The organism is Serratia sp. 201, from assembly GCF_037027545.1.
Taxonomy (GTDB): domain Bacteria; phylum Pseudomonadota; class Gammaproteobacteria; order Enterobacterales; family Enterobacteriaceae; genus Serratia; species Serratia bockelmannii.
Genome location: NZ_JAXCHC010000003.1, coordinates 57672 through 115342, shown reverse-complemented (window position 1 = coordinate 115342; position 57671 = coordinate 57672). Strand labels below are relative to the sequence as shown.

At 61.3% G+C, this 57671-nt stretch carries 44 protein-coding genes (2 of these 44 cut by a window edge); 22 read left to right on the top strand and 22 right to left on the bottom strand.

Features of this window, described 5'->3' with window-relative positions; genetic code table 11:
* The 7 genes from accB to fis all read left to right on the top strand — a co-directional run.
* A protein-coding gene (gene accB, locus WA302_RS16140; protein ID WP_004936889.1) for an acetyl-CoA carboxylase biotin carboxyl carrier protein crosses the window boundary here: on the top strand, window positions 1–440 show its 3' portion. Its footprint begins 28 nt before the window's first position; the window shows 440 of its 468 coding nt (coding positions 29–468); its start codon lies off the left edge, out of view; the stop codon is at window positions 438–440.
* A 12-nt stretch (window positions 441–452) separates the two neighbouring features.
* The gene (gene accC / locus WA302_RS16135) at window positions 453–1802 is read left to right on the top strand and encodes an acetyl-CoA carboxylase biotin carboxylase subunit (RefSeq protein WP_019453177.1); all 1350 of its coding nucleotides are present in this window, start codon (window positions 453–455) and stop codon (window positions 1800–1802) included.
* 152 nt (window positions 1803–1954) lie between these two features.
* Window positions 1955–2197 (top strand): YhdT family protein, encoded by a 243-nt coding sequence (locus WA302_RS16130; RefSeq protein WP_043141891.1) that lies wholly within the window; start codon window positions 1955–1957, stop codon window positions 2195–2197.
* Complete coding sequence (gene panF / locus WA302_RS16125) at window positions 2187–3632, top strand: sodium/pantothenate symporter (RefSeq protein ID WP_089181379.1); 1446 nt, start codon at window positions 2187–2189, stop codon at window positions 3630–3632. Before WA302_RS16130 ends, panF begins: the two co-directional genes overlap by 11 nt.
* An 11-nt stretch (window positions 3633–3643) precedes the next feature.
* Window positions 3644–4525 carry a 50S ribosomal protein L11 methyltransferase gene (gene prmA / locus WA302_RS16120; RefSeq protein ID WP_261456600.1) on the top strand — a complete coding sequence of 294 codons (882 nt, stop codon included), beginning with the start codon at window positions 3644–3646 and terminating at the stop codon, window positions 4523–4525.
* A gap of 393 nt (window positions 4526–4918) precedes the next feature.
* Window positions 4919–5923 (top strand): tRNA dihydrouridine synthase DusB, encoded by a 1005-nt coding sequence (gene dusB / locus WA302_RS16115; protein WP_025304426.1) that lies wholly within the window; start codon window positions 4919–4921, stop codon window positions 5921–5923.
* Window positions 5905–6201, top strand: a complete 297-nt coding sequence (fis, locus tag WA302_RS16110) for a DNA-binding transcriptional regulator Fis (protein WP_000462905.1) — start codon at window positions 5905–5907, stop codon at window positions 6199–6201. Before dusB ends, fis begins: the two co-directional genes overlap by 19 nt.
* 453 nt (window positions 6202–6654) lie before the next feature.
* Here the strand turns inward: fis and WA302_RS16105 are convergent, their stop codons facing one another.
* Entirely contained in the window at window positions 6655–6996 is a 342-nt protein-coding gene (locus WA302_RS16105; protein WP_016930249.1) for a hypothetical protein, read from the bottom strand.
* Window positions 6997–7244: 248 nt separating this feature from the next.
* Between WA302_RS16105 and lpxO the strand changes: the two genes are divergently transcribed.
* From lpxO to WA302_RS16090, 3 genes are all read left to right on the top strand, one after another.
* Window positions 7245–8150, top strand: coding sequence for a lipid A hydroxylase LpxO (gene lpxO, locus WA302_RS16100; protein ID WP_025304427.1), 906 nt, complete (start codon window positions 7245–7247; stop codon window positions 8148–8150).
* Window positions 8151–8453: 303 nt separating this feature from the next.
* Complete coding sequence (lpxP, locus tag WA302_RS16095; protein WP_016930250.1) at window positions 8454–9374, top strand: kdo(2)-lipid IV(A) palmitoleoyltransferase; 921 nt, start codon at window positions 8454–8456, stop codon at window positions 9372–9374.
* 113 nt (window positions 9375–9487) lie between these two features.
* Window positions 9488–10186, top strand: a complete 699-nt coding sequence (locus tag WA302_RS16090) for a CTP synthase C-terminal region-related (seleno)protein (protein WP_169540440.1) — start codon at window positions 9488–9490, stop codon at window positions 10184–10186.
* 43 nt (window positions 10187–10229) lie between these two features.
* Here the strand turns inward: WA302_RS16090 and WA302_RS16085 are convergent, their stop codons facing one another.
* From WA302_RS16085 to WA302_RS16075, 3 genes are all read right to left on the bottom strand, one after another.
* Window positions 10230–28010, bottom strand: coding sequence for an amino acid adenylation domain-containing protein (locus WA302_RS16085; protein ID WP_336064514.1), 17781 nt, complete (start codon window positions 28008–28010; stop codon window positions 10230–10232).
* A gap of 609 nt (window positions 28011–28619) precedes the next feature.
* Complete coding sequence (locus WA302_RS16080; RefSeq protein ID WP_004936833.1) at window positions 28620–29309, bottom strand: LrgB family protein; 690 nt, start codon at window positions 29307–29309, stop codon at window positions 28620–28622.
* Window positions 29302–29724: a CidA/LrgA family protein gene (locus WA302_RS16075; protein WP_004936830.1), complete on the bottom strand. Its 423-nt coding sequence runs from the start codon at window positions 29722–29724 to the stop codon at window positions 29302–29304. Before WA302_RS16075 ends, WA302_RS16080 begins: the two co-directional genes overlap by 8 nt.
* 140 nt (window positions 29725–29864) lie before the next feature.
* Here WA302_RS16075 and WA302_RS16070 point away from each other — a divergent pair, with 140 nt between their 5' ends.
* A complete protein-coding gene (locus WA302_RS16070) occupies window positions 29865–30752 on the top strand; it encodes a LysR family transcriptional regulator (RefSeq protein ID WP_025304429.1) in 888 nt (295 codons plus the stop codon).
* A gap of 76 nt (window positions 30753–30828) precedes the next feature.
* Here WA302_RS16070 and WA302_RS16065 read toward each other — a convergent pair whose 3' ends face one another.
* The 5 genes from WA302_RS16065 to WA302_RS16045 all read right to left on the bottom strand — a co-directional run bounded on the left by WA302_RS16065 (window position 30829) and on the right by WA302_RS16045 (window position 35918).
* Window positions 30829–32478, bottom strand: coding sequence for a Na+/H+ antiporter (locus tag WA302_RS16065; RefSeq protein ID WP_025304430.1), 1650 nt, complete (start codon window positions 32476–32478; stop codon window positions 30829–30831).
* Between the two features lie 197 nt (window positions 32479–32675).
* Window positions 32676–34037 carry an NCS2 family permease gene (locus WA302_RS16060; protein ID WP_025304431.1) on the bottom strand — a complete coding sequence of 454 codons (1362 nt, stop codon included), beginning with the start codon at window positions 34035–34037 and terminating at the stop codon, window positions 32676–32678.
* Between the two features lie 317 nt (window positions 34038–34354).
* Complete coding sequence (locus WA302_RS16055; RefSeq protein ID WP_025304432.1) at window positions 34355–34762, bottom strand: VOC family protein; 408 nt, start codon at window positions 34760–34762, stop codon at window positions 34355–34357.
* Between the two features lie 47 nt (window positions 34763–34809).
* The gene (locus WA302_RS16050) at window positions 34810–35478 is read right to left on the bottom strand and encodes a glutathione S-transferase family protein (RefSeq protein WP_025304433.1); all 669 of its coding nucleotides are present in this window, start codon (window positions 35476–35478) and stop codon (window positions 34810–34812) included.
* Window positions 35475–35918 carry a lipocalin-like domain-containing protein gene (locus WA302_RS16045; protein ID WP_060434688.1) on the bottom strand — a complete coding sequence of 148 codons (444 nt, stop codon included), beginning with the start codon at window positions 35916–35918 and terminating at the stop codon, window positions 35475–35477. The genes WA302_RS16050 and WA302_RS16045 overlap by 4 nt, the downstream gene beginning before the upstream one ends.
* 195 nt (window positions 35919–36113) lie before the next feature.
* Between WA302_RS16045 and bhsA the strand changes: the two genes are divergently transcribed.
* The 4 genes from bhsA (at window position 36114) to WA302_RS16025 (ending at window position 38927) form a co-directional block, all read left to right on the top strand.
* Window positions 36114–36374 carry a multiple stress resistance protein BhsA gene (gene bhsA / locus WA302_RS16040; protein ID WP_025304435.1) on the top strand — a complete coding sequence of 87 codons (261 nt, stop codon included), beginning with the start codon at window positions 36114–36116 and terminating at the stop codon, window positions 36372–36374.
* A gap of 149 nt (window positions 36375–36523) precedes the next feature.
* Complete coding sequence (locus tag WA302_RS16035) at window positions 36524–37273, top strand: 3-oxoacyl-ACP reductase family protein (RefSeq protein WP_025304436.1); 750 nt, start codon at window positions 36524–36526, stop codon at window positions 37271–37273.
* A 263-nt stretch (window positions 37274–37536) separates the two neighbouring features.
* On the top strand, window positions 37537–37749 hold the full coding sequence (locus tag WA302_RS16030; RefSeq protein ID WP_004936800.1) for a DUF1471 domain-containing protein: 213 nt from the start codon (window positions 37537–37539) through the stop codon (window positions 37747–37749).
* A gap of 113 nt (window positions 37750–37862) precedes the next feature.
* Window positions 37863–38927 (top strand): cyclase family protein, encoded by a 1065-nt coding sequence (locus WA302_RS16025; protein WP_239662956.1) that lies wholly within the window; start codon window positions 37863–37865, stop codon window positions 38925–38927.
* An 85-nt stretch (window positions 38928–39012) separates the two neighbouring features.
* Here WA302_RS16025 and ssb1 read toward each other — a convergent pair whose 3' ends face one another.
* Window positions 39013–39546 (bottom strand): single-stranded DNA-binding protein SSB1, encoded by a 534-nt coding sequence (gene ssb1 / locus WA302_RS16020; protein ID WP_025304438.1) that lies wholly within the window; start codon window positions 39544–39546, stop codon window positions 39013–39015.
* 277 nt (window positions 39547–39823) lie between these two features.
* Here ssb1 and uvrA point away from each other — a divergent pair, with 277 nt between their 5' ends.
* Window positions 39824–42652 carry an excinuclease ABC subunit UvrA gene (uvrA, locus tag WA302_RS16015; protein ID WP_049204329.1) on the top strand — a complete coding sequence of 943 codons (2829 nt, stop codon included), beginning with the start codon at window positions 39824–39826 and terminating at the stop codon, window positions 42650–42652.
* 229 nt (window positions 42653–42881) lie between these two features.
* Entirely contained in the window at window positions 42882–43934 is a 1053-nt protein-coding gene (locus WA302_RS16010; protein WP_043139692.1) for an NAD(P)-dependent alcohol dehydrogenase, read from the top strand.
* A gap of 31 nt (window positions 43935–43965) precedes the next feature.
* Here the strand turns inward: WA302_RS16010 and maa are convergent, their stop codons facing one another.
* The 5 genes from maa to WA302_RS15985 form a co-directional block, all read right to left on the bottom strand.
* Window positions 43966–44523, bottom strand: coding sequence for a maltose O-acetyltransferase (gene maa / locus WA302_RS16005; RefSeq protein ID WP_049204328.1), 558 nt, complete (start codon window positions 44521–44523; stop codon window positions 43966–43968).
* A gap of 152 nt (window positions 44524–44675) precedes the next feature.
* On the bottom strand, window positions 44676–45029 hold the full coding sequence (locus WA302_RS16000; RefSeq protein WP_025304442.1) for an MmcQ/YjbR family DNA-binding protein: 354 nt from the start codon (window positions 45027–45029) through the stop codon (window positions 44676–44678).
* A gap of 4 nt (window positions 45030–45033) precedes the next feature.
* Window positions 45034–45450, bottom strand: coding sequence for a secondary thiamine-phosphate synthase enzyme YjbQ (locus WA302_RS15995; RefSeq protein WP_004936779.1), 417 nt, complete (start codon window positions 45448–45450; stop codon window positions 45034–45036).
* Between the two features lie 126 nt (window positions 45451–45576).
* Window positions 45577–46770 carry an amino acid aminotransferase gene (locus WA302_RS15990; RefSeq protein WP_025304443.1) on the bottom strand — a complete coding sequence of 398 codons (1194 nt, stop codon included), beginning with the start codon at window positions 46768–46770 and terminating at the stop codon, window positions 45577–45579.
* Between the two features lie 80 nt (window positions 46771–46850).
* Window positions 46851–47324 (bottom strand): Lrp/AsnC family transcriptional regulator, encoded by a 474-nt coding sequence (locus WA302_RS15985; protein ID WP_025304444.1) that lies wholly within the window; start codon window positions 47322–47324, stop codon window positions 46851–46853.
* Between the two features lie 215 nt (window positions 47325–47539).
* Here WA302_RS15985 and WA302_RS15980 point away from each other — a divergent pair, with 215 nt between their 5' ends.
* Window positions 47540–48307: a transporter substrate-binding domain-containing protein gene (locus WA302_RS15980; RefSeq protein ID WP_049204325.1), complete on the top strand. Its 768-nt coding sequence runs from the start codon at window positions 47540–47542 to the stop codon at window positions 48305–48307.
* 44 nt (window positions 48308–48351) lie between these two features.
* On the opposite strand, the gene alr is transcribed toward WA302_RS15980, so the two are convergent.
* Entirely contained in the window at window positions 48352–49431 is a 1080-nt protein-coding gene (gene alr, locus WA302_RS15975) for an alanine racemase (RefSeq protein ID WP_049204323.1), read from the bottom strand.
* Window positions 49432–49448: 17 nt separating this feature from the next.
* Entirely contained in the window at window positions 49449–50873 is a 1425-nt protein-coding gene (dnaB, locus tag WA302_RS15970; RefSeq protein ID WP_025160134.1) for a replicative DNA helicase, read from the bottom strand.
* Window positions 50874–51046: 173 nt separating this feature from the next.
* Between dnaB and WA302_RS15965 the strand changes: the two genes are divergently transcribed.
* Window positions 51047–52030 (top strand): quinone oxidoreductase, encoded by a 984-nt coding sequence (locus tag WA302_RS15965; RefSeq protein WP_025304447.1) that lies wholly within the window; start codon window positions 51047–51049, stop codon window positions 52028–52030.
* Between the two features lie 300 nt (window positions 52031–52330).
* Here WA302_RS15965 and pspG read toward each other — a convergent pair whose 3' ends face one another.
* The gene (pspG, locus tag WA302_RS15960; RefSeq protein WP_025304448.1) at window positions 52331–52549 is read right to left on the bottom strand and encodes an envelope stress response protein PspG; all 219 of its coding nucleotides are present in this window, start codon (window positions 52547–52549) and stop codon (window positions 52331–52333) included.
* A 157-nt stretch (window positions 52550–52706) separates the two neighbouring features.
* Window positions 52707–53717, bottom strand: coding sequence for a tRNA dihydrouridine(20/20a) synthase DusA (dusA, locus tag WA302_RS15955; RefSeq protein WP_043139674.1), 1011 nt, complete (start codon window positions 53715–53717; stop codon window positions 52707–52709).
* Window positions 53718–53919: 202 nt separating this feature from the next.
* Here dusA and WA302_RS15950 point away from each other — a divergent pair, with 202 nt between their 5' ends.
* Together WA302_RS15950 and WA302_RS15945 are read left to right on the top strand one after the other, a co-directional pair.
* Entirely contained in the window at window positions 53920–54453 is a 534-nt protein-coding gene (locus tag WA302_RS15950; RefSeq protein ID WP_060434710.1) for a tetratricopeptide repeat protein, read from the top strand.
* Window positions 54454–54471: 18 nt separating this feature from the next.
* The gene (locus WA302_RS15945; protein ID WP_336064503.1) at window positions 54472–55017 is read left to right on the top strand and encodes an RNA polymerase sigma factor; all 546 of its coding nucleotides are present in this window, start codon (window positions 54472–54474) and stop codon (window positions 55015–55017) included.
* A gap of 4 nt (window positions 55018–55021) precedes the next feature.
* On the opposite strand, the gene WA302_RS15940 is transcribed toward WA302_RS15945, so the two are convergent.
* Complete coding sequence (locus tag WA302_RS15940; RefSeq protein ID WP_049296288.1) at window positions 55022–55594, bottom strand: sugar O-acetyltransferase; 573 nt, start codon at window positions 55592–55594, stop codon at window positions 55022–55024.
* 245 nt (window positions 55595–55839) lie between these two features.
* On the opposite strand from WA302_RS15940, the gene zur reads away from it, so the two are divergent.
* A complete protein-coding gene (gene zur, locus WA302_RS15935) occupies window positions 55840–56352 on the top strand; it encodes a zinc uptake transcriptional repressor Zur (RefSeq protein ID WP_015379223.1) in 513 nt (170 codons plus the stop codon).
* Between the two features lie 102 nt (window positions 56353–56454).
* Here the strand turns inward: zur and WA302_RS15930 are convergent, their stop codons facing one another.
* Complete coding sequence (locus WA302_RS15930) at window positions 56455–56664, bottom strand: CsbD family protein (RefSeq protein ID WP_004936743.1); 210 nt, start codon at window positions 56662–56664, stop codon at window positions 56455–56457.
* 315 nt (window positions 56665–56979) lie between these two features.
* On the bottom strand, window positions 56980–57671 hold the 3' portion of the coding sequence (gene dinF, locus WA302_RS15925; protein ID WP_025304452.1) for an MATE family efflux transporter DinF. 646 nt of this gene lie beyond the right edge of the window; 692 of the gene's 1338 nt are visible here — the last part of the coding sequence; its start codon lies off the right edge, out of view; it ends in the stop codon at window positions 56980–56982.

Sequence of the window (57671 nt, the reverse complement as noted above, 5' to 3'; positions counted from 1 at the left end):
TCGAACTGGTTGAAGAATCAGGTATTTCTGAACTGGAAATCTCTGAAGGCGAAGAATCGGTTCGCATCAGCCGTGCCGCACCGGCGCAGGCTTATCCCGTCATGCAGCAGGCTTACGCGATGCCGGCACAGCAGCAGCCAGCCCTGGCTACCGCCGTTGCCACCGCGCCTGCGGCAGAAACCCCTGCAGCACCGGCGGCCGTGAGTGGCCATGTCGTTCGTTCCCCAATGGTAGGCACCTTCTACCGCACCCCAAGCCCGGACGCGAAAGCCTTCGTGGAAGTGGGCCAGAAAGTGAACGCCGGCGATACCCTGTGCATCGTTGAAGCCATGAAAATGATGAACCAGATCGAAGCGGACAAGTCCGGCGTCGTGAAAGCCATCCTGGTGGAAAACGGCCAGCCGGTCGAATATGACGAGCCGCTGGTCGTCATCGAATAACGAGGCGCCCCCATGCTTGATAAAATTGTTATCGCCAACCGCGGCGAGATCGCGCTTCGCATCCTGCGTGCCTGTAAAGAATTGGGCATCAAGACCGTTGCGGTTCACTCCGCGGCCGACCGCGATCTGAAACACGTTCTGCTGGCCGACGAGACCGTCTGCATCGGTCCTGCGCCATCGGTAAAAAGCTACCTGAACATCCCGGCCATCATCTCGGCGGCGGAAATCACCGGCGCCGTGGCGATCCACCCGGGCTACGGCTTCCTGTCGGAGAACGCCGACTTCGCCGAGCAGGTTGAACGCTCCGGCTTCATCTTCATCGGCCCGAGAGCCGAAACCATCCGCCTGATGGGCGACAAGGTTTCCGCGATCAACGCCATGAAAAAAGCCGGCGTGCCCTGCGTACCGGGCTCCGACGGCCCGCTGACCGACGACATGGATAAAAACCGTGCCTTCGCCAAGCGCATCGGTTATCCGGTGATCATCAAGGCCTCCGGCGGCGGCGGCGGTCGCGGCATGCGCGTCGTGCGCAGCGACAAAGACCTTGAGCAGTCCATCAACATGACGAAAGCGGAAGCCAAAGCGGCTTTCAACAACGACATGGTGTACATGGAAAAATACCTGGAGAATCCGCGCCACATCGAGATTCAGGTATTGGCCGACGGCCAGGGCAACGCCATCTATCTGGCCGAGCGCGACTGCTCCATGCAGCGCCGCCACCAGAAAGTGGTCGAAGAGGCGCCGGCGCCGGGCATCACCAGCGAAATGCGTCGCTACATCGGCGAGCGCTGCTCGAAAGCCTGTGTGGAAATCGGCTACCGCGGTGCGGGCACCTTCGAGTTCCTGTATGAAAACGGCGAGTTCTATTTCATCGAAATGAACACCCGTATTCAGGTAGAACACCCGGTTACCGAAATGATCACCGGCGTGGATCTGATCAAAGAGCAGCTGCGCATCGCTGCCGGTCAGCCGCTGTCGATCAAACAGGAAGAAGTGAAGATCCACGGCCACGCGGTAGAATGCCGCATCAACGCCGAAGATCCGAACACCTTCCTGCCGAGCCCGGGCAAGATCACCCGCTTCCACGCGCCAGGCGGTTTCGGCGTGCGTTGGGAATCTCATATCTACGCCGGTTATACCGTACCGCCGTACTATGACTCCATGATCGGCAAGCTGATCACCTTCGGCGAAAACCGTGACGTGGCGATTGCCCGCATGAAGAACGCCCTGGCTGAACTGATCATCGATGGCATCAAAACCAACGTTGAGCTGCAGCAGAAGATCATGAACGACGAAAACTTCCAGCACGGTGGCACCAACATCCACTATCTGGAGAAGAAGCTGGGTCTGCAGGAAACCTAAGGCAGCCACGCAGCATCGTCTGACGAAAGGCCGGTTAATCACCGGCCTTTTTCTTTGGCGCTGCCGCCAGTAACGGCTTGGCAAAACGCCGTCATGCCGTAAAATTCCCTACCTTTGATGAATCCATCACCGTAAACCTATGGGAGACACGGATGGACAAACGCTTTATTCAGGCGCACCGCGAAGCGCGCTGGGCGCTGGGGCTGACGCTGCTCTACCTCCTGGCCTGGGGGCTGGCGGCCTACCTGCCGGACAGCGCCATCGGCGTCACCGGCCTGCCGCACTGGTTCGAAATGGCCTGCCTGCTGGTCCCGCTGCTGTTCACCGGCCTGTGCTGGCTGATGGTGCGCACGGTGTTCCGCGACATTTCGCTGGAGGATCGCGATGCAAACTGAAGTGATCCTGCCGCTGATCGCCTACCTGTTGCTGGTATTCGGCCTGTCGGTGTATGCCTACAGCCGCCGCCAGAGCGGGAATTTCCTCAGCGAATACTTTCTCGGCAACCGCTCGATGGGCGGCTTTGTGCTGGCGATGACCTTGACCGCCACCTACATCAGCGCCAGTTCGTTTATCGGCGGCCCCGGCGCCGCCTATAAATACGGCCTGGGCTGGGTGCTGCTGGCGATGATCCAGCTACCGGCGGTGTGGCTGTCGCTCGGCGTGCTGGGCAAGAAATTCGCCATCCTGGCGCGGCGCTACAACGCCATCACCCTCAATGACATGCTGTATGGCCGCTACCAGAGCCGCCTGCTGGTGTGGCTGGCCAGCCTTAGTCTGCTGGTGGCGTTCCTCGGCGCCATGACGGTGCAGTTTATCGGTGGCGCCCGCCTGCTGGAGACCGCCGCCGGCATTCCCTACGACACCGGCCTGCTGATCTTCGGCATCAGCATCGCGCTGTACACCGCCTTCGGCGGCTTCCGCGCCAGCGTGCTGAACGACGCCATGCAGGGGCTGGTGATGCTGCTCGGCACCGTACTGCTGCTGGTGGCGGTGATCCACGCCGCCGGTGGGTTGCACAGCGCGGTGGACAAGCTGCAGCAGATCGATCCGGCGCTAGTGTCGCCGCAGGGCGGCGATCAAATCCTCAGCCTGCCGTTTATGGCGTCGTTCTGGATCCTGGTGTGCTTCGGGGTGATCGGCCTGCCGCACACCGCCGTGCGCTGCATCTCTTACAAAGACAGCAAGGCGGTGCATCGCGGCATTCTGCTCGGCACCGTGGTGGTGGCGGTGCTGATGTTCGGCATGCACCTGGCCGGCGCGCTCGGCCGCGCGGTCTTGCCGGACCTCAAGATCCCCGATCAGGTGATCCCGACGCTGATGATCACCGTGCTGCCGCCGTACGCCGCCGGGATCTTTTTGGCGGCGCCGATGGCGGCGATCATGTCGACCATCAACGCCCAGCTGCTGCAATCCTCCGCCACCATCATCAAGGATCTCTATCTGGGCGTACGCCCACAGCAGATCCACAACGAGCGGTTGATCAAGCGCTTCTCCAGCCTGACCACGCTGATCCTCGGTCTGCTGGTGCTGCTGGCGGCCTGGCGGCCGCCAGAGATGATCATCTGGCTCAACCTGCTGGCTTTCGGCGGGTTGGAGGCGGTCTTCCTGTGGCCGCTGGTGCTGGGCCTGTATTGGGAACGCGCCAATGCTCAGGGAGCGCTTAGCTCAATGGTGTCGGGTGCGGTATGCTATACGCTATTGGCCAGCTTCAACCTGCAACCGGCGGGGCTGCATCCTATCGTGCCTTCGCTGTTGCTCAGCCTGTTGGCGTTTTATCTCGGTAACGTCGTCGGCGAAAAGCGCCGGGCGGCGTCATCATTACCCTCTTAAAGAGAATTGCTATGCCTTGGATCCAACTCAAACTGAACACCACCGGCAGCCAGGCGGAAGACCTGAGCGACGCGCTGGTGGAAAGCGGCGCCGTGTCGGTGACCTTCCAGGACACCCACGACAACCCGGTGTTCGAACCGCTGCCGGGTGAAACCCTGCTGTGGGGCGATACCGACGTGATCGGCCTGTACGACGCCGAAACCGATATGGCCGAGGTGGTGGCGATGCTGGAACAGCACCCGCTGCTGGGCGCCGGTTTCCGCCACAAGATAGAACAGCTGGAAGACAAGGACTGGGAGCGCGAGTGGATGGACAACTTCCACCCGATGCGCTTCGGTGAGCGCTTGTGGATCTGCCCGAGCTGGCGCGACGTTCCCGATCCCGACGCGGTTAACGTGATGCTCGATCCGGGCCTGGCGTTCGGCACCGGCACCCACCCGACCACCGCGCTGTGTCTGCAGTGGCTGGACGGCCTCGATTTGGCCGGCAAAACCGTCATCGACTTCGGCTGCGGTTCCGGCATCCTGGCAATCGCCGCGCTGAAGCTGGGTGCGGCGCGCGCTATCGGCATCGACATCGATCCCCAGGCCATTCAGGCCAGCCGCGACAACGCACAGCGTAACGGCGTTTCAGAGCGTCTGAAGCTGTATCTGCCGAAAGACCAGCCGGCGGACCTGCTGGCGGACGTGGTGGTCGCCAACATCCTCGCCGGCCCGCTGCGCGAGCTGGCGCCGCTGATTGGTTGCCTGCCGAAGGCCGGCGGTCATCTGGGGCTGTCCGGCGTGCTGGCCAGCCAGGCGAGCAGCGTAGCGGAAGCCTACGAAGAGAAGTTCACGCTCGATCCGGTCGCCGAGCGCGAAGAGTGGTGCCGTATCACCGGCCGCCGCAAGTAAGCGTCACGGTCTATTGCCCCCTCATCCACCGGCCCTGCGCCGGTGGATTTTTTTTGTCCGGCGATCGCCAGACGGACGAGACAAAATTTTATGCAATTTTTTGCCGTTCAACGACGGATCACCCTGACAATGCGCCTTCCAGGCAGGCTATACCAGCAAAAATAGCGGACGAATGCAGATAATATTCTGCACAAAGGCGAATATTTTGCCGCACACAAAATAAGCACTTTTCGTCAACTTATTGTAAAATATATATAATATTTTTATGAATCGCCGCGTAGCGCATTTTTCGCCCTAATATCGGGCCAATTGGTTAAAGTTTGGCCTTTCATCTCGACGCAAAAATGCGTAATATACGCGCCCTTGCGGACACAGTATGGTCACTCTTTGTCTATGCGCATTGGACACCACCAGCTTACTAATTGCCTGATTGCGGCCCCGATGGCCGGTATTACAGATCGCCCGTTCAGAACCCTCTGTCATGCAATGGGTGCTGGGATGGCTGTATCCGAAATGCTCTCCTCCAACCCGGAGGTGTGGCGGACGGATAAGTCGCGTCTGCGTATGGTGCATAGCGATGAACCAGGGATCCGCTCCGTGCAGATTGCCGGATGCGATCCTGATGATATGGCCGCCGCCGCGCGTATCAACGTGGCCAGCGGCGCGCAGATCATCGACATCAATATGGGATGCCCGGCCAAAAAAGTGAACCGGAAGCTTGCCGGGTCCGCTTTGTTGCAGTACCCGGATCTGGTTAAACGGATCCTCCACGCGGTGGTCGACGCGGTGGATGTGCCGGTAACGCTGAAGATTCGCACCGGCTGGGCGCCAGAGCACCGTAACTGTGTAGAGATTGCCCAACTGGCCGAAGACTGTGGTATTCAGGCCCTGACGATTCACGGCCGAACCCGCGCCTGTCTGTTTAACGGCAACGCGGAATACGACAGCATTCGGGCAGTTAAGCAGAGTGTTTCCATTCCGATTATCGCGAATGGGGATATTACTGACCCGCATAAAGCCAGAGCAGTGCTCGACTACACCGGGGCCGATGCCCTGATGATAGGCCGCGCTGCTCAGGGGAGACCCTGGATCTTCCGGGAAATCCAGCATTATCTGGACACTGGGGAGTTGCTGCCGCCGCTGCCGCTTGGCGAGGTGAAGCGCTTGTTGATTGGGCACATTCGGGAATTGCACGGCTTCTATGGCCAAGGCAAGGGATTCCGGATTGCTCGTAAGCACGTGTCCTGGTATCTCCAGGAACACGCTCCGAATGACCAGTTTCGGCGCACATTCAACGCCATAGAGGATGCCAGCGAACAGCTGGAGGCGTTGGAGGCATATTTCGAAAATCTTAGCGTAAAAAAAGAGCTGACAGAACTATGTTCGAACAACGCGTAAATTCTGACGTACTGACCGTTTCTACCGTTAACTCACAAGATCAGGTGACTCAAAAGCCTCTGCGTGACTCGGTTAAACAAGCACTGAAGAACTATTTTGCTCAACTGAACGGTCAAGACGTAAATGACCTGTATGAGCTGGTACTGGCTGAAGTTGAACAGCCACTGTTGGACATGGTGATGCAATACACCCGTGGCAACCAGACCCGCGCAGCCCTGATGATGGGCATCAACCGCGGCACGCTGCGCAAGAAGCTGAAAAAATACGGCATGAACTGATACTAGTCAGTTAACGTGTTGAAAAGGCGCTTTATCTCATTTGATAAGCGCCTTTTTCTTTGTCTGATTTATGCCTACATTGGCGGGGCTTTGCGCGGAATGCGCTTATCAATATATCCGGCAATGAAATAGCAAATACCCGCCACGGCCGCGACCATCACGGAGCGCTTCCACCCGTCCAACTCCACACCCAGGCTATCCAGCCCGCTCAACACCCCAAACACCAGCAGACCCAAGATAACCGATGCTCTGCCTGTCCAGGTTGGTGAGGGTGTAAATAAACGCCTTACCCAGTGGGATCTCATAGAGCTTCCTCCTTGCTTACGATTGAGTCGCCAATCGATGAAGAATACTCTCACGTTTTACTCGGGGCGACAAAGCGGGGGCATAGGTTCTGGTTTGCGGGCAATAAAAAAGGCCGCAACGCGGCCCTTGGGGTAAAAAGCGGAGACCTTATTCGGTCGCTTTGTTCTTGAGGCTTTCCGCCCCTTGCTTGGTCTTGTCCCAAGCCTTCTCCGTACCCTGTTTGGTGGAGTGCCAGGCCTTTTGCGAGCCTTCGCTCACTTTGCTGCCGACGCTGTCGCTCTTGCCTTCGGCGGCGTGCTTGGCTTTCAGCTTCAGCTCTTCACCCTTGTCCTGAGACTGGTGCAGCTTTTCTTTGGCGGTATCCGCCCCTTTATGCGCCTCAGCGACGACCTCGTTGCTGGCGTGAGCGGCGGTGTCGGTCGCGGTTTCAGCAGCGAACACCGGGGAAGCGAGCAGCAGTGCAGACAAGGCAATGATTGATTTCTTCATAAGTCCCTCTTTTCTCAGATACGTGCCATTCGTCATGAAACAAGATGGCATGAAATGCCCCTTGAACGATTTAAGAATAGGACTAAAACCAAAAAAATCGATACAAAATTTTATTACCAACGGTTTTATTGATTTTTTATGCCACCAAGCAGTATGAGCGGGGAAAGCGCACGAAAAAGTTAAATTTTTCCTGTCACAAAACTATAATTTGTACGAATTTTTAACAAGCACCAACAGGGATGGATTCTATGGTTGCCGCGATCATTATCGGCATTTTTATCATCAGCTTCCTCTACGCACACTCCCGCGGCAAAGAGAAACAAAAGCTTACCCGCCAACTGTTCGATCACTCCACCTTTATGGGGCCGATCAACATGTTTATGACCGGCTTCTCCCGTTTGCCCGCCAAACAGCCCTATTTCGACGAAAAAGGCTTCCCGGAGCTGCAGACGCTGACCGACAACTGGCAGGTGATCCGCGAGGAAGCGGTGCGCTTGCAGGATCACATCAAAAAGGCGCAGTCGCACAACGACGCCGGATTCAACACCTTCTTCAAGCGCGGCTGGAAACGTTTTTATCTGAAGTGGTACAGCGACAGCCACCCTTCGGCGCAAACGCTGTGCCCGAAAACCGTCGAGCTGCTCAACCGCATCCCGTCGGTCAAGGCCGCGATGTTCGCCGAGCTGCCGCCCGGCAGCCATTTAGGTAAACACCGCGATCCTTACGCCGGCTCGGTGCGCTACCATCTGGGGCTGATGACGCCCAACGACGATCGCTGCTTCATCGAGGTCGATGGCGAGCAGCACAGTTGGCGTGACGGCGAGGCGGTGATCTTTGATGAAACCTACGTGCACTGGGCGCAGAACGCCACCGATCAGACGCGCATCATTCTGTTTTGCGACGTCGAACGGCCGATGAAATGGCGCTGGGCGCAGGCGGTCAACCACTGGGTCGGCGCCACGCTGATGTCGGCAGCCAGCTCGCCGAACGACGATCAGGACCGCACCGGCGGCATCAACCGCATCTTCAAGTACGTCAACGCAGTGCGCGATGCCGGCCAACGCCTGAAAGCGCGCAACCGCCGTGGTTACTACCTGCTGAAGTGGCTGGTGATCGTCGCTATTTTCGCCGCCATCATCCTCCCCAGCCTGTAAACTGTCGCCAATCGTCAACACAGGGGCAACGCGAATGAGAATATTCGCATGCCCCTCTTCCGCCACACCCCGTACCCTGTGTTAACATACACGTTCCTAGAGCCGCCTCCGCTGGCCAACAGCTATCCCTCCGAAGCCTGATAGCAGCGCAAACCGCCCTTCGAATGTAAATGTTTAGTCAATTATGGAATTCCGACTAAACCCTGGCCGTACCTGGGTGTCTGAGTAGTCGTATCGCTATCGAGTGGAACCTTTATATGCGTTACAGCTTGCTGCCCCTTTTAACGTATAAAAAGAGTTTCTATGAAATCAGCCAAAGCATTTCAACTGGCCTTGCTGCACCCGCGCTACTGGTTAACCTGGTTCGGCCTCGCCCTGCTGTTCCTGCTGGTCCAGCTCCCCTACCCGTTGCTCAATCGGCTGGGAGTGTGGATGGGGCGTACCTCGATGCGATTTCTCAAACGCCGCGTCACCATAACTCGTCGCAACCTCGAGCTGTGTTTCCCCGAGATGGACGAAGCGCAGCGCGAGCGCAAGGTGGTGGGCAACTTCGAATCGCTCGGCATGGGCCTGTTAGAAACCGGCATGGCCTGGTTCTGGTCGGATAAACGCGTCAAACGCTGGTTCAACGTCTCCGGCATCAACCACCTCAAAATGGCGCAGCGCGACGATCGCGGCGTGCTGGTGATCGGCGTGCACTTCATGTCGCTGGAGCTGGGCGGCCGGGCAATGGGCCTGTGCCAGCCGATGATGGCGATGTACCGTCCGCACAACAATAAAGCGATGGAGTGGGCGCAGACCAAAGGCCGCATGCGTTCCAACAAGGCGATGATCGACCGCAAAGATCTGCGGGGCATGGTGCACGCGCTCAAGCGCGGCGAGGCGGTATGGTTCGCGCCGGATCAGGACTACGGCCCGCGCGGCAGCGTATTCGCCCCGCTGTTCGCCGTCGATCAGGCCGCTACCACCAGCGGCACCTTTATGCTGGCGCGCATGGCCAACCCGGCGCTGGTGCCGGTGGTGCTGATCCGCCGCGAAGGCGGCCGCGGCTACGACCTGCTGATCCAGCCGGCCCTGGAAGACTATCCACTCAGCGACGAACAGGCGGCGGCGGCTTACATGAACAAAGTGATCGAGAAAGAGATCATGCGAGCGCCGGAGCAATACATGTGGCTGCACCGCCGTTTCAAAACCCGACCGGCTGGTGCGCCCTCGCTGTACTGACCTTTTTTTTCAGCCCGGCCAATGCCGGGCTTTTTTGTGCGCCACCTTTAAAAAACGGCGGCTCGACACTCTACTTTCCTGTAATCTCCTTCTTTACCCGCACAGGAACGGAAATGATGAAAGCTCAAGTTCGCATTGCTCTGGTCGGTGATTACAACCCGCAAGCCGTGGCCCATCAGGCCATCCCCGTGGCGCTCCAGCTCACCGCCGCCCATCTCGATATTGACGTGCAGCCCCAGTGGCTACCGACCGAAACCTTGATCTCCCCCGAAACGCTGCAAAATTTCGACGCCATCTGGGTGGTGCCAGGCAGCCCGTATCGTTACGACGACGGCGCCTTTATGGCGATCCGTCATGCGCGGGAAAACGACGTGCCGTTCCTCGGCTCCTGCGGTGGTTTTCAATACGCCATCGTCGAATACGCACGCAACGTGATGGGCTGGCACGACGCCGGCCATGCGGAAACCGACAGCGGTGGCCGGCTGGTGATCGCCCCGCTGAGTTGCTCGCTGGTGGAAAAAACCGGCGACATCGTTTTTCAGCCCGACACCCGCGTCGCACAGGCCTACGGCAGCCTGAACACCCATGAAGGCTACCACTGCAACTTTGGCGTGAATCCGGAATTCGTCGCCGATCTTGAGCGCTTCCCGCTGATCATCAGCGGCCACGACAGCGAAGGCGACGTGCGCGCCATCGAACTGCCGGGCCGGCGTTTTTACGTCGCCACGCTGTTCCAGTCGGAACGCGCCGCGCTGCGCGGCGAGCTTTCACCGCTGGTGGTGGAACTCGTCAAAACAGCCGCCAACGGGTAAAAAAAAAGCCCTCCTGCGAGGGCTTCATTGACAAGCAACGCGGTCAGCGTCGGACGAGCGAATTCAGCACGGCGCTGATGTGCTCCCCTAAGCCGCGCCGGTTCACGGCTTCCGACATCATGGTGACATGATCGCCATCAACCAGGTTGACCGTCACCGCCGACGCCGGCAAATGCCCCTCCCAGCCGAGTGCCGAGCCGTCGCGGCGGTTGTAACCCGCCGGCTTGATGCGCTGCCAGTAGGCTTCCAGATCGTCGTTCAGCAAGCCGGGCATCTCCTCCACCGCTTTAAACAGGTGCAGATTAAGGCCGAGCGGCCGGATGACGCTGGCGCCGACCAGGGTCGCATAGTGATAACGCTTGCGCCATAACGCGGCTTCCTTCAGCGGATCGTCGAGGAAAGTGCTGATGCCCTGGCCGTGCAGCACGGCCAACGCCTCCTCCACCGACAGCGGCTGCAGGCGGGAGAACAGCGGCGCCTCCAGCGTCGGATGTTCCACCTCCAGCCAACTGAGGAATAGCTGTGTCGCATCGCGCATCGCCTGCTGCGGCCGCATGGTGTCGAGCAGGCCCACCAGCGCCACCTCTTCCCCCTCCGCCTGCAGCCGTTCCGCCACCATGTAGGTCAAGATCCCGCCCGAAGAGTAACCGAACAGGTGATACGGCCCGCTGGCTTGCACCTGCCGGATGACGCCGGCAACGATCTCCGCCATCGCCTCCATCGTTGCCGGCGGCGCGTCGGTCATCTCTGGCCACGGCACGGCATAAATCGGGAAGTCCGCATCGATCTCTTTGGCTATCTCATAAACATAGGAGTGATCGCCATAACCGGTCGGCATGAAGAAGACCGGCGGGCGCTGGCCGCTGCGGCGCGCCGGCAATGCCCTGAGCGGCTGTCCGCCCGTGCGCTGCTCGACATGCGCCGCCAGATCCGCCAGCACCGGGTGGTCAAAGATCGCCTGTACCTGCAGTGCGATCCCCCACTGCTGCGCCAGGCTGGCCTGACGGACCGCCAGCAGCGAATGGCCGCCCAGTTCGAAGAAGTTGTCGTGTCTGCCGATCTGCGGCAGCCCCAGCAACTCCGCCCACGCCTGCGCCAACAGCGTCTCGGTATCGCCGCGCGGCGCTTCGTAGGCTTCGCCTGCGGCGGCGGCCATCTCCGGCGCCGGCAGAGCCCGCCGATCAATCTTGCCGTTTGGCGTCAGCGGCATCGCCGCCAGCCAGACAAAGGCCGCAGGCAGCATATAGTCCGGCAGCTGCGCCGCCAGGTGCTGACGCAGCTCACCGGCCAACCCGTCGCTCGCCACGTTCTCACGCACGCTGATCCAGGCGATCAACCGCGTATCCGCACCGACGCAGCAGGCATCGACCACCGCTTCGTTCACCGCCGGGTGCGCCGCCAGGCGCGCCTCTATCTCTCCCATCTCGATACGGAAGCCGCGAATTTTCACCTGACGATCGTTGCGTCGCTGATACTCGAGGTTGCCGTCCGCCCGGTAACGCACCAGATCGCCGGTGCGATACATGCGCCCGCCCGGGTTAAACGGATCGTTCAGGAAACGTTCCGCGGTCAGTTCCGGCCGGTTGAGGTACCCCAGCGCCACGCCGACGCCGCCGATATACAGCTCGCCAATCACGCCCAGCGGCGCCGGTCGGCCGCGCGCATCCAGCACATAGGCGCGGGTGTTGCCGATCGGTTTACCGATCGGCAAACGCATGGCGCCTTGCACCTCGGCGATCGCCGCCGTCGTGGCGAAGGTCGTCGCTTCCGTCGGCCCATAGGCATGGATCAGCTGTACCGGCCCCGCTTCCTGCAGCAGGCGTTCGAAGGCGCTCGGCTCCTCCTTTTCCCCACCGCAGATCAGATAGCGCAGCTGGGCGAGCGTCGCGCCCATGCTGTACACATACTGATTGAACAACGCGGTCGTCAGGAACAGCGTCGTCACGCGATGCTGCGTCAATGCGGCGCTCAAGCGCGCCGCATCCATCACGGTTTCCGCCGGGATCACCACCAGTTCGCCGCCGTTCAACAACGCCGCCCACACCTCCATCGTCGCGGCGTCGAAGGCCGGGTTAGCGGCATAAGCCACCCGTTCGGTCGCATCGAACGCCGCATAACGGTTGTTGATCACCAACCGAGTGATGCCCTGGTGCGGCGTCATCACGCCTTTAGGCAGCCCTGTGGAGCCGGACGTGTACATGATGTATGCCACCTCAGCGCTCGACAGCGACAGCGCCGGGTCGTTCTCGTCACCGCCGGAGATTGCCGGCCGCAGCAGCGGCAAGGTATCCCCGTCCGTCGCTTCACCGACGATAAGGCGCGCGCCGCTGTCCTCCAGGATCCACTGCTGACGCGCCGCTGGCAGCTGCGGGTCGATAGGTACATACACCGCGCCGGCCTTGAAGATCGCCAGCTGCGTCGCCACCAGATCGATGCTGCGCGTCAGACGCGTCGCCACGCGCTCGCCCGGTTGAATGCCGTGGGCGATCAGAGCATGCGCCAGCCGGTTAGCCTGGGCATTCAACGCCGCATAGCCGATCCGACGGTCGCCTTGCACGATCGCGACAGCCTGCGGCGCACGCTGCGCCTGGCGTTCAAACAGCTGATGCACGCAAAGCTCTGCCGGATAAGGCGCCGTCGTCTGATTCCATTCCTCCAGCAGCAGCCGGCGCTCAGACGGCGGCAGGATCTCCAGCTCGCTCGCCGGCAGGGTCGGCTGGCTTTCCAACGCCTGCGCCAATGAGGCCAGCGCCTGTTGCATATAGCCGCAGATCCTCGCCGCCGGCACCGGTTCGCTGACCTGCGCCGTCAGCCCCAGAGAGTCGCCGCCGTCTTCCACCGACAGGACGAACGGATAGTTGGTGCGCTCCTGCGCGCTCAACAGCGTCATGCCTTCCGGCAACACCAGCTCGCTGCCGTTGTTGTGGCGATAGTTGAGCAACGCGCTGAACAGCGGCATCCCCGCCGCCACGCCGCTGCAGCGCTGCGCCAGCGCCAGCGGCGCGTGCTCATGCTGCAGCAACCCGCTCAGCCGCGCGTGGGCCTGGCGCGCCGCCGTCGCCACATCGTCATCGCCGATGTCGAGGCGCAGCGGCAAGGTATTGATAAACAGCCCCATCGCTCGCTCGGCGCCTTCCCCCGCCTGCATGCGTCCCAGCAGCACGGTACCGAACACCACGCGGTCGTGGCCGCTGGTGCGGGCCAAGACCTGCGCCCAGGCCAAATGGCACAGGCTGGCTAGGCTCACGCCCAACCGTTTGGCCTGATGCCGCAGACGTTCGTTCAGCGCCTTGTCGATAGGCTGGTGCGCCGTGGTGACGCCCTTGCCATCGCCGCGCACGTTGCCGAGCCCGAACGGCAGCACCGGCTCTTCGATGTCCGCCAGCATGGCGCGGAAGAAGGTTTCATGTTCTTGCGCGCTGACGCTCAAACGCGCCTGCGCCACCGCATTGCGGAACGGCGGCGCGGCGCCCAGCTCGGCGCCTTTGCCGGCGAGGATCGCGGCGATCTCTTCTTCGATCAATGCCGCCGTGGAATGATCCCCCACCAGATGATGCCATTGCTGCAGCATCCACCAGCCGCCATCGCTATCTTGCGCCACCACGACGTTCAGCAGCGGCGCACGGCTGAGATCCAGACGCGCATGCTGCGGATCGAAGCGCGCCAGCAGTTGATCGCCAATCGCCCCCTGCGCCGGATCGAGCGTCAGCTCAGTCCACGGCAGCGCGGCGGCGCGCCAAACGACCTGTACCGGCTCGCGGATCGCCTCACTGATGAACGCCGTGCGCAGAATATCGTGGCGATCGATCACCTGTTGCATCGCGGCCCGCCAACGATCCAGACGCTCGCGGTTCTCAAAGCGCAACAGCGTAGACAGCAGGTACGGATCGCCCCGTTCCGCCAACAGGTGGTGGAACAGAATCCCCTCCTGCAACGGCGACAACGCATAGATATCCTGCACGTTGGCCACCCCGCCCGGCACGCGCGCCACGATGCTGTCGATCTCAACCTGGTTCAGCGAGGCCAGCGGCAGCAACTCAGGCGTGATGCGCGCGCTATCCGGCCGCAGCAGGTTCTCGGGGATCTCGATTTCGCAGCGCGCCTCCAGCGCCTCCGCCAGCGAGGCCAGCGTCGGGGCGGTAAACAGCGTTTGCACGTTCGCCGTCAGGCCGCAGCGACGCAGCTCCGCGATCAGTTTCACCGCCAGCAGCGAATGCCCGCCCAACTCGAAGAAATTGTCATGTCGGGCGACATTCGGCAGACCGAGCAATTCGCCCCAGATCGCCGCCAACAGGGTTTCCGTGTCGCCCTGAGGCGCTTCATGGCCCACGCGCGCAAAATCGCCGGCCTGTGGCGTCGGCAACGCGCGGCGATCCACTTTACCATTCGGGGTCAACGGCAAGTCGGCAAGCATCAGACAGGCCGCCGGCACCATGTAGTCCGGCAGCTGCGCCGCCAAATGCCGCCGCAGCTCGTCGGTCAGATCGCGGCCCTCGGCCTCGGCTTGCGGCACGATCCAGGCGATCAACGCAGGATGCGCACCGCGCACGTCAACCACCGCTTCGCGCACCGCCGGGTGCGTTTCCAGCAGGACTTCAATCTCGCTGCACTCGATGCGGAAGCCGCGGATCTTCACCTGCTGATCGTTGCGTCCGCAGTAATCGAGGTTGCCGTCCGGCAGATAGCGCGCTAAATCGCCGGTGCGATACATGCGGCCTCCCTCGTTAAACGGATCCGCCAGGAAACGCTCGGCCGTGAGGTCTTCGCGATTCAGGTAACCCAGCGCCACGCCCACGCCGCCGATATACAGCTCGCCGATCGCGCCCAGCGGCACCGGCTGGCGATGTTCGTCCAGCAGATACACCCGCGTATTACCGATCGGCCGGCCAATCGGCAAACGGTGCCGCCCCGCCGCCACGGTGATGTGCGCCGAGGTAGCGGCAGTGGTGGCTTCCGTCGGGCCGTATCCGTTGATCAGCTGCACCCGGCCCCCCTCCTTCAGCACCCGGGTATAGGCATGAGGATCCGCCGCTTCGCCGCCGCTGATCAGGTATTTCAGCCCCGCTAACGTCGCGGGAATGCTGTGCGCATGCTGATTGAACAGCGAGGTCGGCAGCACCAGCACCGTAATCGCCTGGCGCGTCAGCAAATCGGCGAACGCCGAGGCGTCCAGCAAGACCGCCGGCGGTACTACCACCAGCGCGGCGCCGTTCAGCAAGGCTCCCCAAACTTCCAGCGTCGCCGGATCGAACGCCGGGTTGATGGCGAAAGCGATACGATCCGAGTCGCTGAACTCCGCATAACCGTTATTGATCACCAGTCGGTTGATCCCCTGATGCGGCACCATCACGCCTTTCGGCTTACCGGTTGAGCCGGAGGTGTACATGATGTAGGCCAGATCCAGACTGTTGCTCGCCAATATCGGCGCGCCGGACGGCAGGTCCGCGTCATCGCTTTGAGGCAGACGAGCGACGCCGACGCCGATCTGCGCGTCGTCCTCGCCGCCATTCAGCAACAGTACTGCACCGCTGTCGGCGATGATCCAGTTCTGGCGGCCGGCCGGCAGCTGCGGATCAACCGGCACATAGGCAGCACCGGCCTTAAGGATCGCCAATTGGGCGATCACCAGGGCAGCGCTGCGCTCAAACCGGACCGCCACGCGCTGGCCGGGCTCCACGCCCGCCTTAATCAGGCGCCAGGCCAGCCGATTGGCGTGCTCCGCCAACTGTGCGTAGCAGATAAGCTGCTCGCCATCGACCAACGCCGTCGCCTGCGGCGTGCGCCGCGCCTGCTCGTCGAACAGTTGATGCACGCACGCCTGCGCCGGATACGCCCGCTCGGTGCGGTTCCACTCGTGCAGCAGCAGCTGACGTTCGGCCGCAGGCAGCAGATCGACGCGCGCCGCCGGCTGGTCAAGATCCGCCGCCATCGCTCGCAGCGCCTGCTGCAGATACGCGCCGTAGCGCACCGCCGTGTCGCGATCGAACAAGGCGCTGGCGTAGTTCAACGAGCCGACAATGCCGCTGCCGCTTTCCGCCAACTCGAGCGTCATGTCGAATTTCGCGACGTCATAGCTCAGCCCGGCATCCGTCGTTTGCAGGCCCGGCAATGCGATATCGCGCACCGAGCCGTCCTGCCAGGCCAGCATCACCTGGAACAGCGGCGTCGCGTCCAGCTGGCGCGGCGGATTGACCACCTCCACCACCTGTTCAAACGGCAGATCGCCGTTTTCCCGCGCCGCCAATACCGTCTCGCGCACGCGTTCGAGCAAGATTTTCAGCGTCGGCTCACCGCGCAGATCGACATGCATCGCCAGCGTGCTAACGAAGAAGCCGGCCAGCGGTTCGATTTCCAGCCTGCTGCGGTTGGCCTCCGGGGTGCCAATCACCACCTGCGGTTGACCGGCCATGCGGGACAACACCAAACTCCAGGCGGCCAGCACCGTCATGAACAGCGTGCCGCCGTATTGGCGGCTCAACCGCCGCAGCGCGTCGGTGAGCGCCGCGTCGATAACCAGAGGCACCTCACCGCCGGCGAACGACTGCATCGCCGGACGCGGCCGATCGGTCGGCAGCGTCAGCAGCGCCGGCGCATCGCCCAGCGTCTGGCGCCAGAACGCCGCCTGCTCGGCCAACCGTTCCTGCGTCAGCCACTGGCGCTGCCAAACGGCATAATCGACATAGTGCACCGCCAGCGGCGGCAGCGGAGACGGTTCACCGCGTTGGAAGGCGCCATACAATGCGCTCAACTCCCGCATCAGGATCCCGGTAGACCAGCCGTCGGAAACGATATGGTGGCAGGTCAGCAGGAACAGATGCCGCCGCTCGCTCACTTGCAGTAAGCAAGCCCGCACCAGCGGCCCCCTTTCCAGATCGAACGGCGCTTTCATCGCCGTTTCGGCTAGCGCGTGCAAACGTTGCTCCGCATGACGCTCGCCGCGCAAGTCGTGATGCGCCAGCGGCATGGCCGCCTCCGGCAAGATCCGCACCTGAGGTTGCCCATCCTGGCAAACAAACACGCTGCGCAAGGCTTCGTGGCGGGCATACAGCGCGTCGAGGCTGCGTTGGAACGCCGGCGCATCCAGGTCGCCGTCAAGGCGCAACGCCAGAGGGATATGGTAAGTCTCGCCGATCCCGCCCATTTGGCTCAGGAACCACAGCCGCTGCTGGGCAAACGACAACGGCAATGCGTCGTGACGTGGGGTCGGCACGATGGCCGTCGGCTGCGCCGCCCCCTCCCGTTCCAGCCACTGCGCCAGCGCCTGCAACACCGGCGCAGCGAACAGCGCCGACAGCGGCAGCCGCCAGCCGGCCTGCTGTACCCGATTGGCCAACTGTACCGCCAGCAGCGAATGTCCGCCCAGAGCGAAGAAATCATCATGACGACCTACGCGTTCAACATTCAGCAACTGACGCCAGATGGACGCCAGCAGGCGTTCTCGTTCATTGGCCGGCGCTTCATAAACAGCGCGCGCGGCGGCCCCCAGCTCAGGCGCCGGCAGCGCGCGTTTGTCCAGTTTGCCGTTGGTGGTCAGCGGCAACGCGTCCAGCCACACAAAGGCCGTCGGCACCATATAGTCCGGCAGACGGCCGGCCAGATGCTGGCGCAGCCGCAGCGCCAGCGTTTCCCGATCTCCCTCTTCGCCCGGCACCGCCCAGGCCACCAAACGTTTGTCGCCGCCGTTGTCCTGCCAGGCGTCAACCGCCACGCTGCGGACCTCAGGATGGTCCAGCAGCGCCGCCTCCACCTCACCGCACTCAATGCGGAAACCGCGAATTTTCACCTGCTGGTCGTTGCGCCCCAGGTACTCCAGCTCACCGTTCGGCAGATAGCGCGCCAGATCGCCGGCGCGATACATCCGTTCTCCCGCCACGAAAGGATCGTCGAGGAAACGTTGCGCATTCAGCTCCGGCCGATTCAGGTAGCCGCGCGCCACACCCAGCCCGCCGACATACAGCTCACCCACTGCGCCCTGCGCCACCGGCTGACCGTGTTCGTCAAGCAGATACAGGCGCAAATCCGGGATGCGGCGGCCGATCGGGCTGCCGCTGCCGGTGATGTCCGCCGGAGACATTTCCCGGTAGGTGACGTGCACCGTCGTTTCCGTTATGCCGTACATATTGATTAACCGCGGCGCGTCCGGCCGATTACGGGCATACCACGGCGCCAGATCGGCCGGATTCAGCATTTCGCCGCCGAAGACGATGTAGCGCAGCCGATGCGGCGTGTTGTCCTGAGCTTGAATGAACGCTTTAAAGGCGCTTGGCGTCTGATTCAGTACCGTCACGCCCTGGTGACAAACCAGCTGATAAAACGCGGGGGCAGAGCGCGCCGTTTCCTGCGGCACGATCACCAACCGGCCGCCGTGGCGCCACGCGCCCCAGATTTCCCATACCGAGAAATCGAAGGCGAACGAGTGGAACAGACACCAGACATCCCCGGCGTCAAAGCCGAACCCGGCGTCGGTCGCGGTAAACAGGCGCTCAACCTGACGGTGTTCCACCATCACGCCTTTCGGCTTACCGGTCGATCCGGAGGTATAGATCACATAGGCCAGATTGGCCGCCGTCAGCCCCGCAACCTGCGGATTGGCGGCCTCGGTGCCCCAGCCTTCCTCCAGCGCCATCGTCGGCACATCAGCCCCACTCAGCGCCGAACGCCCTGCGGCGTCGGCCAGCAGCAACACCGGCCGGGCATCGTGTAAAATGTACTCCAGACGTTCGCCGGTATAAGCCGGATCGAGCGGCACATAGGCGCCGCCCGCTTTCAGGATCGCCAGCAACCCGACCAGCATCGGCGTGCTGCGCTCCGCACACAGCGCCACCAGACGATCGGGCCCGACGCCGCGCGCGATCAACACCTGCGCCAACGCGTTGGCTCGTTCATTGAGCGCCCGATAGCTGAGGCGTTCTTCTCCGCACACCGCGGCGATCGCCTCTGGCGTGCGCAGCGCCAGCCGCTCCAGGTGATGGTGCGGGCAGAGATCCGCCTGCGGTTCGTCCGGCGTCCGGTTCCAGCCATGCAACAACCGCTGCCGTTCGTTCTGCGGCAACAGCGCAAGCTGCGAAACCGGCTGCGGCGCCGCCAACGCGATGCTCTGCAACACCTGGCGCAGATAGATCCCGTAGCGCTCGGCGGTTTCACGATCGAACAGCGCCGTGGCGTAATACAGCGAACCGGCGATCTCTTCGCCGATCTCGGTCAGATCCAGCGTCATGTCATATTTCGCCGCGGCATAGCCGGCATCGATCGCTTCCGCCTGCAGCCCCGGCAGGCCGATGTCGTGCACCGAACCGTCCTGCCAGCTCAGCATCACCTGGAACAACGGAGTATGGCCACGATGACGCGGCGGGTTCACCTGTTCAACCACCTGCTCGAAAGGCAGATCGCCATGATCGCGCGCCGCCAGCAGCGTATCGCGCACGCGCAGCGCCAACGTCGACAAATCCGGATCGTCGGACAGATCGATGCGCAGCGCCAAGGTGCTGACGAAGAAGCCGATCATCGGTTCCGTTTCCAGCCGGCGACGGTTGGCCTCCGGCGTGCCGATCACCAGATCGCGCTGCCCCGACAAACGGGACAGCACGACGCTCCACGCCGTCAACAGCGTGATGAACAGCGTGCATCCCTGACGCAGGCTGAATTGCCTCAGCGCTGCAGTCAGTTCGGCATCGAGCGAGACGGCCACCCGATCCCCGGCGAATGACTGCACCGCCGGGCGCGGACGGTCGGTCGGCAGCGTCAACAGCGCTGGCGCATCGCCCAACGTCTGGCGCCAATAATCGGCCTGCTTCGACAAGCGCGCCGGCTGCAGCCATTGCCGCTGCCAGTGGGCGTAATCCGCGTATTGCAACGCCAGCGGCGGCAGCGGCGATGGTTCGCCGCGACACAACACGCCATACAACGCACCCAGCTCCCGCAGCAATATGCCGTTCGACCAACCATCGGAAATGATGTGGTGGCAGGTCAACGCGAACAGCTGTTCCTCGTCGCTCAGCCGGATAAGGCTGGCGCGCAACAGCGGGCCCCCGGCCAGATCAAAGGGCGCCGCAGCCTCTTCCCGTATCAGCATGGCGGCGCGCGCCTGCGCATCCGCGACGCCGCGCAGATCGTGGATTGTCAGCGGCAAACCGGCGATCGGCAAAATGAGCGCCTGCGGCTGGCCGTCGCGGCTGATAAAGACGGTGCGCAACGCGTCGTGGCGCGCATAAAGCGCGTCGAGGCTGCTCTGCCAGGCGGCCAGATTCAGCGGCCCACGCAACCGCAGCGCCAGCGGCATGTGGTAAATTTCGCTCATGCCGTCCAGTTGGGTCAGGAACCACAGGCGCTGCTGAGCGAACGACAGCGGTAAGGCCGCATCGCGCGGCGCAGGCAGAATCGGCGGCAGGCTTTCCGCCTGCGTGATCTGGCGCGCCAGCGCCTGCAGGACCGGGTTGGCGAACAGCGCCTGCAGCGACAGCGGCAACCCGCTTTGCTGCAGGCGGTTGGCCAAACGCACCGCCAACAACGAATGGCCGCCCAGGGCGAAGAAGCTGTCGTTGCGGCCAACCTGATCCACGCCCAGCAGTTCTTCCCATAGCGCAGCCAGACGCTGCTCGACGTCCCCCAGCGGCGCCTCGTAGGCTTCACGACGATAGGCCTCGCCCGACGGGTCGGGCAATGCGCGGCGATCGAGCTTGCCGTTTGGTGACAGCGGCAGCGCCTCCAGCAGCACGCAAGCGGCTGGCACCATGTAATCCGGCAGTTTGTCGGCCAAATGCCGGCGCAGCACCTCCGCCAGCGACGCCTCATCGGCACCTGGCTGCGGCACCACCCAGGCGATCAGGCGTTTCTCACCGCCGTCGCCGCCGCGCGCATCCACCACGGCTTCGCGCACCTGCGGATGCGCGGCCAGCGCCGCCTCTATCTCGCCGCATTCGATACGGAAACCGCGGATCTTCACCTGCTGATCGTTGCGGCCCAGATACTCGATATTGCCGTCCGGCAGGTAGCGGGCCACGTCGCCGGTGCGGTACATGCGGCCGCCGTGGCCGGCATCGAACGGATCGGCCAGGAAGCGCTCCGCCGTCAGTTCAGGCCGGTTGAAATAGCCGCGCGCTACCTGGATGCCGCCGATATACAGCTCGCCAACCGCCCCCAGCGGCACCGGCTGCCCTTGTTCATCGAGCAGATAGATCCGCGTATTGGCCACCGGCCGCCCAATGGGCACCGACACCAGCCCGGGTTGGCGGGTGCAGTGCCAAGCGGTCACGTCCACCGCCGCTTCGGTCGGACCATAGAGGTTATGCAACTCGACATGCGGCATCTGGCGGTAGAACTCCGCCACCAGCGAGGCGGGCAGCGCCTCGCCGCTGCACATGACGCGCACCACCTGCCCACAGCGGCGGCTCGCGCCTTCATACAGCAGGAAGCTTTGCAGCATCGACGGCACAAAGTGCAGCGTTGTCACGCCATACTGTTCAATGGCGCGGCTCAGGTACTCCGGATCCTTGTGGCCTTCCGGGCGCGCCATCACCAGGCGCGCGCCATACATCAACGGCCAGAAGAATTCCCACACCGAGACGTCGAAGCCGAACGGCGTTTTCTGCAGCACCGTATCCGCCGGCGTCAACCCATAAGCCTGCTGCATCCAGATCAGGCGGTTAACGATGCCGCGATGCTCATTCATCGCGCCTTTCGGTTTTCCGGTCGAGCCGGAGGTATAAATCACGTAAGCCAAATGATTGGGCTGCGCGCGCGGCGCCGGGTTATCGGCGTTCAGATCGTCCGGCAACGGTTCATCCAGCGCCAGCAGCGGCACCGCGTGTTCGCCCAGCGCCGCGCGGCCGGCGGCGTCCGCCAGCAGCAGCACCGGATCGGCGTCCTGCAGGATATATTGCAGACGTTCGCCCGGATAAGCCGGATCCAGAGGCACATAGGCGCCGCCGGCCTTGAGGATGCCGAACAATGCCGTCACCATCGCCAGGCTGCGCTCGGCGCACACCGCCACCCGGCAATCCGGCCCGACGCCGCGCTGCATCAGCGCGTGCGCCAGGCGATTGGCCTGCGCGTTCAGTTGGGCGTAGCTCAGTTCGGCGTCGCCGCAAACCAGCGCCACGGCGTCCGGCGTGCGGCGCACCTGCGCTTCAAATAGCCCATGCAGGCAAACGTCCTGCGGATAAGGCTGTGCCGTTGCGTTCCAACCATTGATCAGCAAGGCGTACTCGTCGTCCGGCAGAATCGACAGTTCACGCACCGGCATTTCCGGCGTGTGTTCCAGCGCATTCACCAGAGCGGTCAACGCCTGTTGCATATAGCGGCACACCCGCGAGGCTTCAATGGGGTCGATGACCTGCGCCGTCAACGCCAGCGAATCCATGCCGTCGTCCACCGACAGCACGAACGGGTAGTTGGTGCGTTCGTCCGCGCCGATCAGGCTGACCCCTTCCGGCAGTGCCAAGGCTTCCCCGTCGTTGTGGCGGTAGTTCAGCAGCGCACTGAACAGCGGCGCACCGCTTTTCACGCCGCTGCAGCGCTGCGCCAACGCCAGCGAGGCGTGCTCATGCGCCAGCAAGCCGCTCAGGCGCGCATGCGCCTGCCGCACCGACGCCTCAACGCTGCGCCCGTCCATATCCAGCCGCAGCGGCAGCGTATTGATGAATAGCCCCAGCGCCCGGTCGGCGCCTTCGCCCGATTCCATGCGGCCCAGCAGCACCGTGCCGAACACCACGGCATCACGCCCGCTGGTGCGCGCCAACACCTGCGCCCAGGCCAGATGGCACAGGCTGGCCAGGCTGACGCCCAGCCGCTTCGCCTGTCGACGCAGGTCGGCATTCAGCGCAGGCGCCAGCGCCAGACGGCCGGTATTGGCGCACTGTCCGTCGCCGTGTACGTTGCCGAGCCCGAACGGCAGTACCGGTTCGTCGATGTCCGCCAGCATGCCGCGGAAGAAACGCTCATGTTCCTGTTCGCTGAGCCCCAAACGCGCTTGCGCCACCGCATTGCGGAACGGCTGCGCGCAGCCCAGCGTATCGCCTCGCCCGGCCAGAATGGCGTTGACTTCTTCTCCCATCATCGCCAGCGTCGAGTGGTCGCCAATCAGGTGGTGCCACTGCTGCAAGACGTACCAGCTGCCGTCGCTCTCTTCGGCGATAACGTAATACAGCAGCGGTGCCCGCGTCAGATCCTGCCGGATCCGTCGGGGGTCGAAGCGCGCTTCCAGCTGACGGCCGACCGGCCCCTCGGCCGGATCCAGCGCCAGCTCGATCACCGCTAAACGCGCCCGACGCCAGACGACCTGTACCGGTTCGGACAGCCCCGCACCGACAAAGGCCGTGCGCAAAATGTCATGACGCTCCACCACCTGCTGCATCGCCGCCAGCCAGCGATCGAAACGCGCCCGGCTGTCGAAACGCAGCAGTGCCGACAGCAGGTAGGGGTCGCCCTCTTCCGCCAGCATGTGGTGGAACAAGATCCCTTCCTGCAACGGGGAAAGGGCGTAGATATCCTGTACGTTGTCGATGCCCCCCTCCACACCGTCGACGATCTGATCGATCTCCGCCTGAGTCAGATCGGCCAGCGGCAGCATCTGCGGCGTGATTGCACGGCAGCCCGGCGCAATCACGTTTTCCGGCACCTGAATCCGCTGCTGCGACACCAGCGTTTGCGCCAGAGCCGACAGCGTTGGCGTGGAGAACAGCGCCTGAACGCTCGCCGACAGCCCGGCCTGGCGCAGCTGCGCCATCAGCTTCACCGCCAGCAGCGAATGACCGCCCAACTCGAAGAAGTTGTCGTGACGCCCCACGCGTTCAACGCTCAGCAACCCCTGCCAAATCTGAGCCAGCAGCGTTTCGGTTTCCCCCTGTGGCTCGACATAGGCTTCGCGCATGGCGGCATCCGGCGCCGGTACCGGCAACGCGCGCCGATCCAGTTTGCCGTTCGGCGACAGCGGCAGCGCCTCCAGCCACACAAAGGCCGTCGGCACCATATAATCCGGCAACGTTGTAGCGAGTGCCCGGCGCAACGTCTGCGCCAGCGCCTCACGCTCCGCCTCCGGCTGCGGCACGACCCAGGCCACCAGACGTTTGTCGCCTTCGCCATCCGTGAGCGCATCCACCACCGCGTCGCGCACGGCGGCATGCATAGCCAGCTGCGACTCGATTTCACCGCATTCAATGCGGAAGCCGCGAATTTTTACCTGCAGATCGTTGCGGCCCAGATACTCCAGGCTGCCATCCGGCATATAGCGCGCCAGATCGCCGGTGCGGTACATGCGGCCGCCCGGCGCGAAAGGATCGGCCAGGAAACGCTCCGCCGTCAGCGCCGGCTGGTTCAGGTAACCGCGCGCCACCTGCGCGCCGCCGATATACAGTTCACCCACGGCGCCCAGCGGCACCGGCTGGCCATCGTCATCCAGCAAGTACGCCCGGCCGTTGGCGATAGGCCGGCCGATAGACGGCATCGCCGTACCGACCGCCGGCTCGCCCGAAGTCGCTACCACGGTCGTCTCCGTCGGCCCATAGTTATTCACAATGGTTACGCCAGGCGGCGCCGGTAGCGGCCAGCGGCGAATGCTGTCGCCGCCGATCAGCAGCATCCGCAGATCGGCAGGCATCTCGCCCATCAGTGCGATCTCAGCCAGCGGCGTCACCATAAACCCGACCTGCACACCGCTGCCGCGCCACCATTGCAGCAGCGCTTCGCCATTGCCCGTCGCCTCTGCCGGCGGCAGCAGCAGCGTCGCCCCCTGCGTCAACGTCGGCCAGATTTCCCAAACGCTGGCGTCAAAACCCAACCCGGCCATGCTGGTCGTTCGCTCGCCAGCCTGCAAACCGGTCGCTTCGCAGTGCCACATGATCAGGTTGATCAGGTGCGCCTGCTCCACCATTACCCCTTTCGGTTTGCCGGTCGAGCCCGAGGTGTAAACCACATACGCCAGGCTGCCTGGCTGCGCGCGCGGCGGCAGGTCGTGATCCTGCTCTGGCAGCGCGTCTTCCAGCGCCAACAACGGCGCTGCTACCGCCCCCAGCGCGGCGCGGCCGGTACTATCCGCCAACAGCAGCGCCGGCGCGCAGTCCTGCACGATATAGTGCAGACGCTCAGCGGGATAAGCCGGATCCAGCGGCACATAGGCGCCGCCGGCTTTCAGGATCGCCAGCAGTGCGACGATCATCTCCGGGCTGCGCGCGGCGCAGACCGCTACGCGGCTTTCCGGCCCTACGCCGCGTGCCGTCAGGTAATGCGCCAGCCGGTTGGCGCGCGCGTTCAATTCCGCATAGCTCAGCGACATCGCCCCCTGAGACAGCGCCGGCACCGTCGGCGTACGCCGCGCCTGCGCTTCAAACAGGGCCGACACGCTCGACGCCTGCGGGAAAGCCCGGTGCGTGCGGTTGCGCACGTTGAGCAATAGCTCTCGCTCCGCCTGGCTCAGTAAACGATCGCCTCGCACCGGCGCATTCGGCGCCGCAGCGGCCTGCCGGAGCAGCAATAGCAGATGCTGCGCGGCACGCAGCATCTGCTCGTCCCCCACCGCGGCGCTGTCGTACACCCAACGGAAAGCGGCGTTGCTTTCACAGATTTGCAGCACTGCCCGAGCGCCGGAGCGTTTCACCGCCGCTGCGCCCTCCTGACTGTCGTCGAATCCCGGCGAGGTGTCGCGGCGCAATAGCGTCACGACGGTTGACCAGGCGCGCGAACGCGTGTCCAGGCCGAGCAATGCCGGATGGTAGGCGCGACGCGCGCGCGCCTGCTGCCATTCGCGTCGCATCTGCACCTGCGCCTCGGCGAAACCCAGCGTCGGATTCAGCGAGATCTGCAGCGGCAGTGTCCAAACCTGGCCCGGTTCGCCGATGACGTCGTCCGTCGCGTTCAGCCAGCCAAGTTGGAAATCACTTTCGCCGCCCATCAATCCCAGATACAGCGCCAGCCCGGTCAACACCGCTTCAACCTCGATCTTGCCCGCGTGTTGCCAGGCCGTAGCCTGCCATGCCGGCCGGGCTTCGCGCTGCCAGGCCACCGGGAACGCCGCCGGGGCAAACTGCGCCAATCGCGGTTGCCAGAAGGCCGCATGATGCCCACCGGCCGCCTGTCGCTCCTCCAATCGTTTCGCCTGCGAAGGATCAAGCAACGGTAACGGCTCGCCCACCGTCAAACCGTGCAGCTGCGCCAGCGCTTCCCCCGCCGTCAGCTCGCCTTCGGCGGTGAACCAGCCCCCGATCCGCACCGCCCCTTCCGCCGTGGCGATATTCCAACCCGCATCGTCGACGCAGAGCAGCGTACCGGGTGGCGCATTGTCGGCGTCAGGCAGCATTTCCAGGCGCCCAACGCCCAGCGCCCGGTCGGCCAACAGGATTTTCAGCGGGCAATTCCCCGCAGGATGGCCGAGTGACGTCGCGAGGCGCACCAGCTCAGCAGCAGGGCGATCCCAGCGGATGAAGCCGGCGGCCGGCGGCAGTCGACGGAGATCATAGAAACTGCCGCTGACGTCCGCTTCAGGCTGCGCAGAGATCTGTTGCATCACCTGGGCAATGCTGCCTTCAGGTTGTTCAGAGAGGAGCCGCAGAATAAATTGGAAACGCCGTTGTAAACTCTCAAGCTGGCTTAATGAATGGGCATGCGGCGCATCGGCAAACATGACGTCCAACTCTTGCGCCTGCTGATCTTCGTAAAACAGAATTTGCATATCGCTGACGGCGATGTTGCCACCGTAGTACCAACGTGTCTTACATCCCCAAAACGGATCGCCATGATCGAAGGAAACGATATTGATGGCGGGACCAAACCAGGATGAACTCATGGTGCTGCGATCGCGACGAATATCCTCACCGCGATATAATTGCCGACGAACCACTTTGGCTATTTCCGCAGCGACCTGTTGTGCAAAATCAGCCAGACGACTTTCAGGGTTAATGGCTAAAATCAGTGGCACCACATTCGCAGTCATACCAATACTGTTTCGCTCTCGCGTACCGGTCACCGGCAGGCTGAAATTCAATAAGGTCTGACCAGTAATACTATGGAAACATAATGCGACAGCCGCCGCCAATATATGAGCGCGATGTACGCCGGCTTTTTCCGCCCCCCGATCAATCGCCGCTATCTCATTTATTTTTAATGTGTGATTGCTGATTTGCATGGACGAATAAGGGACGAGTTTCTCCTGACGCGTCAGGCTATAAGGCGCGGCGAGCGTATAGCCTTGCCAGAACTGTTTATCGGTGGCGAAGCGGGAAGAATCGCGGTACTGCAGGTCGTGTTCATAGAGCCGGGTAAAACTGCAATTGCTGAATTCAGGAATGTTTTTTTTCTCAGCTAATGCGTTGTAATACAGCGCGATACGACGCATAAACTCTTCGGCGCTGCGGCCATCTACCAGCATGTGGTGAAAACGTCGGTAGAGGATATAGTTGCCCGGCGCCAACGTCAGTAAGGCAAAACCGAACAGGTCCTGATCCAGCGCGGAGATCACGCGATCGGCATCTTGCCGCATCCAGCGCTGCGCCGCCAGCTCAGGGTATTCCTGGCTGCTGAAGTCATGCACGGAAAGCGGGTCATGACTGCGCGCCGCACGGTATTGATAAAGCTCGCCGTCTTGTTCGGTGAAATGGGCCTGCATCGCCGGCGTTTCTTCAATGATCGCGTCTATCGCCTGGCGCAGCAGGGCTATCTGCAACGGCCCTTGTATCGTGCCGTATCCCCACATATTGAATGGCAAGCCTTCAGACATGCTGGCGCTCAGCCAAAGCTCGCGCTGAGCGGTGGTAATTTCATGCAGTTCGACTTTTTCCAACGAAATATGAGCACCCGTACGGAATTCCCCACTCTTCACATCAGTTTGTTTGTTCATAATATTCTCTAGCACGTTTTCATTACGTTAATGAAAGGGTCCGTCCGGATTTAGGCAAAGCCTGGCCGTCCGACAGTTCAAGTCAGAATAAAAAACCGTAGAAAAGCTGGGTCTCCCCCAACTAAGAAAGAATGAAATGGTTAATCCAGAGGTTCCCCCTGTGCCTCAATTTGCTGAGGTGTGAAGTATAGGAGAGGATATTTTTTTTGGCGAAATGTGCGAAAGGGGATAAATGATCATTTTATTTCCCCGATATTACTCAGGGATGACGAGCGTATTCCGCTTTTATTAACTCGATATAATTATGGGGAGATTAATATTATTTTGTATTATTCACCACAGTTAATGTGCAACAATACTTACGGTAAGAGCCCCTCCATATCAATAAGTTATACTTTATTGTTTTAATGATAATAATTTATTTTTTAATTAATTTACTTCCAATTAAAATGGACGGCGATTTTGCCTGCGGCGCATCTATCGTTTTTTGTTATAACGATGAGAAAAATTATGCTGAAAAATTTCTTCGTTTTTTCTGGCGTCCACCAACGGCACCGTTCCCAACGACAGATAACGTAAAAGGGGCGGCAGAGCCCGCCCCGAGAGGTCTTACCACATCAGCCGGCCGATCAATGGCGCGGCCACGACCGTAATGATGCCGGCCAGCATCATCACCAAACTCGACACTACGCCCTCCTGCGGCCCCAGCTCATAAGCGCGAGCGGTGCCGGCACCGTGCGACGAGGCGCCAAATCCGGCGCCCTTCGCCAGACGGCTGCGCACCGCCAGCCGCAAAAACAAAATATCCCCCACCGCCATGCCGAACACCCCGGTGATCACCACGAACAGCGCCACCAGATCCGGCTGCCCGCCCATCTGTTTGGCGGCCTCCAGCGCGAACGGCGTGGTGATCGACCGCACCGCCAGGCTGCGCTGCACCTCTTCCGGCAACGTCAGCAGGCGCGCCAGCCACACCGAGCTGTACACCGCCACCAGCACCGCGGTCGTTACGCCGGCGGTCAGCGATAGCCAGTGGCGGCGGATGATATGCAGGTTCTCATACACCGGCACCGCGAAAGCGATGGTTGCCGGCCCCAGTAGCCACAGCAGCCAGTGAGTTTCACCAATATAGTCCTGATAGGAGATGTGGGTGACCACCAGCAGCAGCACCAGGATCATTGGCGTCAGCACCAGCGGCATCAGCAACAGCGTGCGCCGGCGGCGATACAGCTTCTTGTTGGCGAAGTACAGCGCCAGCGTCGCCAGAAAACAGGCCAAGCTAAGGATAAAATCATTCATGACGCTGCTTCCGACGCTGCAGCCAAATCTCCAGCCGATACACCCTGTCCACCACCAGCCCGGTGGCGCCCAACGTCAGCATGGTGCTGACCGCGATCACCAAAAAGATCTTCCAGCCCTCGACCATCAACAGCTGGGCATAGTTGACCACCGCCACCACCGCCGGCACGAAAAACAGCAGCATTTCCGCCAGCAGCCAGCGGGAGCCGGCCTTAACCCAGCTCAGCGGCAGAATGCGCAGCAGGATTAGCGCCAGCAGCATCAACATGCCGACGATATTGGCGGGGAGCGGCAGGTGGAATTGTTGCACCAGACGATCGGCGATCAGGAACAGCGCCGCATACAACGCCACCTGAATCGGCACCTGCAAGCGGGTCAGCAGGGAGGGGGCAACGCGGCGTAACGCCAGAGACATGAAAGATGACCTCAAACAATAAATTAACGGCCTACAGTATACGCAGCCGGGAAACCACGCCTGAAATGAATTAAAATTATCGACATCATGCCGTCCGGGAATAGTTTCCCGCCGGTAGCGTCCCCAAGGAGAACCCTAACGTGGATGTCCGCACCCTGCGCTACTTCGTTGAAGTGGTGCGCCAGCAAAGCTTCACCCGCGCCGCGGAAAAACTGTTCGTCACCCAGCCCACCATCAGCAAGATGCTGCGGCATCTGGAGGAGGAGCTGGAGTGCACGCTGCTGATCCGCGAAGGCCGCAAGCTGCGCCTGACCGACAGCGGCCAGGCGGTGTATCAGCGCGGCCTGACGATCCTCGACGAATTCCGGCAACTGGAGGCGGAGCTGGAAGACATCAGCTCGGTGAAAAAGGGCGTGCTGCGGCTGGGCATTCCGCCAATGGTGGGCAGGCAGATCGCCGATCTGATCCGCCGCTTTCGCCAAACCTACCCCGGTATCGAATTGAAGATTTCCGAGCTGGGCGGGCTGTCGGTCGAACAGGCGGTGATGTCCGGCGAACTGGATCTGGCGATGACGGTGTTACCCTTCGATTCGGAACAGCCGCTGACCTTTCTGCCGCTGCTGGGCCATCCGATGTGCGTAGTGGCGCCGCGCACGCCGCAGTGGCTCAACCGCACCCGCATCAATATCGCCGAATTGGCCGACAGCCCGATCCTGATTTATAACGAAGACTTTGCGCTTTACAAGATGCTGATGAAGGCGTTTCGCCAGGCCGGTTTTGAACCGCAAATCGCGGTGCGCAGCGGCCAATGGGACTTCCTCGCCTCGATGGTGCAGGCCGGCGTGGGCATCGCCATGCTGCCGGAGCCGGTTTGCCGCTGGCTGGACAAGGAAAACCTGGTCTGGCTGCCGCTGGAGCCGCGCATGGAGTGGAAAATCGGCCTGATCTGGCGTCAGGGCAGCTACCTGTCGCACAGCGCGCAGGCCTGGATCGCCTGCTGCCGCGACTATTGGCCGCCGCTCAAGTAGCCAAAAAACAAGGGCCGCACAGGCGGCCCTTCAGGACAGAAATAAAGAGGAAAAACGTTTATTCCTCTTCTGGGGTTTACCCTTCGCGTTCGATCAACAGCGCTTCGAGCAGGTCGAGATCGTGCAGCAGTTTTTGCAGCGTCTCGTTGCTGATTTTCTGCGTGGCGCGCAGGTGGTACAGCTCGCCGCGCTCGGCGCGCAGCGCCGTCAGGCGGAAACGCCGCTCGAGGTTTTCCATCGCCAGCGCATTCTCGATATCGTCTTTCGACGCGATGCGCCGCCGCAGCATGCCCGTTACCCGCGAGCTGACCTCTTTCAACACCTGCGGATCGAGGTTCTCTTCGGTATCGGCAACCAGGCGCTCTTCCATTTTATTCACGCTCTCGATCGCCACCTCGGCCGCCATGGCGATCGCCATGCGCTCTTCGTGCTTGCTGGCGCTCTTGTCGGCCACCTGCACGCCGCGCAGCAGCAGCGGCAACGCCAGCACGCCGACAATCAGCGACAGCAGGATCACCCCGGCGGCGATAAACACCAGCTGATAGCGCGCCGGGAAGGCGGTGCCGTCACTCAGCAACAGCGGTATCGACAGCACGCCGGCCAGGGTAATCGCCCCGCGCACCCCGGCGAACGACGCCACCCACAGCTCACGCGTGCTGTAATCGCCGAACTGCAGCGGACGCTTTTTCATAAAGCGGTTACTGGCCTTCTTCATCACCCACAGCCAGGTGAAACGCAGCACCAGCAGTGCGGCGTAGATGGTAGCCACGTCGGCGAACAGATACCAGGTCTGGATGGTCGGATCCAGCTCCGCCTGCAGGATGGAGGTTTCAAGAATGCCCGGCAGCTGCAGGCCCAGCATGATGAACACCATGCCGTTGAACACGAACTCCAGCATCGCCCATACGCTGTTGGCGCGCAGACGCATCGCCAGCGGCGCGTTGCGGATCACGCCGGATTGGCTGATGGTCATCCCCGCCGCCACCGCCGCCAGGATGCCGGAGACGCCGATGTGTTCGGCAATCAGGTAAGAAGCGAACGGCAGCAGCAGCAGGAACACGATCTGGGTCGCCGGATCGTCGCCGCTCCAGCGGCTCATCACCCGCAGCGATTTACTGTAGGTCCAGGTGACCGCCACGCCGGCCAACAGGCCGCCGATCGCCACTTTGAGGAATTCAAGGGTCGCGCCGCCCACGGTGAACACCATGGTGCCCATCGCCACCGCGATGGCGAACTTGAGCGATACCAGGCCGGACGCGTCATTCATCAGCGCCTCGCCCTCGAGCACGCCCATGATCGGCTTGGGAATCCGCCCTTTGCCGACGATGCCGGACAGCGCCACGGCATCGGTCGGCGACAGCACCGCCGCCAGCGCGAAGGCCGCCACCAGCGGAATGCCCGGCACCATGGCGTAGATCAGATAACCGACGCCGACCACGGTGATCAGCACCAGCACCAGCGCCAGGCCGAGAATTTCACGCCCGTGATGCAGGAACTCGCGCGTCGGCGTTTTCCAGCCGTCGGCGAACAGCAGCGGCGGGATGAACAGCACCAGGAACAGTTCGGGATCAAAGTCGACGTGCAGCCCGAAATGCGGCCAGGCCAACAGGGCCCCGATGGCGATTTGCATCAGCGGCAGCGGCACCTGGAACGGCAACATGCGCGTCACCACCCCGGACAGGGAGACCACCAGGATCAAAATGAGGATTGTAAAAAAGATTTCCATGCTTTCCTTAGACTCTACGATTCAGACGACATCGGCTCAGGGCCTGCGTTGGTCCCGATAGTAGATCACTTTTTTTACAGCCGTTAAAGCTTGTTGTGCCTTTCAAAACGCGGTGCAGAGCAGAAGAAGACTTATCTTAAGAAGGGAATTGCCGTCACAGGCTCCCCCGCCCGATGGGCGAGGGAAACCCAAGAGGCTTAAATCGCCCAGCCGCCGGCGTAGAACGCCACCAGCGCCACGGCGATCAGCACGGTGCCGATGTTCAACTTGCGCCATTCGCCGGAGAAGATGCGGCCGATGACCAGCGAGCTGAAGCCCAGCATGATGCCGGTGACGATGTTGCAGGTCAGCACGATGAACACCGCGCACAGCAGGCCGGCCATTGCGTCGACGAAGTCGTTGAAGTCCAGCTTGGTGACGTTGCTCAGCATCAGCAGGCCGACGTACATCAGCGCCGGCGCGGTGGCGTAGACCGGCACCAGATAGGCCAGCGGCGACAGGAACAGGATCAGCAGGAACAGGATGCCGACCACGGTGGCGGTCAGGCCGGTTTTGCCGCCCGCGGCGGTGCCGGCAGCGGACTCGATGTAGACCGCGGCGGGCGCGGCGCCCACCAGGCCGGAGAAGATGCTGCTCAGGGAATCCGAGGTCAGCGCCTTGCCGCCGTTGATGATCTGCCCGTCTTTATCCAGCAGGTTGGCCTGCCCGGCCACCGCGCGGATGGTGCCGGTGGCGTCGAACACCGCGGTCATCACCAACGCCAGCACGCTCGGCAACACCACCGGTTGCAACGCGCCCATGATATCCAGACTGAAGATCAACGATTTGCCGTCAGCGTCCGCCAGGCTCGGCATGGCGAACAGCCCCTGGTATTTCACCGCCGGATCGACGATCAGGCCGATGATGGAAATGGCGATGATCACCAGCAGAATGCCGCCGGGCACGCGCAGCTTCTCCAGGCCGAAGATCACCGCCAGGCCGACCAGCGTCATCACCACCGGGAAGGAGGTGAAGGCGCCGAGCGCCACCGGCAGGCCATCCAGCGGGTTCTTCACCACCAGGCCGACACCGTTGGCGGCGATCAGCAGCAGGAACAGACCGATGCCGATGCCGGTGCCGTGCGCCACGCCCATCGGCAGGTTACGCAGGATCCAGGCGCGGATGCCGGTGACCGAGATGACGGTAAACAGCACGCCCATCACGAACACCGCGCCCAGCGCCACCGGAATGCTGATGTGCTGGCCCAGCACCAGGCTGAAGGCGGTGAAAGCGGTCAATGAGATCGCACAGCCGATGGCCATCGGCAGGTTAGCCCACAGCCCCATCAGCAGCGAGCCCAGCCCGGCCACCAGGCAGGTAGAGACAAACACCGCCGCCGGCGGGAAGCCCGCTTTGCCCAGCATGCTCGGCACCACGATCACCGAGTACACCATCGCCAGGAAGGTGGTCAGCCCCGCCACCACTTCCTGTCGCACGCTGCTGCCGCGCGCGGAAATTTTAAAATAGCCATCAAGCCCGCCGGTTGGTTTTGCGGCGTGGTTCGCTTGAGAGTTCGACATAGGTTACTTCCCCTGTGTTTCATTAATCGGCCCGTCACAGCAGGCCTGTCATCTCGCCCGCGCCCGATCGCTACGTAATCGTTTACGTCACGTTCCGCTTCCTTGCCCTTCCGTCGCATCGCCAACGGCAATGCGCACCAAGGCAAACGTTTAACTCGCAGCGCGCGGTACGGGTAATTTATGGTGGTTTATTCAAGGCAAACGATTATCCTGCCTTCCATGGCGTCTAATCAACTAAAGATCGCGGCAATTTATGCAGAAAGTGGCGGGAATGGCGTCTGCACGATAAAACCGGGGCGACGGACGCCCCGGCGAGATTATTGCGCCTGTACCGCAGCGGGATCCATATACATCAATTCCCAGATATGGCCGTCCAGGTCCTGAAAGCCATGGCCATACATCATGCCGTAGTCGCGTGGCTGATGATAAGTGTTGCCGCCGCCGGCGATCGCCTTGCGCACCAGTTCGTCCACCGCCGCCCGGCTGGGTTGCGACAGGCACACCAGCACCTCGGTGGCCTGTTTGGCGTCGCCGATCGGGTTCGGGGTAAACATCCTGAATTTGTCATGGGTCAGCAGCATCACGTAAATCGTGTCGCTGACCACCATGCACGCGGCGGTATCGTCGGTAAATTGCGGGTTGAAAGCGAACCCCAGGTGGGTGAAAAACGCCATCGACGCGGGCAGATCGCGTACGGGTAGGTTAACGAAGATTTGCGTAGCCATGGGCTACCTCCGATGAAGAATGACCCCATCGAGTATAGCCCATCCGCTTAACTCAGCAGGTCGTAAGGGCCGCCCTGCTCCAATGCCCGCTGGTAGGCGGGCCGGGCATGAATGCGCTGCAGGAAGCCGCGCAGTTTCGGGCAATTGTCCAACGCGCCGCGCGCCGCCATCGCCTCCAGCGGAAAGCTCATCTGAATATCCGCCGCGCTGAAATCGTTGCCGACAAACCAGCTGCCCTTGTTCAGGTGCTGTTCGAGGTATTCGCAGTGCGGCGCGATCTGTTTGTCGAGGTATTCGCGCTGCACGCCCTTGCCGATCGCGCCGGCCACCGGCCGCAGCAGCCAGGGGATCGGCGGCTGGCCAAGGCGGCTGAACACCAGCTTCATCACCAACAGCGGCATCAGCGATCCTTCGGCGTAGTGCAGCCAATAGCGATACTGCTGGCGCGCGTGGAAGTCGGTCGGCATGAACATGCCCTGCGCGTCATAGGCTTCCTGCAAGTATTCGATGATGGCGCCGGATTCCGCCAGCGTCAGATCGCCGTCGACGATCACCGGCGATTTGCCCAGCGGATGGATCTTTTTCAGCGCCGCCGGCGCCAGCAGGGTCTGCGGATCGCGCTCGTAGCGTTGCACCTGATAGGGCACACCCAGCTCTTCCAAAAACCACAGAATGCGCTGCGATCGCGAGTGGTTGAGATGATGAACAATGATCATGACGAAGCCTCTGTCCGCTGCCACACCAGTTCGCCAACCTGCACGCCGTTGCCGAGCGGCAAGGGCACCGTGCGCAACGTCAGCCGATCGCCGCTGAAAGCGTAAAAACGCACCTGACGGCTGCCTACCCAATTGGGGAACGAACAGCCTTCGACCTGATGCACCACCCGCTGTTCGCTTTCCTCCACCTGATAGTGGCCGAAGTAGCAAATCATATTGATGAAGGCGGCGCGGATCTCCCGCTCAGACCCCTGCGCCAAATCGTCGGCGGCGAAACGCGGCCGCACGGCGCTATACAGCTGCGCCGCCATCGTGCCGTTGGCCTCATAGTGGATGCGCCCCAACACCTGCTCGCCCAGCGGGTAATTCAGCTCGCCGTTCTGGTTTTTGAACACCGACGACACCAGCGCCCAGCTGCCGATAAACGCGTTTACCGTCATTACGCTTCTCCGGTTAAAGATCCTCTGTAAAGGGTAGTGGCGATTTTTACCGCGCGCCAGCGGGTGAAAAACAATCAGTTTATTTGACAGAGATACTCAAAACTCTCCGATTTTTTATTCACACCCGGTGCACTATTATTTAACACATCGAGAGGCAACGGGCTCTCACCTACCAAATACTCTGAGGAACACATCATGAAAAACGTCAAAATTTTTGCTACCGCTGCGCTGCTGGCTACCGCTTCTTTCGCTACCTTCGCCGCTGACCTGCCTTCCAGCCAACCCGCTGCAGACGCCCAAAAAATCGGCGTAGTCTCCGTTAGCGGCGCCACCAACCTGAGCGCGCTGGAAAGCGAACTGGCCAGCAAAGCCGCCGCGTCGGGCGCCAGTTCCTACCGCATCGTCGCCGCCGGTGGCCAGAACAAACTGTACGGCACCGCAGAAATCTTCAACTGATCGTCGAACAGCCAACCGACGGAAGAAAGAAGCCCCGCAAGGGGCTTTTCTCGTTGTGGGCAGGCAAAGCTCTTTGTGAACAGTGGCCGCCGGACATTTCACCGATACTGGGAATAACGCCTTACCCTCACCCACTTTGGAGAAATAACATGACCACAGCACATCCTCTGCAAGGCAAAGTCGCATTCGTCCAGGGCGGCTCACGCGGCATCGGCGCCGCCATCGTGAAACGGTTGGCGAGTGAAGGGGCCGCGGTCACCTTTACCTACGCCGCCTCGGCCGATCGCGCCGAAGCGGTGGCAAGCGCCGTTACCGCCGCCGGCGGCAAAGCCCTCGCCATCAGGGCCGACAGCGCCGATGCGGCGGCGCTGCAGCAGGCGGTGCGTCAGGCCGTCAGCCACTTCGGCAACCTGGATATTTTGGTGAACAACGCCGGGGTGTTTACACTGGGCAGCACCGAAGCGCTGGCGCTGGACGATCTGGATCGCATGCTAGCGGTCAACGTGCGCAGCGTGTTCGTCGCCAGCCAGGAAGCGGCGCGCCACATGAATGACGGCGGGCGCATCATCCACATCGGCAGCACCAACGCCGAGCGCGTGCCATTCGGCGGTGCGGCGGTGTATGCGATGAGCAAATCGGCACTGATCGGCCTGACCAAAGGCATGGCGCGCGATCTCGGCCCGCGCGGCATCACCGTCAATAACGTGCAGCCCGGCCCGGTAGACACCGAGATGAACCCGGACGCCGGCGAATTCGCCGATCAGCTCAAGCAGCTGATGGCGATCGGCCGCTACGGCAAAGATGAAGAGATCGCCAGCTTCGTCGCCTACCTCGCCGGCCCGCAGGCGGGTTACATCACCGGCGCCAGCCTGAGCATCGACGGCGGTTTCTCGGCGTAACGTCCAAGCCCCGTAAGGGGCTTTTTATTTATTCGCCTGTCGCGGAGTGTAAGCCTGAAGATCGATACATACCCGTTCGCCACCCCCGCTATACCCCACCAATACCGCTTGAAAGACAACAATCGAATCAGTTTATGCACAAAAACGGAATAGTTTATTGACGATTCTGTTATTTATTCACCTCACCGTCCCCTTTATCCTTCGCTCCATCGTGTCGTACCGGACACCCTTATTTTTCGAATTGTCGAACACAGGATAAAGATATGAAAACCATGACCACCGTTATTTCACTCGCTCTGTTTTCCATGTTGTCGTTTAACGCCGCAGCAGAAAGCGTTACCGCAACCGGTAGAACGCTGGACTCCACCGAAGCTCTCATCGCTAAAAAAGCGCAAGAGGCCGGTGCAAGCGGCTACAAAATCACCAGCGCCTACATGGGCAATTTCGTCACCATGAGTGCAGAGCTGAAAAAATAATATCAATGACGCCGCTCGCACGGCGTTATTTATTTCCGCATAAGGAAGTCATCGTCGGGTGGTTATTCGCCATGCTTTATAAAGCATTACGCTAAAACACCCGCGTACTAAAAATGAGCCTCTTTATCCACCGGTTATTATTCGGCGGCCTGACGTCGCCTATGTCCGGACGGTTCATTTTCATTCACTCTGCACTACGTCGTTATAAGGATGAGTCACTGATGAAATCATTGTATCGCCTCTCCCTCTTGCTGCCTTTGCTTGCCACAGTGCCTGCACAGGCCGCAGAGTCCGCCGCTCAGCCGTCAGACTGGTACCCTTCTGTTTACGGTGCAAAAGACGAAATCGGCGCCGCCAACCTGCTCACGCCGGAAGGGGTACTACAGTCCGTGCAACTGGTAAAACAGGGCAAGACATTGTCATTAGCGGTTCCCGTCGATAAAGATTTCCCGGCGTTCCGCCACCGTAGCTTCCGTTTATATAATATTCAGCCTGGTCAGCAGGACGGCAAAACGCTTGGCCCAAATAAATTCACCTTTAATGATGAATTGGTGAATGCCTGGACCGGCGTCGGCACCCAGTTGAACGGTATAGGCCATATCGGCATCGACAACGTTTATTATAACGGCAATAAGGCGGCGGACTTCGTCACCGTAGATGGCGTGAAAAAATTGGGCGTGGAAAAAGTGCCGCCCATGGTCACCCGCGGCGTGGTGCTCGATATGACGGCTTATTATCATAAAGACATCGTTCCGGGCGGCACCGAATTTTCCGTTGCGGATATTCAAGCGGTGCTTAAGAAGCAGGGCATTAGCTTAAGAAAAGGCGACGTTGTTTTATTTAATACCGGTTGGCTGGAGCTGATTGGTAAGGACAATAAAAAATTCCTGGAGGTCGAACCGGGTATCGGCATGGAAGCGGCGAAGTGGCTGGCTGACCAAGGCATTGTGGCCTTTGGCGGTGATACCTGGGCTTCCGAAGTGTACCCTAACCCGAAAAATGACGAAGAGTTCCCGGTCAACCAATACCTGCTGGCCAAGCGCGGCGTCTATAACCTGGAGCTGATCGACAGCCGCCCGCTGGTGCGCACGAAAACCTGGGAATTCCTGTTCGTGCTGGGGCAACCGCTGTATGTCGGTTCAACCCAGGTCAACATCAACCCGGTAGCAATTTACTGATTGGCGACACCACCGCAGAAAATCGGCAGCGAGCGCCCACAAAAAACCCCGCCTGAGCGGGGTTTTTTTAGCGCTGTCGCCAGGCTTAGAACGGAATATCGTCGTCGAAATCCATTGGTGGTTCGTTGCTGCTGGCCGCCGGAGCGCTGCTCTGCGCCGGGCGAGACTGCTGCTGGCCGCCGCTGAACTGGTTGCCGCCCTGTGGCTGCTGAGGCTGGCCCCAACCGCCCTGGCCGCCGGCAGATTGACCGGCCGGTGCGCCGCCGCCCTGACGGCCGCCCAGCATCTGCATGGTACCGCCAACGTTAACCACCACTTCGGTGGTGTATTTTTCCACGCCGGACTGATCGGTCCATTTACGCGTCTGCAGGGAGCCTTCGATGTAGACCTGAGAGCCTTTACGCAGGTATTCGCCCGCCACTTCGGCCAGTTTGCCGAACAGCACGACGCGGTGCCACTCGGTCTTCTCTTTCTGTTCGCCGGTCGCCTTGTCACGCCAGCTTTCGGAGGTCGCCAGGGTAATGTTGGCCACTGCGCCGCCGTTCGGCATGTAACGGACTTCTGGATCCTGACCCAGATTCCCGACCAGAATTACTTTGTTTACGCCTCTGCTGGCCATGAGCACTTCTCCCGATGATTGATTTCTACACAGTATAAACGCGTCAGTTTACCACGCTGAGTACGAAACCACACCCGTGTTGATAAGTGCGAATTGCATTCCAGAATTGTCTTTTCGATCGACCTTGTTGCATTCTCATACTGGATATTCATTCAGGTTTTTTTGTGTCATAATTATGCGTTTCGACCAGGCTGTGCCGGTTTTTTGCGAGATCCATCACAAAATCCCCCGCAAAAATCGCGACAGGCGCGGTGTATCATCAAGACGGGAAGTGTAAATGGACAATATCGAAGTTCGTGGTGCTCGAACCCATAATCTGAAAAACATCAACCTGATCATCCCGCGTGACAAACTGATCGTCGTCACCGGCCTGTCCGGTTCCGGCAAGTCTTCGCTGGCTTTCGATACGCTGTACGCCGAAGGGCAGCGGCGCTATGTCGAATCACTCTCCGCCTATGCGCGCCAGTTCCTGTCGCTGATGGAAAAGCCGGACGTCGACCATATTGAAGGTCTGTCGCCGGCGATCTCCATCGAGCAGAAATCCACCTCGCACAACCCGCGGTCCACGGTCGGCACCATCACCGAGATCCACGACTACCTGCGCCTGCTGTTCGCCCGTGTCGGCGAGCCACGCTGCCCGGATCACCATGTGCCGCTGGCGGCGCAAACCGTCAGCCAGATGGTCGATAACGTGCTGAGCCAGCCGGAAGGCAAGCGCCTGATGCTGCTGGCGCCAGTAGTGAAAGATCGCAAGGGCGAGCACACCAAAACGCTGGAAAACCTGGCCGCCCAGGGCTATATCCGCGCGCGCATCGACGGTGAAGTGTGCGATCTGTCCGATCCGCCGAAGCTGGAGCTGCAGAAAAAACACACCATCGAAGTGGTGGTCGATCGCTTCAAGGTGCGCGACGACATGGCGCAACGCCTGGCCGAATCGTTCGAAACTGCGCTGGAGCTGTCCGGCGGCACCGCGGTGGTGGCGGACATGGACGACGAAAAAGCGGACGAGCTGCTGTTCTCCGCCAACTTCGCCTGTCCGATCTGCGGCTACAGCATGCGCGAGCTGGAACCGCGCCTGTTTTCCTTCAACAACCCGGCCGGCGCCTGCCCGACCTGCGATGGCCTGGGCGTGCAGCAGTTCTTCGATCCGGATCGCGTGGTGCAAAACCCCGAGCTGTCGCTGGCCGGCGGCGCGATCCGCGGCTGGGATCGCCGCAACTTCTACTATTTCCAGATGCTGCGTTCACTGGCGGAGCACTATGAGTTCGACGTCGAAGCGCCGTTCAACACCCTGAGCGCCGACGTACAGAAGGCGGTGCTGAGCGGCTCTGGCAAAGAGTCGATCGAATTCAAATACATCAACGATCGCGGTGACACCACCGTGCGCCGCCATCCGTTCGAAGGCGTGCTGCACAACATGGAGCGCCGCTATAAAGAGACCGAATCCAGCGCGGTGCGCGAAGAGCTGGCGAAGTTCATCAGCAACCGCCCTTGCGCCTCGTGTCACGGCACCCGTCTGCGCGAAGAAGCGCGCAACGTGTTCGTCGAAGACACCACGCTGCCGGAAATCTCCGATCTGAGCATCGGCCATGCGATGACCTTCTTCCAGAACATGAAGCTCAGCGGCCAGCGCGCCAAGATCGCCGAGAAAGTGCTGAAAGAGATCGGCGATCGCCTGAAATTCCTGGTGAACGTCGGCCTGAACTACCTGTCGTTGTCCCGGTCGGCGGAAACGCTCTCCGGCGGTGAAGCGCAGCGTATTCGTTTGGCCAGCCAGATCGGCGCCGGCCTGGTGGGCGTGATGTACGTGCTGGATGAGCCGTCGATCGGCCTGCACCAGCGCGATAACGAGCGCCTGCTGGAAACGCTGATCCACCTGCGTAACCTCGGCAACACGGTGATCGTGGTGGAGCATGACGAAGACGCCATCCGCGCCGCCGACCACGTGATCGACATCGGCCCCGGCGCCGGCGTGCACGGCGGCCAGGTGGTGGCAGAAGGCACCGTCGACGACATCATGGCGCAGCCGGAATCGCTGACCGGCCAGTTCCTCAGCGGCAAGCGCGAGATCGCCATTCCCGCGCAGCGTGTGCCGGCCGATCCGACCAAAGTGTTGAAGCTGAGCGGCGCGCGCGGCAACAACCTGAAGGACGTGACGCTGACGCTGCCGGTCGGTCTGTTTACCTGCATCACCGGCGTGTCCGGCTCCGGCAAATCGACGCTGATCAACGATACGCTGTTCCCGATCGCCCAGCGCCAGCTTAACGGCGCCACCATCGCCGAGCCGGCGCCGTTCCGCGAAGTGACCGGCCTGGAACATTTCGACAAGGTGATCGACATCGATCAGAGCCCGATCGGCCGTACGCCACGCTCCAACCCGGCCACCTACACCGGTATCTTCACCCCGGTGCGCGAGCTGTTCGCCGGCGTGCCGGAATCGCGCAGCCGCGGTTATACGCCGGGCCGCTTCAGCTTCAACGTCAAGGGTGGGCGCTGTGAAGCCTGCCAGGGCGACGGGGTGATCAAGGTCGAAATGCACTTCCTGCCGGACATCTACGTGCCGTGCGACCAGTGCAAGGGCAAACGCTATAACCGCGAAACGCTGGAAGTGAAGTACAAGGGCAAGAGCATCCACGAAGTGCTGGAGATGACCATCGAAGAAGCGCGTGAGTTCTTCGACGCGGTGCCGGCGCTGGCGCGCAAGCTGCAGACCCTGATGGATGTCGGCCTGTCCTACATCCGCCTCGGCCAGTCGGCCACCACGCTCTCCGGCGGGGAGGCGCAGCGCGTCAAGCTGGCGCGCGAGCTGTCGAAACGCGGCACCGGCCAGACCCTGTATATTCTCGACGAACCGACTACCGGCCTGCACTTCGCCGATATCCAACAGCTGTTGGCGGTGCTGCATCAGTTGCGCGATCAGGGCAATACCATCGTGGTCATCGAGCATAACCTGGACGTGATCAAGACCGCCGACTGGATCGTCGATCTGGGGCCGGAAGGCGGCAGCGGCGGCGGCGAGATCCTGGTCGCCGGCACGCCGGAAACCGTGGCCGAGTGTGAAAAATCGCACACCGCGCGCTTCCTGAAACCGCTGTTGAACAAGTAATATCGCCAACGTGCGGGCCGTCGTTCAGGCGACCCGCACGCTGACCCGTTTCATTGCAATCAAACAGAAACGGGCAAGATTTCGACATTTTCAGGCATTTCCCTCCGCACTCACCGCTTTTATCATCAATGTTCCCTCGGCGGCCGCCCTGTCTGATTCAGGCCGCATCTTACCGGCACTCCGCTGCCGGCCAAGCGTTGTCCCCCCTACATTGATAACTGGAGCGACCATGAACATTACCCATGCCTATGCCGCGCATGATGCGAAGTCTGCGCTGGTGCCTTTCGATTACCCACCCCGCGCCCTGCGCGACCACGATGTGCAAATTCAGGTGTTGTTCTGCGGTGTCTGCCATTCGGACCTGCATCAGGCTCGCAACGAATGGAGCAATACGATTTACCCGGTAGTGCCGGGCCATGAAATTGTCGGGCGCGTCAGCGCCGTCGGCGGCCATGTCTCGCGTTACCGGGTCGGCGATCTGGTCGGCGTCGGTTGCATGGTGGATTCCTGCCGCAGCTGTCCGAGCTGCGATGAGGGGTTGGAACAGTATTGCGAGAACGGCTTTACCGGCACCTATAACGGCCAGGATCGCCAGACCGGCGCCGTCACCTATGGCGGCTACTCCACCAATCTGGTGGTAGATCAGGACTTCGTGCTGCGCGTGCCGGAAAACCTCGATCCGGCCGGGGTCGCGCCGCTGCTGTGCGCCGGCATCACCACCTATTCGCCGCTGCGCCAGTGGGGCGCGGGGCCAGGCAAAAAGGTCGGCATCGTCGGCCTCGGCGGGCTGGGGCACATGGGCGTCAAACTGGCGCGGGCGATGGGCGCGCACGTGGTGCTGTTCACCACCTCGCCGTCGAAAATAGAAGACGCCAAGCGCCTCGGCGCCCATGAAGTGGTGATTTCGCGCAACCCGGATGAAATGGCGCAGCACGTTAATAGCTTCGACTTCATCCTCAACACGGTAGCGGCTCAGCACGATCTGAACCCGTTCCTCAACTTACTGCGCCGCGACGGCACCCTCACGCTGGTCGGCGCGCCGGAGCACGATCATCCGTCGCCGCAGGTGTTCAACCTGATCATGAAGCGCCGCCGCATCGCCGGTTCGCTGATCGGCGGCATCGCGGAAACGCAAGAGATGCTGGACTTCTGCGGCCAACACGGCATCACGTCCGATATCGAGCTGATCCCGATGCAGCAAATTAATGAGGCCTATGAGCGCATGCTGAAAAGCGACGTGAAGTACCGCTTCGTGGTGGATATCGACTCGCTGCGAGCCTGATGACAGCGGGCGCCCGGCGGCGCCCGTTTTTTTATAGCTGCTTGATGACCCTGGCCGGGTTGCCGCCCACCACGCAGTTGGCCGGCACGTCTTTGGTCACTACCGCGCCGGAGGCCACGACCGCATTATCGCCGATGGTCACGCCCGGATTGATCACCGCGCGCCCGCCGATCCACACGTTGTCGCCAATCTTGACCGGCTTGCCGAACTCCGCGCCGCCGACGCGGGTCTCGGCGTCCAGCGGATGGGTGGCGGTGTAGATATGCACGCCCGGCGCCAGCAGGCAGTTATCGCCAATATGCACCTCGCACACGTCGAGGATCACGCAGTCGAAATTGGCGTAGAAGCTCTTGCCGAGATAGATGTTATAGCCGTAGTCGCAGCGGAACGTCGGCTCAATGGTGCCGCCCTGATAGCCGCCCAGCAGCTCGTCCAGCCATTGTTTGCGCAGCTCGCCCTCTTCCGGCGAGGAGTGGTTATAGCGATGCGTCAACTGGCGCGCGCGCCGACGTTCGCTGCGCAGCAGGTCATCACCGGCGTCGTACAGCTCCCCGGCGATCATCTTGCGCTTTTCTTCGCTGATGGCCATGTCGGCCTCCTTAATCTTATCCGCGTTTCTTGAATGCCCAAGCGTAGCCGTTTTTTCCTGACGACAAAAAGGGAACGTTCCCAATTTAAAGCCGCGATCACGATTTAACACGAAAAAGCAGGAGAAAAACGGGCGGTGCCGCCGCCCGGCAATCAGGCGCGCAGTTCCTGGCGCACGTGTTCGGGCAGGCCTTCCACCACCAGCTGATAGGAGCTGTCGATCAGCGTATAAAACTGCGAGTTCGGCAGGTTGCCGTCGAGAAACACCGTATTCCAGTGCGCCTTGTTCAGGCCGTCGCAGGCGACGATCTCCGGGTGGTGCTCGCGCAGGCTTTCCGCCAGCTCCGGGCTGGACTTGATTGCCAGCGCCGGCCGCCCTTCGACCTCGCACACCATCGCGAACATCACGTCGCCCACCTTGATCTGGCTGGCCTGCCACTGGTTCTGGTCGCTCTGCTCCGCGCCCGGCTTCGCCATGCAGTACTCCAGCAATGCGCTGTTATTCATTGGGTTATTCCCCCTGTAATGTGGCCACAATACGGCGTGCTCCGCCGTGGATGCGGTGCTCCCCCAGCCAGATGCCCTGCCATGTGCCCAACATCAGCCGCCCGTGCCTGACGGGCAGCGTCAAGGAAGCGCCCAGCAGCGAGGATTTGATGTGCGCCGGCATGTCGTCCGGCCCTTCGTAGTCATGTTGATAGGGTGCGTTTTCCGGCACCTGGCGCAGGAAATGCTGCTCCATATCGGCTCGCACCGTGGGATCGCAGTTCTCGTTGAGCGTCAGCGAGGCCGAGGTATGCTGCAGCAACAGATGCAGCAGGCCGGTTTGCAGGCGGTGTAAGTGGGTTAACTGGTTGACGATCTCGTCGGTAACCAGATGAAAGCCACGCGCTTTTGCGCTGAGGATTAGCGTTTGCTGATGCCACATGAGTGAGCGCCCCTCAATCAGTATATTCTCTCTCCGGTTTGCGGCAACTTCGGCGGCGCACCGGCAATAAAAAAGGAGCGATATCGCTATCGCTCCCCGATGAACGTCCGTTCAGACTAACAGGCGTTACTGCACCGCGGCAAACGCCTCGGCCACCTGACGCACATTGTTGTGGTTCAGGCCGGCCACGCACATGCGGCCGCTGTGGATCAGGTAGACGCCAAACTCTTCACGCAGGCGATCGACCTGCGCCGCGCTGAAGCCGGTATAGCTGAACATGCCGCGCTGAGCCAGCAGGTAATCGAAATTGCGCTGCGGCAGCGCGCTCTTCAGGGTGTCCACCAGCGCGTGACGCATCTCGAGAATGCGGGTGCGCATGCTCTCCACTTCGTCCAGCCACTGGGTTTTCAGCTGGGCGTCGTTCAGCACCTTGGCCACCAGCTGCGCGCCGAAGTTCGGCGGGCTCGAGTAGTTGCGGCGCACGGTGGCCTTCAGCTGGCCCAGCACGCGCCCGGCCGCCTCTTCGCTTTCGCACACCACCGACAGGCCGCCGACGCGCTCGCCGTACAGCGAGAAGATCTTCGAGAACGAGTTGCTCACCAGGCACGGCAGGCCGGCCGCCGCGATGGCGCGAATGGCGTAGGCGTCTTGCTCCATGCCGCCGCCGAAGCCCTGATAGGCGATATCAAGGAACGGAATGATTTCACGATCGGCGATCACCTTGACCACCTCATCCCACTGGGCGGGGGTCAGGTCGGAACCGGTCGGGTTGTGGCAGCACGGATGCAGCAGCGCGATGCTGTGCTTCGGCAGCTGTTTCAGCGCAGCCAGCATGGCGTCGAACTTCACGCCCAGGCTTTCGCTGTCGAAATACGGATAGGTATTCACTTTGAAACCGGCGCCGCTGAAGATGGCGACGTGGTTTTCCCAGGTCGGATCGCTGACCCACACCTGCGAATCTGGGAAGTAGCTTTTCAGGAAGTCGGCGCCCACTTTCAACGCGCCGGAACCACCAACGGTCTGAATGGTGGCGATGCGCCCCTGCTGCAGCATCGGATGCTGCGCGCCGAACAGCAGCTGCTGGATGGCGGAGCGATAGGGTTGCAGCCCTTCCATCGGCAGGTATACCGAGGCGCCGTGCTCGACGCTGTTCAACTGCGCTTCCGCCGCGGCGACCGCCCGCATCTGGGGGATGATGCCCTGCGCATCGTAGTACAGGCCGATACTCAGGTTCACCTTGTGCGCGCGCGGGTCTTGTTTGAATTTTTCCATCAGCGACAGAATGGGATCGCCGGCATAGGCGTCAACGTTCTGGAACACGGGGTTTTTCTCCTGGTTTATTTATTGTGGTTTAGGCACAGCGTTACGTTCCTAATATAGACGGAAAAGCGCATTCGGTTTCAGCTTTCTCGCGTCACCGGCAACAAACCGTTTTCCTTGATGCGATTGAGCACCACCGCCGTTTTGATATGCGCCACGCTTTTGTGCGGCGACAGCGTCTGGCTGATGAATTCGCTCAGCGCCGGCAGGTCAGCCACCGCCACTTTCAGCAGGTAATCGGCGTCGCCGGTGGTCTTGTAAGCGTCAAGGATCGCGTCCACGTCCTCCAGCATCTGATGAAAGCTGTCGATCTGCTCCTGCGCGTGCGTGATCAGGCTGACTTCAATCAGCCCCACCAGCCCCAGGCCGACCGCCTCCGGCGCCAGCCGCGCGTGGTAGCCGCGGATCAGCTGCGCCTGCTCCAGGCTGATGCGCCGCCGCGAACATTGGGAGGCCGAGAGCCCGACCAGCTCGCTCAGCTCCTGATTGGTCAAACGGCCGTTGGCCTGTAACAGCGTCAGGATTTTCATATCAAAATCGTCAATGTTGTACATAGCCACCTGTAAACTGTGTTAATAAATGTTGACGTTACAGCCTACCAGTTTTTTTACCGTTGCCGACGTCACACCCTGGCGCTTAAATCGCGTACAGCAGCAACGCCCGGCGTTTTCGCCGGTAAGCGGCATAAAAAACGGCTAACTCATGCAGACAAACGACAATTAACGGCGAAGTAACGCATAAAACCACGAATGTATAAAAAGGACGCCAGATGAAAAAGCTACTCCCCCTCGCGCTGCTGCTCGCCGCCGGCAGCGCCAGCGCGCAATCCCACCTGGACAAAGTGCTGCAGCAAAAGACCCTGGAGGTCTGCACCACCGGCGACTACAAGCCCTATACCTTCCTCAAGGAAGACGGCAGCTATGAAGGCATCGACATCGACATGGCGCAATCGCTGGCCAAGAGCCTGGGCGCCAACGTGAAGTGGGTGAAAACCAGCTGGAAAACCCTGACGCCGGACTTCGCCTCCGGCAAGTGCGACATCGCGATGGGCGGCATCTCCGTCACGCTGGAGCGGCAAAAACAGGTGTTCTTCGCTGACAAGCTGGATACCGACGGCAAAATCCCGCTGGTGCGCTGCACCGACGTGAAGAAATACCGCACTATCGAACAGATCAACAAGCCGTCGGTGCGTCTGTTGGAACCGGCGGGCGGCACCAACGAAGCCTTCGTGCACGCCTATCTGCCGAAGGCCAAACTCACGCTGACGCACGACAACATGAGCATTTTCCAGCAGCTGGTGGATCGCAAGGCGGACGTGATGATCACCGACGCCTCCGAGGCGCTGTACCAGCAGAAGCGCTATCCGAAGCTGTGCGCGGTGAATCCGACCAAACCGATGCAGTACGGCGAGAAGGCTTACATGCTGCCGCGCGACGATCTGAGCTGGAAACTGTATGTGGATCAGTGGCTGCACCTGGCCAAGGCGACCGGCGAGTATCAGAAGGTTATCGACAAGTGGTTGGCGGTAAAGAAGTAACCCGCTGAGAAACGGGGCCGACGCGCGTCGGCCCCTGCGGCGCATCAGTCGCCGATGTATTCCATCGCCACACGCTGCGTGAGCTTGGTGATCAGTTCGTAAGCGCTGATGCCGGTGCAGGCGGCGATGCGTTCGACCGGCAGCGCCTGGCCCCACAGCACCGCTTCATCCCCCACCTTATCGGCGGCGTCCGGCCCGAGATCGACCGAAATCATGTCCATCGACACCCGGCCGACGATCGGCACTTCGCGGCCGTTGATCAGGATTGGCGTACCGGTCGGCGCGCTGCGCGGGTAACCGTCGCCGTATCCCATCGCCACCACGCCCAGCCGGGTATCGCGCGGGCTGACCCAGGTGCCGCCGTAGCCGACCGCTTCGCCGGCCTTGTGCTCGCGCACCGCGATCAGGCTGGATTTCAGGGTCATCGCCGGCTGCAGACCATGCTCGGCGCCGCTGCCGTTATCCAGCGGCGACACGCCGTACAGAATGATGCCGGGGCGCACCCACTCATTGTGGGCATCCGGCCACAGCAGCGTGCCACCGGAGGCGGCGACCGAGCGCTGGCCCGGTTTACCGCGCGCGAACTGCTCAAAGCAGGCGATCTGTTTCAACGTGGTGTCGGACTCCGGTTCATCGGCGCGGCTGAAGTGGCTCATGATATTGACCGGCTGCGCCACGTTGCGGCAGGCGCACAGGCGCTGATAAAACGCCTCCGCGTGTTCGGGGCGCACCCCCAGCCGATGCATGCCGGTATCGAGCTTCATCCACACCGGCACCGGGCGCGCCAGCTCGGCCTGCTCCAGCGCTTCGAGCTGTTCGATGCAGTGCACCGCGGTTTCGATGTTGTTCGCCACCAGCACCGGCAGATCTTCGGCACTGAAGAAGCCTTCCAGCAGCAGGATCGGTTTGACGATGCCGCCGGAACGCAGCATCAGCGCCTCGTCGATGCGCGCCACGCCGTAGCAGTCGGCGTCTTGCAGGGTGTGTGCTGTTTCCAGCAGGCCATGTCCATAAGCGTTTGCTTTCACAACGGCAATCAGGCGGCTTTGCGGCGCCTGGCGGCGCACCTGTTGCAGATTATGTCGCAGAGCGCGGCGGTCGATTACAGCGGTTGCCGCTTTCATTTCAGTTCCTTAGCTGATTATTCGTCATCGTATTGTGGCCCCGCGTAGTTGTCGAAACGCGACCACTGGCCGTTAAAGGTAAGGCGCACGGTACCGATCGGGCCGTTACGCTGCTTACCGATAATAATTTCCGCGATCCCTTTCAGATCGCTGTTCTCGTGATACACCTCATCACGATAGATGAACATAATCAGGTCGGCGTCCTGCTCGATAGAGCCGGATTCACGCAGGTCGGAGTTAACCGGGCGTTTGTCGGCGCGCTGCTCCAGGCTACGGTTCAGCTGCGACAGCGCCACCACCGGCACCTGCAGCTCTTTCGCCAGCGCCTTCAGCGAGCGCGAAATCTCGGCGATCTCCAGCGTACGGTTGTCGGACAGGGCCGGCACGCGCATCAGCTGCAGGTAGTCAATCATGATGAGGCTAAGCCCGTCGTGCTCGCGGAAAATGCGCCGCGCGCGCGAGCGCACTTCGGTCGGCGTCAGGCCGGAGGAATCGTCGATGTACATGTTGCGCTTCTCCAGCAGGATACCCATGGTGCTGGAAATGCGCGCCCAGTCCTCGTCGTCGAGCTGGCCGGTACGGATGCGCGTCTGATCCACGCGCGACAGCGACGCCAGCATACGCATCATGATCTGCTCGCCGGGCATCTCCAGGCTGAAGATCAGCACCGGTTTTTCCTGGGTCATCGCGGCGTTTTCGCACAGGTTCATGGCGAAGGTGGTTTTCCCCATCGATGGACGGGCGGCGACGATGATCAGATCGGACTTTTGCATGCCCGCGGTTTTCTTGTTGAGGTCCTGATAGCCGGTATCGACCCCGGTCACGCCGTCGTGCGGCTGCTGATACAGCTGTTCGATGCGCGACACGGTGTCTTCCAGGATGCGTTCGATGCCCTTCGGGCCTTCGTCTTTGCTGGCGCGGTTCTCGGCGATTTGGAATACGCGGGATTCCGCCAGATCGAGCAGGTCTTCGCTGCTGCGCCCCTGCGGATCGTAGCCGGCGTCGGCGATTTCGTTAGCCACCGAGATCATTTCGCGCACCACCGCGCGCTCGCGCACGATGTCGGCGTAGGCGCCGATGTTGGCGGCGCTCGGGGTGTTTTTCGACAGCTCGGCCAGGTAGGCGAAGCCGCCGACCGAGTCCAGTTCACCCTTCTGCTCGAGCGATTCGGACAGGGTGATGAGGTCGATAGGCTTGCTCATCTCCAGCAGACGCTGCATCTCGGTAAAGATCAGGCGATGTGGGCGGCTGAAGAAGTCGTTGGCGACCACGCGCTCCGCCACGTTGTCCCAGCGCTCGTTATCCAGCATCAAACCGCCCAACACCGACTGCTCGGCCTCCAGCGAGTGCGGCGGCATCTTCAGCCCTTCCATCTGACGATCTCTGGAACGCTCTCTGGTTTCGTCCGCGTTTGTTTTGTTGGTTGGTTTTTTTCCTGCCATGAAACGTAGTCTTTATCCGGTTGCGAATGAGGGTGAGGCTGCTGACGCAAGAGTATACGTGATTTTTCCGCACGATTCCGCCGCATAATTGCCACAGGCTGGCGCACGGGCAGGCTAGATCTCCGCAGCCAAAAGGCATAGGGTGAATTCAGATAACCAAATGAGGGTAGAACATGGCCAAGCGCATTCAATTCTCCGCCACCGGCGGGCCGGAAGTCTTGCAATACGTTGATTTTACACCGCTCGATCCGGCTGCCGGCGAAGTGCAGATCGAGAACAAGGCGATCGGCATCAACTACATCGACACCTATGTGCGCAGCGGACTGTACGCGCCGGCCAGCCTGCCGAGCGGCCTCGGCACCGAAGCGGCCGGCGTGGTGACCAAGGTCGGCGCCGGGGTCAGCGTCCTCAAACCGGGCGACCGGGTGGTGTATGCGCAATCGGCGCTCGGCGCCTACAGCGAGATCCACAACGTCTCGGCAGAACGCGTGGCGCTGCTGCCGGGCAACCTTAGCTTTGAACAGGGTGCAGCCTCTTTCCTCAAAGGGCTGACGGTATACTACCTGCTGCGCCAGACCTATGACGTGCAACCGGGTGAAGTGTTCCTGTTCCATGCCGCGTCCGGCGGCGTCGGGCTGATCGCCTGCCAGTGGGCGAAAGCGCTGGGTGCGCGCCTGATCGGCAGCGTCGGTTCCGACGAGAAGGCCGCGCTGGCGAAACAGGCCGGCGCCTGGGCCACCATCAACTACCACAAAGAGGATATCGCCCAGCGGGTGGCCGAGCTGACGCAGGGCGAGAAGGTCGGCGTGGTGTACGATTCGGTGGGTAAAAGCACCTGGCTGGCCTCGCTCGACAGCCTGAAGCGTCGCGGCCTGATGGTGAGCTTCGGCAACGCCTCAGGCCCGGTGACCGGCGTCGATCTGGCGCTGCTGAATCAGAAGGGCTCGCTGTACGTCACCCGCCCTTCCCTCAACGGCTATATCACCAACCGCGCCGAGCTGCAGTACGCCAGCAACGAGCTGTTCTCCCTGATCGGCAGCGGCGCCATTCGGGTAGAAGTGAAAGACGAGCAGAAATTCGCGCTGGCCGACGCCCAGCGGGCACACCAAGTATTGGAAAGCCGCAGCACCAGTGGCTCCAGCCTGCTGATCCCCTGATCGCGGCCAAAGAAAAGGGCTCCTTACGGAGCCCTTTCTGTTACTGCGTTTTGTAGGGGTAGAGCAGAGTCCGCCAGAGACAGGGGGTTGCTTCAGCAACACGAATTTTGGTTGTCTCTCACGGTGATGAAATCGGTCGCATCACTGCATCGACCCACATCCTAACAGCCCCGTGCGGCAAAAAACACGCTTTATGTGCCACATCGCCGGGTAAAACTGCCAAGCTGTGATCGCTGCCGCATTAGCGTGGCGGGCAGTTATGCAAGTTTCATCGCGACTGACTGATTATTCAGCAAAAAATCAGTAACGCCTGGCCTGCGGTTTCTGCATCGAACGGTAAATCCATACCCCGACCACCGCCAAAATCAGCCACGGCAGCAGCTTAATCACCACCGCGAACAACCCGCCCAACAGCATGAACGCCGCCGCCACCAACAACGCGGCGAAGATCCCCAGCAGCGAGATGCCGGTCACCATCAGCATCACCACAAAGCCAATGAGAAAGAAGATTTCCAACATGATTGCTCCTTTGCAATACAACGTATCTGCAGAGTGGATTACAAGAAGCGTGCCAGAATGGCGGAAGGGCTAACCTATTGAAAAAATAGGACAGGCATCCGGTAACGTACCGAATGCCTGGCGAAAAACACTAACTATTGGTCAAATTTTTTGCGGGTTACGCCATTTCGACGCGCGGCTGACGCACCAGCGCCAGCGCCTGCTCCACCACCCGCGCATCGGCGCCCGGCTTGTGGGCGTTCTCGCTCAGGTGGCGACGCCACTGGCGCGCGCCCGGCACGCCCTGGAACAAACCGAGGATGTGACGGGTGATGTGGCCGAGATAGGTGCCGTTGGACAGCTCGCGCTCGATATACGGATACAGCGCTTCGACGATCGCCACGCTGTCCGGCACCGCGGTCTGCGCGCCGAACAGTTCGCTGTCGACCCGCGCCAGGATACCCGGATTCTGATACGCCTCGCGCCCCATCATCACACCGTCCAGATGCTGCAGATGCTGCCGCGCCTCTTCCAGCGTTTTCACCCCGCCGTTAATGGCGATGGTCAGCGCCGGGAAATCCCGCTTCAGCTGATAAACGCGCGGGTAGTCCAGCGGCGGCACTTCGCGGTTCTCTTTCGGGCTGAGGCCGGAGAGCCAGGCTTTGCGAGCGTGGATAGTGAACATGTCGCACTCGCCGCGCCCGGCGACGGTCTGGATAAAGTCGCACAGGAAGGCGTAGCTGTCCTGATCGTCGATGCCGATGCGGGTCTTCACCGTCACCGGTATCGACACCACGTCGCGCATTGCCTTGATGCAGTCGGCGACCAGCGTCGCCTGGCCCATCAGGCAGGCGCCGAACATGCCGTTTTGCACGCGATCGGACGGGCAGCCGACGTTGAGGTTAATCTCATCGTAACCGCGCTGCTCCGCCAGCTTGGCGCAATGCGCCAGCGCGGCCGGATCGCTGCCGCCCAGCTGCAGCGCCACCGGATGCTCCTCTTCGCTGTAGGCCAGGTAATCGCCCTTGCCGTGGATGATCGCGCCGGTGGTCACCATTTCGGTGTACAGGAGCGTTTCCTTGGTCAAGAGGCGGTGGAAGTAACGGCAATGACGATCGGTCCAGTCGAGCATCGGCGCGATGGAGAAACGATTGGCGGCGTAGGTTGGGGCGTGGTTGTCTTTCGTCATGCTGAGTTACTGGCTACCTGAGTCTGTCTGGGTTCAACGAACGGCGCGCGGCCGCAAACGGCTATTATAACGACAATCAGCGCCGTTGGGAAAACCCGCTTGCCGCCGGCAAAAATAAGCGGAGACAAGGCGAATAAACCCACTCGTTCAGGTGTTATCTCATTACGGGCGCGCACGGCGCCTCTGCCTTGAGGACACAACCATGAACAGCTTCATTAAACGCCTGCTGGCATCGGCCATTGCCGGCTGCCTGCTGTTTTCCGGCGCGGCGCTGGCGATGGGCGGCGACGGCAGCAGCCAAACCCCGCCGACCTGCCCGAAAGGCCAGGTCTACGACAGCAAAACTCAGACCTGCATGGTGGATAAAAGCGGCAAGGTCGACGACGTCGACCGCACTAACTACGCCTATGCGCTGGCGAAAAGCGGCCGCTATCAGGAAGCGCTCGATATGCTCAACACGCTGAAAGATCCCAACACCGCCGTTGCGCTGAACTATCGCGGCTACGCCACGCGCAAACTTGGCCGCACCGATGAGGGTATCGGCTATTATTTAAAATCAGTAGCCCTCGATCCGAAATACCCTAAAGTGCGCGAGTACCTGGGGGAAGCCTACATGCTGAAAGGCCGACCCGATCTGGCGCGCCAGCAGCTGCAGGTGATCCAGTCGCTGTGCGGCACCAAATGCGAGGAGTACCGCGATTTGGCGGCGGCCATCGACCGCCACCCGGAATCTTGATCCGACGCGCCTGCGGAGGTGACTATCAGCGGCGATGCGATACGCGATGAACTCGGCCACTATCTCTCCCGCCTGTGGCGCTATGCGCTGGTGCTTTCGCACCGGCGGGATATCGCCGACGATCTGGTGCAGGCGACCTGCCTGCGTGCGCTGGAGCGCGCTGCGCAATTCACTCCCGGTTCGCACCTGGATCGCTGGTTGTTTTCCATCCTGCACTCCATCTGGCTCAATGAAGTTCGCGCCCAGCATCTTCGCCAGGGGCAAGGCTGCATGGCGGCGGAAGAGCTTGGCGATGCAAACAACGGTGAACAGCCGGTCTGGATCCATGAAGTGATGCGACGCGTCAGCCGGCTGCCGGCGGCCCAGCGCAACGCGCTGTTTCTGGTGTATGTCGAAGGGCTGTCTTACCGGGAAGCTGCGAAAGTGCTGGCGGTGCCGATCGGCACCGTCATGAGCCGTTTGGCGGCCGCACGCCTGGCATTGGCCGATGACCGCCCGTTGGCAAACGACGGCCCGCACCGCAAAGAGAGCCATCCCGCCCCCTTGCCTCCTGCTCGTCGATAACGCCCTATTCCAACGAGCGGATAACCCGGCATGGCTGCCCCAGCGCCAGCACGTTGGCCGGGATGTCGCCGGTGACGATGCTGCCCGCGCCGATGGTCGTGCCGTCGCCGATGGTCACTCCCGGCAGGATCACTACGTTACCGCCGATCCAGACGTTGTTGCCGATGGACACCGGCTGCGCCGAGGTGCGGAAAGGAAAATCCGGATCGCCGGTGAAGCGCTCTGCGGCCTTCAGCGGGTGGCTCGGCGTATAGATTTGCACGTTGGGGCCGATCAGCGTGTTGTCGCCGATGGTGATGGTATTGCAGTCGAGGAACACCGCGTTGACGTTGATAAAACAGTTTTTACCGATGCGGACATGCTGCCCGTAGTCACACCAGAACGGTGTTTCAATCCAGCTCGCCTCACCCCAAGCACCGAACAGCTCACCGAGTAGGCGGTTTTTCTCGTCCGCCTGATGCGAGTCCAGCGCCCCCAGGCTTTTGGTCAACGCCCTCGCTCGATGGTACAGGGCGATCAGTTCTTCATCGCGGCTGTTGTACTCCAGGCCGCCTAACAGCTTCTCTCTTTCCGTCATCACACAGGGCTCCTGCTCATCACGCGGGTGAAAGGCGTTATACCGCTCTCGTCCCCCGCTCTCCAGCGCTAAAACCGGCAACGTTGATTTGCCGCCCGACGGCGGGGAAAAGTTGTGATGCAACTCTCTTTTCGCGCGACCGGCGCGCTTTTCCTTGCGCTATCCTCAGGGGAAAAGGGGGCAACTCTCGGCGATTCGCCGTAATCATGGTAAAATCGGCTTTTTTACGTACCGGGATATTTGCGATGAACTCAACCACCCAGGAAAAGCTGCTGGCGCAGGCTGAACGCCTCTGCCAGCAACGCAATGTGCGATTGACGCCGCAACGGCTGGAAGTGCTGCGTCTGATGACTCAGCAACCCGGTGCAATCAGCGCATATGACCTGCTCGATCTGCTGCGCGTCGCCGAACCGCAGGCCAAGCCGCCGACGGTATACCGCGCGCTGGATTTTCTGCTGGAGCAAGGGTTTATCCATAGAGTGGAATCGGCCAACAGCTACGTGCTGTGCCACCATTTCGAACAGCCGATGCATACGTCCGCGCTGTTTATCTGCGACCGCTGCGGCCAGGTGACCGAACGCACCACCGAAGGCGTGGAAGAAACGCTGCAGAAGCTGGCGCAGGAAGCCGGATTTGCGCTGCGGCACAGCGTGGTGGAAGCGCACGGTCTGTGCGCCGGTTGCGTTGAAGTTGAGGCTTGTGACAGCAAGCATGATTGCGCCGAACACGATCACAGCATCGCCATCAAGAAGAAGTAAGACGAAGTCAGGTACTTCCCTGTACCTGCAGCCGGGGCGCCAGAGGATGGAGCGACGCCGGCCTGCGCTGTTGCCGGCCGCCGTCAGTGGCGGCCCTGCGTGTTACCAGCGGTGTTTGGTGTGATCTTCCCAGGCTTTCACCTCTTTCTCGGCCGCCTCTTTCTGGTAACCGTAGCGCTCCTGGATTTTACCGACTAGCTGTTCGCGTTTCCCTTCGATGACCGTCAGATCGTCATCGGTCAGCTTGCCCCATTTTTCCTTCACTTTGCCTTTCAGCTGCTTCCAGTTACCGTCGGCTTGATCTTTATTCATAGTCTCTCCGTTAACCTGTGGTGAATCAGTGATCCCTGTCGCCGGCCGGGGTTAAACAGAAGTTTTTGTGGTTGATACTCCCTTCACCTTAAGAAGCACCGCTCCCCTTCATTCACCAGCCACATGATTCATTCTAGTTAAACATGGAAATAAAAAAGCCAAATATCAGAATAAAAAACCATTAAAAAGAAAAATAAACACAAAAAACGCTAACAAACAACGAACTAAACCGGAAATATTCAGGCTGAAAACATGTAAGCAAACATGAATAAAAACATAAGATAAATTAATAATTAACCCAACAAAGCGTCCGGTCTAACGTGCAGCAAACCAGCTGCCGCGCACCTGATGACGGTGCCAAATCCAACCCAGCGCCACGCCACGCAACGTCAGAAACACCGCCAGCGCCAGCCAGAGCCCGTGGTTGCCTAGCAGCGGCACGCTGAACAGCGTCAGACCATATCCTGCCGCGGCCACCGCCATACTGTTACGCATCTCGGCGCCGCGCGTGGCACCGATAAACATGCCGTCCAGCAAATAGCACCACACCCCGACCAGCGGCAGAATGACCTGCCACGGTAAATAGTGGGCGGCCAACGCACGCAGCTCCGGCAAGGAGGTCAACGCCGCCACGATCTGCTGGCCGGTAACGGCATACGCCAGGCCGAAAGCCAACGCGACCAGCCCAGCCTGCCTGCAGGCCGCGTGCCACACCTTACGCAGTTGGCTGCCGTCCCGGGCACCGTAGGCGTGGCCGGAATGGGCCTCCACCGCATAAGCGAAGCCGTCGAGCGCATAGGCGGTAAACGTCAGCAGGTTCATCAACACCGCGTTAACCGCCACCACATCGCTCCCCAGGCGAGCGCCGAAAATGGTCAGCGACGCAAAACACAGCTGCAGCAGCAATGAGCGCAACATGATGTCGCGATTGAGCGCCAGCAGGCGGCGCAGATCGCCACGCCAGGCCTGACGCAGCATCGCCAGGGTAATACCGCGCAGACGCATCA

What these genes read in the sequence shown, in the direction of transcription:
- accC (WP_019453177.1), top strand. Translation starts at nt 453, where the DNA reads ATGCTTGATAAAATTGTTATCGCCAACCGCGGCGAGATCGCGCTTCGC.
- WA302_RS16130 (WP_043141891.1), top strand. Translation starts at nt 1,955, where the DNA reads ATGGACAAACGCTTTATTCAGGCGCACCGCGAAGCGCGCTGGGCGCTG.
- panF (WP_089181379.1), top strand. Translation starts at nt 2,187, where the DNA reads ATGCAAACTGAAGTGATCCTGCCGCTGATCGCCTACCTGTTGCTGGTA.
- prmA (WP_261456600.1), top strand. Translation starts at nt 3,644, where the DNA reads ATGCCTTGGATCCAACTCAAACTGAACACCACCGGCAGCCAGGCGGAA.
- dusB (WP_025304426.1), top strand. Translation starts at nt 4,919, where the DNA reads ATGCGCATTGGACACCACCAGCTTACTAATTGCCTGATTGCGGCCCCG.
- fis (WP_000462905.1), top strand. Translation starts at nt 5,905, where the DNA reads ATGTTCGAACAACGCGTAAATTCTGACGTACTGACCGTTTCTACCGTT.
- WA302_RS16105 (WP_016930249.1), bottom strand. Translation starts at nt 6,996, where the DNA reads ATGAAGAAATCAATCATTGCCTTGTCTGCACTGCTGCTCGCTTCCCCG.
- lpxO (WP_025304427.1), top strand. Translation starts at nt 7,245, where the DNA reads ATGGTTGCCGCGATCATTATCGGCATTTTTATCATCAGCTTCCTCTAC.
- lpxP (WP_016930250.1), top strand. Translation starts at nt 8,454, where the DNA reads ATGAAATCAGCCAAAGCATTTCAACTGGCCTTGCTGCACCCGCGCTAC.
- WA302_RS16090 (WP_169540440.1), top strand. Translation starts at nt 9,488, where the DNA reads ATGATGAAAGCTCAAGTTCGCATTGCTCTGGTCGGTGATTACAACCCG.
- WA302_RS16085 (WP_336064514.1), bottom strand. Translation starts at nt 28,010, where the DNA reads ATGAACAAACAAACTGATGTGAAGAGTGGGGAATTCCGTACGGGTGCT.
- WA302_RS16080 (WP_004936833.1), bottom strand. Translation starts at nt 29,309, where the DNA reads ATGAATGATTTTATCCTTAGCTTGGCCTGTTTTCTGGCGACGCTGGCG.
- WA302_RS16075 (WP_004936830.1), bottom strand. Translation starts at nt 29,724, where the DNA reads ATGTCTCTGGCGTTACGCCGCGTTGCCCCCTCCCTGCTGACCCGCTTG.
- WA302_RS16065 (WP_025304430.1), bottom strand. Translation starts at nt 32,478, where the DNA reads ATGGAAATCTTTTTTACAATCCTCATTTTGATCCTGGTGGTCTCCCTG.
- WA302_RS16060 (WP_025304431.1), bottom strand. Translation starts at nt 34,037, where the DNA reads ATGTCGAACTCTCAAGCGAACCACGCCGCAAAACCAACCGGCGGGCTT.
- WA302_RS16055 (WP_025304432.1), bottom strand. Translation starts at nt 34,762, where the DNA reads ATGGCTACGCAAATCTTCGTTAACCTACCCGTACGCGATCTGCCCGCG.
- WA302_RS16050 (WP_025304433.1), bottom strand. Translation starts at nt 35,478, where the DNA reads ATGATCATTGTTCATCATCTCAACCACTCGCGATCGCAGCGCATTCTG.
- WA302_RS16045 (WP_060434688.1), bottom strand. Translation starts at nt 35,918, where the DNA reads ATGACGGTAAACGCGTTTATCGGCAGCTGGGCGCTGGTGTCGTCGGTG.
- bhsA (WP_025304435.1), top strand. Translation starts at nt 36,114, where the DNA reads ATGAAAAACGTCAAAATTTTTGCTACCGCTGCGCTGCTGGCTACCGCT.
- WA302_RS16035 (WP_025304436.1), top strand. Translation starts at nt 36,524, where the DNA reads ATGACCACAGCACATCCTCTGCAAGGCAAAGTCGCATTCGTCCAGGGC.
- WA302_RS16030 (WP_004936800.1), top strand. Translation starts at nt 37,537, where the DNA reads ATGAAAACCATGACCACCGTTATTTCACTCGCTCTGTTTTCCATGTTG.
- WA302_RS16025 (WP_239662956.1), top strand. Translation starts at nt 37,863, where the DNA reads ATGAGCCTCTTTATCCACCGGTTATTATTCGGCGGCCTGACGTCGCCT.
- ssb1 (WP_025304438.1), bottom strand. Translation starts at nt 39,546, where the DNA reads ATGGCCAGCAGAGGCGTAAACAAAGTAATTCTGGTCGGGAATCTGGGT.
- uvrA (WP_049204329.1), top strand. Translation starts at nt 39,824, where the DNA reads ATGGACAATATCGAAGTTCGTGGTGCTCGAACCCATAATCTGAAAAAC.
- WA302_RS16010 (WP_043139692.1), top strand. Translation starts at nt 42,882, where the DNA reads ATGAACATTACCCATGCCTATGCCGCGCATGATGCGAAGTCTGCGCTG.
- maa (WP_049204328.1), bottom strand. Translation starts at nt 44,523, where the DNA reads ATGGCCATCAGCGAAGAAAAGCGCAAGATGATCGCCGGGGAGCTGTAC.
- WA302_RS16000 (WP_025304442.1), bottom strand. Translation starts at nt 45,029, where the DNA reads ATGAATAACAGCGCATTGCTGGAGTACTGCATGGCGAAGCCGGGCGCG.
- WA302_RS15995 (WP_004936779.1), bottom strand. Translation starts at nt 45,450, where the DNA reads ATGTGGCATCAGCAAACGCTAATCCTCAGCGCAAAAGCGCGTGGCTTT.
- WA302_RS15985 (WP_025304444.1), bottom strand. Translation starts at nt 47,324, where the DNA reads ATGTACAACATTGACGATTTTGATATGAAAATCCTGACGCTGTTACAG.
- WA302_RS15980 (WP_049204325.1), top strand. Translation starts at nt 47,540, where the DNA reads ATGAAAAAGCTACTCCCCCTCGCGCTGCTGCTCGCCGCCGGCAGCGCC.
- alr (WP_049204323.1), bottom strand. Translation starts at nt 49,431, where the DNA reads ATGAAAGCGGCAACCGCTGTAATCGACCGCCGCGCTCTGCGACATAAT.
- dnaB (WP_025160134.1), bottom strand. Translation starts at nt 50,873, where the DNA reads ATGGCAGGAAAAAAACCAACCAACAAAACAAACGCGGACGAAACCAGA.
- WA302_RS15965 (WP_025304447.1), top strand. Translation starts at nt 51,047, where the DNA reads ATGGCCAAGCGCATTCAATTCTCCGCCACCGGCGGGCCGGAAGTCTTG.
- pspG (WP_025304448.1), bottom strand. Translation starts at nt 52,549, where the DNA reads ATGTTGGAAATCTTCTTTCTCATTGGCTTTGTGGTGATGCTGATGGTG.
- dusA (WP_043139674.1), bottom strand. Translation starts at nt 53,717, where the DNA reads ATGACGAAAGACAACCACGCCCCAACCTACGCCGCCAATCGTTTCTCC.
- WA302_RS15950 (WP_060434710.1), top strand. Translation starts at nt 53,920, where the DNA reads ATGAACAGCTTCATTAAACGCCTGCTGGCATCGGCCATTGCCGGCTGC.
- WA302_RS15940 (WP_049296288.1), bottom strand. Translation starts at nt 55,594, where the DNA reads ATGACGGAAAGAGAGAAGCTGTTAGGCGGCCTGGAGTACAACAGCCGC.
- zur (WP_015379223.1), top strand. Translation starts at nt 55,840, where the DNA reads ATGAACTCAACCACCCAGGAAAAGCTGCTGGCGCAGGCTGAACGCCTC.
- WA302_RS15930 (WP_004936743.1), bottom strand. Translation starts at nt 56,664, where the DNA reads ATGAATAAAGATCAAGCCGACGGTAACTGGAAGCAGCTGAAAGGCAAA.